At 70.8% G+C, this 52,840-nt stretch carries 44 protein-coding genes, 2 tRNA genes and 2 pseudogenes; 20 read left to right on the forward strand and 28 right to left on the reverse strand.

All coding sequences use genetic code 11. The annotated features are described in order from the left end of the window. Together IEZ01_RS28175 and IEZ01_RS28180 are read right to left on the reverse strand one after the other, a co-directional pair. Nucleotides 1-1,161, reverse strand: coding sequence for a sensor histidine kinase (locus IEZ01_RS28175; RefSeq protein ID WP_189204454.1), 1,161 nt, complete (start codon nt 1,159-1,161; stop codon nt 1-3). Nucleotides 1,162-1,266: 105 nt separating this feature from the next. After that, a complete protein-coding gene (locus IEZ01_RS28180; RefSeq protein ID WP_189204462.1) occupies nt 1,267-3,888 on the reverse strand; it encodes a valine--tRNA ligase in 2,622 nt (873 codons plus the stop codon). A gap of 136 nt (nt 3,889-4,024) precedes the next feature. Here IEZ01_RS28180 and IEZ01_RS28185 point away from each other — a divergent pair, with 136 nt between their 5' ends. Then, entirely contained in the window at nt 4,025-4,960 is a 936-nt protein-coding gene (locus IEZ01_RS28185) for a hypothetical protein (RefSeq protein WP_019886281.1), read from the forward strand. Nucleotides 4,961-5,480: 520 nt separating this feature from the next. On the opposite strand, the gene clpX is transcribed toward IEZ01_RS28185, so the two are convergent. The 5 genes from clpX to IEZ01_RS28210 all read right to left on the reverse strand — a co-directional run bounded on the left by clpX (nt 5,481) and on the right by IEZ01_RS28210 (nt 10,202). Continuing rightward, nucleotides 5,481-6,764 (reverse strand): ATP-dependent Clp protease ATP-binding subunit ClpX, encoded by a 1,284-nt coding sequence (gene clpX, locus IEZ01_RS28190; protein ID WP_019886283.1) that lies wholly within the window; start codon nt 6,762-6,764, stop codon nt 5,481-5,483. A gap of 160 nt (nt 6,765-6,924) precedes the next feature. Further along, complete coding sequence (locus IEZ01_RS28195; RefSeq protein WP_019886284.1) at nt 6,925-7,581, reverse strand: ATP-dependent Clp protease proteolytic subunit; 657 nt, start codon at nt 7,579-7,581, stop codon at nt 6,925-6,927. Between the two features lie 55 nt (nt 7,582-7,636). After that, nucleotides 7,637-8,242, reverse strand: a complete 606-nt coding sequence (locus IEZ01_RS28200) for an ATP-dependent Clp protease proteolytic subunit (protein WP_189204492.1) — start codon at nt 8,240-8,242, stop codon at nt 7,637-7,639. A gap of 325 nt (nt 8,243-8,567) precedes the next feature. Continuing rightward, nucleotides 8,568-9,959, reverse strand: a complete 1,392-nt coding sequence (gene tig / locus IEZ01_RS28205; protein ID WP_189204464.1) for a trigger factor — start codon at nt 9,957-9,959, stop codon at nt 8,568-8,570. Between the two features lie 166 nt (nt 9,960-10,125). Next, nucleotides 10,126-10,202, reverse strand: a tRNA-Pro gene (locus IEZ01_RS28210). 130 nt (nt 10,203-10,332) lie between these two features. On the opposite strand from IEZ01_RS28210, the gene IEZ01_RS28215 reads away from it, so the two are divergent. After that, a tRNA-Gly gene (locus IEZ01_RS28215) sits at nt 10,333-10,406 on the forward strand. A 74-nt stretch (nt 10,407-10,480) separates the two neighbouring features. Here the strand turns inward: IEZ01_RS28215 and IEZ01_RS28220 are convergent. The 3 genes from IEZ01_RS28220 to IEZ01_RS28230 form a co-directional block, all read right to left on the reverse strand. After that, on the reverse strand, nt 10,481-10,675 hold the full coding sequence (locus IEZ01_RS28220) for a hypothetical protein (RefSeq protein WP_028797525.1): 195 nt from the start codon (nt 10,673-10,675) through the stop codon (nt 10,481-10,483). 156 nt (nt 10,676-10,831) lie between these two features. After that, the gene (locus tag IEZ01_RS28225) at nt 10,832-11,281 is read right to left on the reverse strand and encodes an HD domain-containing protein (RefSeq protein ID WP_019886294.1); all 450 of its coding nucleotides are present in this window, start codon (nt 11,279-11,281) and stop codon (nt 10,832-10,834) included. A gap of 38 nt (nt 11,282-11,319) precedes the next feature. Further along, entirely contained in the window at nt 11,320-12,465 is a 1,146-nt protein-coding gene (locus IEZ01_RS28230; protein ID WP_028797526.1) for a PP2C family protein-serine/threonine phosphatase, read from the reverse strand. Between the two features lie 107 nt (nt 12,466-12,572). Between IEZ01_RS28230 and IEZ01_RS28235 the strand changes: the two genes are divergently transcribed. Then, nucleotides 12,573-13,802, forward strand: a complete 1,230-nt coding sequence (locus tag IEZ01_RS28235; protein WP_189204466.1) for a GNAT family N-acetyltransferase — start codon at nt 12,573-12,575, stop codon at nt 13,800-13,802. Between the two features lie 19 nt (nt 13,803-13,821). Here IEZ01_RS28235 and IEZ01_RS28240 read toward each other — a convergent pair whose 3' ends face one another. Both IEZ01_RS28240 and IEZ01_RS28245 read right to left on the reverse strand, forming a co-directional pair. Continuing rightward, nucleotides 13,822-14,631, reverse strand: a complete 810-nt coding sequence (locus IEZ01_RS28240) for an Fpg/Nei family DNA glycosylase (RefSeq protein ID WP_019886298.1) — start codon at nt 14,629-14,631, stop codon at nt 13,822-13,824. Then, nucleotides 14,631-15,122, reverse strand: coding sequence for a ribose-5-phosphate isomerase (locus tag IEZ01_RS28245; RefSeq protein ID WP_019886299.1), 492 nt, complete (start codon nt 15,120-15,122; stop codon nt 14,631-14,633). Before IEZ01_RS28245 ends, IEZ01_RS28240 begins: the two co-directional genes overlap by 1 nt. Before the next feature lie 169 nt (nt 15,123-15,291). Here IEZ01_RS28245 and IEZ01_RS28250 point away from each other — a divergent pair, with 169 nt between their 5' ends. Then, nucleotides 15,292-16,761 (forward strand): amino acid permease, encoded by a 1,470-nt coding sequence (locus IEZ01_RS28250; protein ID WP_019886300.1) that lies wholly within the window; start codon nt 15,292-15,294, stop codon nt 16,759-16,761. Between the two features lie 101 nt (nt 16,762-16,862). Further along, a pseudogene (locus IEZ01_RS28255) lies at nt 16,863-17,423 on the forward strand (FAD-binding oxidoreductase); the annotation flags it as partial. A gap of 23 nt (nt 17,424-17,446) precedes the next feature. Here the strand turns inward: IEZ01_RS28255 and IEZ01_RS28260 are convergent. After that, a complete protein-coding gene (locus IEZ01_RS28260) occupies nt 17,447-18,031 on the reverse strand; it encodes a biotin transporter BioY (RefSeq protein WP_019886304.1) in 585 nt (194 codons plus the stop codon). 252 nt (nt 18,032-18,283) lie between these two features. Here IEZ01_RS28260 and IEZ01_RS28265 point away from each other — a divergent pair, with 252 nt between their 5' ends. The 3 genes from IEZ01_RS28265 (at nt 18,284) to IEZ01_RS28275 (ending at nt 22,024) form a co-directional block, all read left to right on the forward strand. Further along, nucleotides 18,284-19,669 carry an amino acid permease gene (locus tag IEZ01_RS28265; protein WP_189204470.1) on the forward strand — a complete coding sequence of 462 codons (1,386 nt, stop codon included), beginning with the start codon at nt 18,284-18,286 and terminating at the stop codon, nt 19,667-19,669. Between the two features lie 141 nt (nt 19,670-19,810). Continuing rightward, entirely contained in the window at nt 19,811-21,211 is a 1,401-nt protein-coding gene (locus tag IEZ01_RS28270) for an amino acid permease (protein WP_019886306.1), read from the forward strand. Nucleotides 21,212-21,376: 165 nt separating this feature from the next. Beyond that, a complete protein-coding gene (locus IEZ01_RS28275; RefSeq protein ID WP_019886307.1) occupies nt 21,377-22,024 on the forward strand; it encodes a superoxide dismutase in 648 nt (215 codons plus the stop codon). 120 nt (nt 22,025-22,144) lie between these two features. Here IEZ01_RS28275 and IEZ01_RS28280 read toward each other — a convergent pair whose 3' ends face one another. Continuing rightward, on the reverse strand, nt 22,145-22,780 hold the full coding sequence (locus IEZ01_RS28280; protein WP_019886308.1) for a mycothiol-dependent nitroreductase Rv2466c family protein: 636 nt from the start codon (nt 22,778-22,780) through the stop codon (nt 22,145-22,147). 131 nt (nt 22,781-22,911) lie between these two features. On the opposite strand from IEZ01_RS28280, the gene pepN (IEZ01_RS28285) reads away from it, so the two are divergent. Both pepN (IEZ01_RS28285) and IEZ01_RS28290 read left to right on the forward strand, forming a co-directional pair. Continuing rightward, nucleotides 22,912-25,473, forward strand: a complete 2,562-nt coding sequence (pepN, locus tag IEZ01_RS28285) for an aminopeptidase N (protein ID WP_189204472.1) — start codon at nt 22,912-22,914, stop codon at nt 25,471-25,473. Between the two features lie 348 nt (nt 25,474-25,821). Next, entirely contained in the window at nt 25,822-26,805 is a 984-nt protein-coding gene (locus tag IEZ01_RS28290; protein WP_019886310.1) for a hypothetical protein, read from the forward strand. 12 nt (nt 26,806-26,817) lie between these two features. Here IEZ01_RS28290 and IEZ01_RS28295 read toward each other — a convergent pair whose 3' ends face one another. The 5 genes and pseudogenes from IEZ01_RS28295 to IEZ01_RS28315 form a co-directional block, all read right to left on the reverse strand. Further along, the gene (locus IEZ01_RS28295) at nt 26,818-27,996 is read right to left on the reverse strand and encodes a serine hydrolase domain-containing protein (protein WP_189204474.1); all 1,179 of its coding nucleotides are present in this window, start codon (nt 27,994-27,996) and stop codon (nt 26,818-26,820) included. Between the two features lie 90 nt (nt 27,997-28,086). Further along, nucleotides 28,087-28,542: an NUDIX hydrolase gene (locus IEZ01_RS28300; protein WP_028797528.1), complete on the reverse strand. Its 456-nt coding sequence runs from the start codon at nt 28,540-28,542 to the stop codon at nt 28,087-28,089. Nucleotides 28,543-28,601: 59 nt separating this feature from the next. Continuing rightward, nucleotides 28,602-29,111, reverse strand: a pseudogene (locus tag IEZ01_RS28305) (HPP family protein). A gap of 63 nt (nt 29,112-29,174) precedes the next feature. Beyond that, complete coding sequence (locus IEZ01_RS28310; protein ID WP_189204476.1) at nt 29,175-30,059, reverse strand: pyridoxamine 5'-phosphate oxidase family protein; 885 nt, start codon at nt 30,057-30,059, stop codon at nt 29,175-29,177. Between the two features lie 36 nt (nt 30,060-30,095). Then, nucleotides 30,096-30,551 (reverse strand): VOC family protein, encoded by a 456-nt coding sequence (locus IEZ01_RS28315; RefSeq protein ID WP_189204478.1) that lies wholly within the window; start codon nt 30,549-30,551, stop codon nt 30,096-30,098. A 125-nt stretch (nt 30,552-30,676) separates the two neighbouring features. Between IEZ01_RS28315 and IEZ01_RS28320 the strand changes: the two genes are divergently transcribed. The 3 genes from IEZ01_RS28320 (at nt 30,677) to IEZ01_RS28330 (ending at nt 35,916) form a co-directional block, all read left to right on the forward strand. Further along, entirely contained in the window at nt 30,677-31,219 is a 543-nt protein-coding gene (locus tag IEZ01_RS28320; protein ID WP_019886318.1) for a CGNR zinc finger domain-containing protein, read from the forward strand. A 197-nt stretch (nt 31,220-31,416) separates the two neighbouring features. After that, a complete protein-coding gene (locus IEZ01_RS28325; RefSeq protein ID WP_019886319.1) occupies nt 31,417-34,737 on the forward strand; it encodes a S8 family serine peptidase in 3,321 nt (1,106 codons plus the stop codon). 159 nt (nt 34,738-34,896) lie between these two features. Next, nucleotides 34,897-35,916 (forward strand): aspartate-semialdehyde dehydrogenase, encoded by a 1,020-nt coding sequence (locus IEZ01_RS28330; protein WP_019886321.1) that lies wholly within the window; start codon nt 34,897-34,899, stop codon nt 35,914-35,916. Here the strand turns inward: IEZ01_RS28330 and IEZ01_RS28335 are convergent. Beyond that, on the reverse strand, nt 35,903-36,439 hold the full coding sequence (locus IEZ01_RS28335) for a DUF1203 domain-containing protein (protein WP_189204480.1): 537 nt from the start codon (nt 36,437-36,439) through the stop codon (nt 35,903-35,905). The genes IEZ01_RS28330 and IEZ01_RS28335 overlap by 14 nt on opposite strands. Before the next feature lie 160 nt (nt 36,440-36,599). Here IEZ01_RS28335 and pepN (IEZ01_RS28340) point away from each other — a divergent pair, with 160 nt between their 5' ends. The 6 genes from pepN (IEZ01_RS28340) to IEZ01_RS28365 all read left to right on the forward strand — a co-directional run bounded on the left by pepN (IEZ01_RS28340) (nt 36,600) and on the right by IEZ01_RS28365 (nt 43,639). After that, nucleotides 36,600-39,167 (forward strand): aminopeptidase N, encoded by a 2,568-nt coding sequence (gene pepN, locus IEZ01_RS28340; protein WP_189204482.1) that lies wholly within the window; start codon nt 36,600-36,602, stop codon nt 39,165-39,167. A 208-nt stretch (nt 39,168-39,375) separates the two neighbouring features. After that, entirely contained in the window at nt 39,376-40,902 is a 1,527-nt protein-coding gene (locus IEZ01_RS28345) for a sensor histidine kinase (protein ID WP_040875127.1), read from the forward strand. A gap of 17 nt (nt 40,903-40,919) precedes the next feature. After that, nucleotides 40,920-41,306: a roadblock/LC7 domain-containing protein gene (locus IEZ01_RS28350; protein WP_019886327.1), complete on the forward strand. Its 387-nt coding sequence runs from the start codon at nt 40,920-40,922 to the stop codon at nt 41,304-41,306. Then, nucleotides 41,303-41,662 (forward strand): DUF742 domain-containing protein, encoded by a 360-nt coding sequence (locus IEZ01_RS28355; protein WP_019886329.1) that lies wholly within the window; start codon nt 41,303-41,305, stop codon nt 41,660-41,662. The genes IEZ01_RS28350 and IEZ01_RS28355 overlap by 4 nt, the downstream gene beginning before the upstream one ends. After that, nucleotides 41,643-42,263, forward strand: a complete 621-nt coding sequence (locus IEZ01_RS28360) for a GTP-binding protein (RefSeq protein ID WP_028797531.1) — start codon at nt 41,643-41,645, stop codon at nt 42,261-42,263. The genes IEZ01_RS28355 and IEZ01_RS28360 overlap by 20 nt, the downstream gene beginning before the upstream one ends. Then, nucleotides 42,260-43,639 (forward strand): cytochrome P450, encoded by a 1,380-nt coding sequence (locus IEZ01_RS28365; RefSeq protein ID WP_019886332.1) that lies wholly within the window; start codon nt 42,260-42,262, stop codon nt 43,637-43,639. Before IEZ01_RS28360 ends, IEZ01_RS28365 begins: the two co-directional genes overlap by 4 nt. A gap of 12 nt (nt 43,640-43,651) precedes the next feature. Here IEZ01_RS28365 and IEZ01_RS28370 read toward each other — a convergent pair whose 3' ends face one another. The 6 genes from IEZ01_RS28370 to IEZ01_RS28395 form a co-directional block, all read right to left on the reverse strand. Further along, a complete protein-coding gene (locus tag IEZ01_RS28370; RefSeq protein ID WP_189204484.1) occupies nt 43,652-44,761 on the reverse strand; it encodes a terpene synthase family protein in 1,110 nt (369 codons plus the stop codon). A 2-nt stretch (nt 44,762-44,763) separates the two neighbouring features. After that, nucleotides 44,764-45,636, reverse strand: a complete 873-nt coding sequence (locus IEZ01_RS28375; RefSeq protein ID WP_189204486.1) for an SAM-dependent methyltransferase — start codon at nt 45,634-45,636, stop codon at nt 44,764-44,766. A gap of 266 nt (nt 45,637-45,902) precedes the next feature. Next, nucleotides 45,903-47,036 (reverse strand): allantoicase, encoded by a 1,134-nt coding sequence (alc, locus tag IEZ01_RS28380; protein WP_019886336.1) that lies wholly within the window; start codon nt 47,034-47,036, stop codon nt 45,903-45,905. A gap of 84 nt (nt 47,037-47,120) precedes the next feature. Then, entirely contained in the window at nt 47,121-48,032 is a 912-nt protein-coding gene (locus IEZ01_RS28385) for a LysR family transcriptional regulator (RefSeq protein ID WP_019886337.1), read from the reverse strand. An 11-nt stretch (nt 48,033-48,043) separates the two neighbouring features. Continuing rightward, nucleotides 48,044-48,970, reverse strand: coding sequence for a DMT family transporter (locus tag IEZ01_RS28390; protein WP_189204488.1), 927 nt, complete (start codon nt 48,968-48,970; stop codon nt 48,044-48,046). A 37-nt stretch (nt 48,971-49,007) separates the two neighbouring features. Beyond that, nucleotides 49,008-49,937, reverse strand: coding sequence for an EamA family transporter (locus IEZ01_RS28395; protein ID WP_189204490.1), 930 nt, complete (start codon nt 49,935-49,937; stop codon nt 49,008-49,010). A gap of 160 nt (nt 49,938-50,097) precedes the next feature. On the opposite strand from IEZ01_RS28395, the gene IEZ01_RS28400 reads away from it, so the two are divergent. After that, complete coding sequence (locus tag IEZ01_RS28400; protein WP_019886342.1) at nt 50,098-50,646, forward strand: MarR family winged helix-turn-helix transcriptional regulator; 549 nt, start codon at nt 50,098-50,100, stop codon at nt 50,644-50,646. Nucleotides 50,647-50,735: 89 nt separating this feature from the next. Here the strand turns inward: IEZ01_RS28400 and IEZ01_RS28405 are convergent, their stop codons facing one another. Continuing rightward, a complete protein-coding gene (locus tag IEZ01_RS28405) occupies nt 50,736-50,975 on the reverse strand; it encodes a hypothetical protein (RefSeq protein WP_019886343.1) in 240 nt (79 codons plus the stop codon). A gap of 20 nt (nt 50,976-50,995) precedes the next feature. Continuing rightward, the gene (gene malQ / locus IEZ01_RS28410; RefSeq protein WP_373287674.1) at nt 50,996-52,840 is read right to left on the reverse strand and encodes a 4-alpha-glucanotransferase; all 1,845 of its coding nucleotides are present in this window, start codon (nt 52,838-52,840) and stop codon (nt 50,996-50,998) included.

Raw genomic sequence — 52,840 nt, forward strand, 5'->3', positions numbered from 1 at the left:
TCAGGCCGGAAGCCCCGCCGGGAGCAGGGCCACGACCTCGTACGCGTCGGACAGCCGCCGGGCCGCGAGCGTGCCGCCCAGGCTGGTGACCCGCTCCTCCATCGAGTACAGGCCCGTTCCGGTGGACACCGGCGCCCGGTCGGGAGGGGCCGCGGGGAGCGGGTTGCGGACCTCGATGCGCAGATGGCGGCCGGTGACCGCGATGGAGACCGTGACCGGCACCCCCGGCGCGTGCTTGGCGGCGTTGGTGAGGCACTCCTGCACCACCCGGTACACCGCCGTCTGGCGCAGCGGCGAGAGCGCGGCCGCCTCGGGCGCGACGGCCAGCTCCACCGCCGTGCCCATCCGTCCGCTCTCCTCCGCGAGCCCCGCCAGCCCCTCGAGACCCGGCGTCGCGCTCCGCCCGTCCGCGCGGCGGACGATGGTCTCGTTGAGGGTGTGGTGGGCGCGCCGGGCCGTGTCCGCGAGCTCCTCGAACTCCTTCTGCCGCTCGTCGCCCCGCGCCCGTACGGCGAGGACCTCGGCCCGTACCGCGAGGACGGTCAGCTCCCGGCCGACCAGGTCGTGCACATCGCGCGCCACGGACGTCCGCTCGTCCTGCACGGCCTGGAGCGCGGCGGTCTCCGCCCGCTGGGCCTGGAGGGCGCGTACGAGATCCTGCCGGTACGCGGCGATGCCGACGCCCGAGGCGAGCACCCCGATCGGCACGACCAGGCTGAGGAAGTCGCTCAGCCGGTCGCCGTAGAACGCCGGCCAGCCCGGCAGGTGGAACAGCGCGTACGCCGTGGCGATGTACACCGCGGTGCCGGTGATGCCGACCCGCCGGCCCCGGAAGCGGCCCAGCGAGTACAGCGCGAACTGAATCATCGTCAGCTCGGTTAGCCACCCGAGCAGGACCAGCGCCACCAGGTACGGCACCCACGAGGCCCGGCGTCGCAGCAGCAGCGAGGAGGCGCCCGCCGCGAGGACGAGCGTCGCGGTGAACCCGGTCAGCGAATTGTCCGCCCGGGCCAGCCCCGGCACGTCCAGGATCATCAGCGCGAAACAGCTGAGCGCGGCGAGCGCGTCCAGCGCCCGCGCGGAGGCGCCCCAGCGGTCCACGTACCGGCGCGTCGCCACCGTGGCGCGGCGCAGCGCGAGGGCGGCGGGCGTGTGGGGCATGTTCTCCATCATCCAAGGTCTGTGGACCCGGCAAGGGGAAGGGCCCCGGAACCGGTCGGTCGGTTCCAGGGCCCTTCCCTCACCACGGTCGCACAGGCGGCCGGGCTACGCCTGCGGCAGCCGCTCCAGCTGCGCCTGGATGCGGGCGATGTCCTCGTCCGCCTTGGCGAGCCGGCCCCGGATCTTGTCGACCACGTTGTCCGGCGCCTTCGCCAGGAACGCCTCGTTGCCGAGCTTCGCGTTCGCCTGCGCCTTCTCCTTCTCGGCGGCGGCGAGGTCCTTCGCGAGGCGCTTGCGCTCGGCGGCGACGTCGATGGTGCCGGACAGGTCGAGCGAGACCTCGGCGCCCGCGACCGGCAGGGTGGCCGTGGCTGCGAAGCCCTCCCCCTCCGGCTGGAGCCGCAGGAGCTGCCGGATCGCGGCCTCGTGCGGCGCCAGGGCGGTGCCGGTCAGGGTGAGCCGGGCGGGCACCTTCTGGCCGGGCTGGAGCCCCTGGTCGGAACGGAACCGGCGGACCTCGGTGACGACCTGCTGGACGAGCTCGATCTCACGCTCGGCGGCCTCGTCGCGGAAGCCGGAGTCCTTGGGCCAGTCGGCGATGACGACGGACTCCTTGCCGGTGAGCGTGGTCCAGAGCGTCTCGGTGACGAACGGGACGATCGGGTGGAGCAGCCGCAGCATCACGTCCAGGACCTCACCGAGGACCCGGCCGGAGACCTTGGCGCCCTCGCCGCCGGCGAAGAACGTCGTCTTGGACAGCTCGACGTACCAGTCGAAGACCTCGTCCCACGCGAAGTGGTAGAGCGCGTCGGCGAGCTTCGCGAACTGGTAGTCGTCGTAGAACGCGTCGACCTCGGCGACCGTCTTGTTGAGCCGCGAGAGGATCCAGCGGTCCGTCGCGGACATCTCCGACGGGTCGGGCAGCGGGCCCTCGACCGTCGCGCCGTTCATCAGGGCGAAGCGGGTGGCGTTCCAGATCTTGTTGGCGAAGTTCCGGGAGGCCTTGACCCAGTCCTCGCCGATCGGGACGTCGACGCCCGGGTTGGCACCGTTGGCCAGGGTGAAGCGGACGGCGTCGGAGCCGTACTCGTCCATCCAGTCCAGCGGGTTGACCGCGTTGCCGAAGGACTTCGACATCTTCTTGCCGAACTGGTCACGGACCATGCCGTGCAGGGCGATGGTGTGGAACGGCGGGGTGCCGTCCATCGCGTACAGGCCGAACATCATCATCCGGGCGACCCAGAAGAAGAGGATGTCGTAGCCGGTGACCAGGACGGAGTTCGGGTAGAACTTCGCGAGGCTCTCGGTCTGCTCGGGCCAGCCGAGGGTGGAGAAGGGCCACAGGCCGGACGAGAACCAGGTGTCCAGGACGTCGGTGTCCTGGTGCCAGCCCTCACCGGTCGGCGGCTCCTCGTCCGGTCCGACGCAGACGATCTCGCCGTTCGGGCCGTACCAGACCGGAATGCGGTGCCCCCACCACAGCTGGCGCGAAATGCACCAGTCGTGCAGGTTGTCCACCCACTCGAAGTACCGCTTCTCCATCTCCTGCGGATGGATCTTGACCTTGCCGTCGCGGACCGCGTCACCGGCGGCCTTGGCGAGCGGGCCGACCTTGACCCACCACTGCATCGACAGACGCGGCTCGATGGTGGTCTTGCAGCGCGAGCAGTGCCCGACGGAGTGGGTGTACGGGCGCTTCTCGGCGACGATGCGGCCCTCGGCGCGCAGCGCGGCGACGATGGCGGAGCGGGCCTCAAGGCGGTCCAGGCCCTGGAAGGGGCCGTGTGCCGTGATGATGGCGTGCTCGTCCATGACGGCGATGTTCGGCAGGCTGTGCCGCTGGCCGATCTCGAAGTCGTTCGGGTCGTGGGCGGGCGTCACCTTGACCGCACCCGTGCCGAACTCGGGGTCGACGTGCTCGTCGGCGACGACCGGAATCCGGCGGCCGGTGAGCGGCAGCTCGATCTCGGTGCCGATCAGGTGCTTGTAGCGCTCGTCGTCCGGGTGGACGGCGACGGCGGTGTCGCCGAGCATCGTCTCGGCGCGGGTCGTCGCGACGACGATTTCCGCGTCACCGGAGCCGTACCGGATGGAGACGAGCTCGCCGTCGTCGTCCTGGTACTCGACCTCGATGTCCGAGATGGCGGTGAGGCAGCGGGGGCACCAGTTGATGATGCGCTCGGCGCGGTAGATCAGCTCGTCGTCGTAGAGCCGCTTGAAGATCGTCTGGACGGCCTGGGACAGACCTTCGTCCATGGTGAAGCGCTCACGCGACCAGGCGACACCGTCGCCCAGGCGCTTCATCTGGCCGGAGATCTGACCGCCGGACTCGGCCTTCCACTGCCAGACACGCTCGACGAACGCCTCGCGGCCCAGGTCGTGGCGGGACTTGCCCTCCTTGGCGAGCTCGCGCTCGACGACGTTCTGGGTGGCGATGCCGGCGTGGTCCATGCCGGGCTGCCACAGCGTCTCGTAGCCCTGCATGCGCTTGCGACGGGTCAGGGCGTCGATCAGCGTGTGCTCGAAGGCGTGCCCGAGGTGCAGCGAGCCCGTGACGTTCGGCGGCGGGATGACGATGGTGTACGCGGGCTTCTCGCTCTTCGCGTCCGCCTCGAAGTAACCGCGCTCTACCCAGCGCTCGTACAGCTTCCCCTCTACTTCGGCCGGCGCGTACTGGGTCGGCAGTTCGGGGTTGGCTGCTGGCTGCTGCTGAGTGTTCTCGGTCACGGGCTCAGTTTAGAGGTGTCACGGGGTCGTACTGAAACGGGAATGTTCGGTAACGGTGTGACCCCCACCGCGCTGCCCGGACACCAGTTCCGCCAGGATGTCGGGAACACATAAGTATCTGGAGGGGAACTCCTCGATGAGCTACAACCAGCCGGGCCCGTACGGCGGTCAGCCCCAGCAGCCCGGACCGTACGGTCAGCCGGGCCCTTACGGCCAGCAGCCGCAGGCGCCCCAGCCCGGTTACGGCTACCCGCAGCAGGCCCCGGCCGGCGTCCCGCCGCAGCAGCCCTACGGCTACCCGCAGCAGCAGCCCCCCACGCCCCCGTACGGCCAGCAGCCCCCGTACGGCACCCCGGGCGCCTACCCGCCGCCTCCGCCGGCGCCGAAGAAGAAGACGGGCCTGATCATCACCCTCGCGGTGGTGGGGGTGGCGGTGCTCGGCGGTGGGGGGTACTTCCTGGTCGCCGGGGGCGGCGGGGTGTCCGACGACGGGAAGAAGTACAAGCTCACCACTCCGGAAACGGTGCTGACCGAGTACAAGAAGGAGCCGGGCTCGGGCGGCAAGGACGGGCTGACCAAGAAGGACAACAAGGAACTGGAAGCCGCCGGGATCAAGAACGCCAAGCAGGAAGGCGGCAGTTACAAGTCCGGTTCTGGCGCAACCGCCAAGAACCTCAACTTCAGTGGCGTCTGGGGCGAGGTCAAGGACCCCGAGGCCGTCATGGACGCCATGATGGCCGAGCAGGAGAAGAACGCCAAGGAGAGCAAGAACGAAGACGGACTGAAGATCGAGCTCGACGGGGAGGCCAAGGAAGTCACCCCGGCCGGATTCGAGAACGGCATCATGAAGTGCCGGAACATCAAGATGACCATGGCGGCGGGCAGCGGCGTACCGACCGGCGGGCCGTCCTCCTTCAACATCCCGTACTGCCTCTGGGTCGACCACAGCACCGTGGGCTACGTCACTGCCGCTGACGGCGCGGCGATGATGACCGGCAAGGGCTACACGATCGACCAGTTGGCGGAAATGGCGGCGAAGGTCCGCAACGAGGTCCGCGTCGAGATCAAGTAGTGAACGACAGGGGTGCCCGGCCGACTCGGTCGGCGGGGCACCCACGCGGCACTGGAGTTTCCTCCGGTACGACGGTCAGGCTGCAAGCCCTCGTGGCGTCGGCGTCCTTGATCCCCAGGCTGATCCGAAGAAGGGGATAACAGTGCCCCGCCGTAAGCCAGTCGGCCCCCTTGGCACAGGCATCCGTCACCACCGGCCCGACCTTGTAGCCCGCAGCCTTCAGGTACACCTGGCAGTCCGTCACCGAGGCGTGCGCCGGTGCGGCCGTCACGACCGGCAGGACGCTCGCCGCAGCTGTCACACACACCGCAGCGACCATCCGCTGAACCTTCGAACGAAGCACGCTCAACTCCCCCAATCAATCAACAATCGAACACTTTGGTCGCGAACGAGTGATCATGAAGGTGGGCGAGTTGATCAAGTGAGAAGTCGGAGGATGGCTTGATCGAGCTCCGGGAACACAGGGGCGCCCGGTCAGTTCCTCAACTGACCGGGCGCCCCTCGTCGTTGTCGTCGCGTGCTACGCCGACTTCTCGTGGCGGCCGTCGTTCTTCACGATCCGCGGCACCAGCGTCGGGTTCACGTTGTTGTGGACCACGTCCGCCGTGATGACCACGCGGGCCACGTCCTTGCGGGACGGGACCTCGTACATCACCGACATCAGGACCTCTTCCATGATGGCCCGCAGGCCACGCGCGCCCGTGCCGCGCAGGATCGCCTGGTCGGCGATGGCCTCCAGGGCCGGGCGGTCGAAGTCCAGTTCCACGCCGTCGAGTTCGAAGAGGCGCTGGTACTGCTTCACCAGGGCGTTGCGGGGCTCCACCAGGATCTGGAGCAGCGCCTCGCGGTCCAGGTTGTGGACCGAGGTCAGCACCGGGAGGCGGCCGATGAACTCGGGGATCATCCCGAACTTCACCAGGTCCTCCGGCATGACCTCCTGGAACTGGTCGCTCGCCTCGATCTCGCGCTTGGAGCGGATCGTGGCGCCGAAGCCGATGCCCTTCGCTCCCGCGCGCGCCTCGATGATCTTCTCCAGGCCGGCGAAGGCGCCGCCCACGATGAAGAGCACGTTGGTCGTGTCGATCTGGATGAATTCCTGGTGCGGGTGCTTGCGGCCGCCCTGCGGCGGCACGGAGGCGGTGGTGCCCTCCAGGATCTTCAGCAGGGCCTGCTGCACGCCCTCGCCGCTGACATCGCGGGTGATCGAGGGATTTTCGCTCTTACGGGCGACCTTGTCGATCTCGTCGATGTAGATGATCCCCGTCTCGGCCTTCTTGACGTCGTAGTCGGCCGCCTGGATCAGCTTGAGCAGGATGTTCTCGACGTCCTCGCCGACGTAGCCGGCCTCCGTCAGCGCGGTCGCGTCCGCGATGGCGAACGGGACGTTGAGCATCCGGGCCAGGGTCTGCGCGAGGAGCGTCTTGCCGGAGCCGGTGGGGCCCAGCAGCAGGATGTTGGACTTGGCGAGTTCGATCGCGTCGTCCCGGCCCTGCGCGCCGCCGTTCTCGCCGGCCTGGACGCGCTTGTAGTGGTTGTACACCGCGACGGAGAGCGCCTTCTTGGCCGGCTCCTGGCCGACGACGTAGCTCTCCAGGAACTCGTAGATCTCGCGAGGCTTGGGGAGTTCCTCCCAGCGGACCTCGCTCGTCTCGGCGAGCTCCTCCTCGATGATCTCGTTGCAGAGGTCGATGCACTCGTCGCAGATGTACACACCGGGGCCTGCGATGAGCTTCTTCACCTGCTTCTGGCTCTTTCCGCAGAACGAGCACTTGAGCAGGTCGCCGCCATCACCGATGCGTGCCACGAGGTGCTTCCCCTTCGCCTGGGAGCGGCTTGGTTCAGCCGACTCCTGGTGCCTCATATCCGACGGTACCTTGCCGGGACCCCCGTTCGGGCCCCCCTTGGCGCGGTTCACTGCGACGTGGACCGCGCCAAGGGCGCCGGGAGCGTGCCCGCAACCCTGGTCAGACGGACGCCGACACGTTCTTCCGGGTGGAGACGATCTGGTCGATCAGGCCGTAGGCCAGCGCGTCCTCGGCCGTGAGGATCTTGTCGCGCTCGATGTCGTCGCGGATCTTCTCGATCGGGGTGGACGAGTGCTTGGCCAGCATCTCCTCCAGCTGCGTACGCATCCGGAGGATCTCGTTGGCCGCGATCTCCAGGTCGGAGAGCTGCTCGCGGCCGGTGCCGCCGGACGGCTGGTGGATCAGCACGCGCGCGTTCGGCAGGGCCATCCGCTTGCCGGGCGTACCGGCGGCGAGCAGCACGGCCGCGGCGGAGGCCGCCTGGCCCATGCAGACCGTCTGGATGTCCGGCTTCACGAACTGCATGGTGTCGTAGATCGCCGTCAGCGCGGTGAAGGAGCCACCGGGGCTGTTGATGTAGATCGAGATGTCGCGGTCCGGGTCCATCGACTCCAGGCACAGCAGCTGCGCCATGACGTCGTTGGCGGAGGCGTCGTCGATCTGCACGCCGAGGAAGATCACGCGCTCCTCGAAGAGCTTCGCGTACGGGTCGTACTCACGCACGCCCTGCGAGGTGCGCTCGATGAAGCGCGGGACGACGTACCGGTTGTCCACCTGCGGGCCGGTGTAGAGGCCGCTCGCGGAGAAGTTGCTCATTGGGTGTTCACCATCCAGGTGCGGTCGGCGGGGCTTGGGCTCGGTGCGGTACGGCTCAGGCGCCGGTGCCGCCGCCGCCCGGGACGTTCGAAGCGGCGGAGATGATCTCGTCGATGAGGCCGTAATCCTTGGCCTCGTCCGCGGTGAACCAGCGGTCGCGGTCACCGTCGCGGATGATCGCCTCGACGGTCTGGCCGGAGTGGTGCGCGGTGATCTCCGCCATGCGCTTCTTCGTACGGAGAAGGTACTCGGCCTGGATCTTGATGTCGGAGGCCGTACCGCCGATGCCGGCGGAGCCCTGGTGCATCAGGATGTCGGTGTTCGGCAGCGCGAAGCGCTTGCCGGCGGTGCCGCCGGTCAGCAGGAACTGGCCCATCGAGGCCGCCATGCCCATGCCGATGGTGACGACGTCGTTCGGGATGTACTGCATGGTGTCGTAGATGGCCATGCCGGCCGTCACGGAACCACCGGGGCTGTTGATGTAGAGGTAGATGTCCTTGTCCGGGTCTGCGGCCAGGAGGAGCATCTGCGCCGTGATCTTGTTGGCGATCTCGTCGTCGACCTGCTGGCCGAGGAAGATGATGCGCTCGCCGAGCAGCCGGTTGTAGACATGGTCGCCGAGGCCACCACCGATGGACGGCTCACCCGCGGCGTAAGGCATCAGATTCGTCACGTATCCACCTGCTCGTCTCTGACGGCTCCGGCCGTCTCAGCGTCTCTCGTACTGGGGGCGGGGACTCCCCTGCCCTCGTATTCATGGACCCTAACGCGCAGGTAGGACAACGCCATCCCGGTTCCCGAACTGTTCGCTGGGAGCGCAAGGTAGTTGGGGGAGCCCGGGGTCCCGGGTGGGGTTCCGCCGGGGGCGCCGCCGGGCTCCAGGGGGTCCGTACGGGCGTGTGCGGGCCTCCGGGGGACGGGCACGGGCCCGGGCGCACCCGTGGGTGCGTCCGGGCCCGTGGAAGGGTCCTGCGAGGCTACGAGGCTCAGGCCTCGGGCTTGTCCTCGGCCGGGGTCTCACCCTCGACGGCGGCCTCGACCGCGTCGGCGGCGGTCTCGGTCTCGTCCTCGTCGTCCAGCTCGACCGGCTCACCGTTGGTGTCGACGACCTTGGCGGCCTCGACGACGACCGCGAGGGCCTTGCCGCGGGCGACCTCGCCGACCAGCATCGGGACCTGGTTGCCCTCGACGACGGCCTGGGCGAACTGGTCGGGGCTCATGCCGGAGGAGGCGGCGCGCCGCATGAGGTGCTCGGTGAGCTCCTCCTGGTTGACGTTGAGCTTCTCCTTGTTGACCAGCTCGTCGAGGATGAACTGGGTCTTGATGCCCTTGACCGCCTGCTCCTTGGTCTCGGCCTCGAACTCCTCGAGCGTCTTGCCCTGGATCTCCAGGTACTTCTCGAGGGTCAGACCCATCTGACCGAGCTGGTGGTGCTCCAGGTTGTGCTTGCGGGTGTTGACCTCGTCCTCGAGGAGCTTCTCGGGGATCGGCACCTCGGCCAGCTTCAGCAGCTCGTCGAGGACGCGCTCCTGGGCCTGGGTGGCCTGGTCGAACTGCTTCATGTTCTCGAGGCGCTTGCGGCTGTCGGCCTTGAGCTCGTCGAGGGTGTCGAACTCCGACGCCATCTGGGCGAACTCGTCGTCGAGCTCGGGGAGCTCGCGGGCGGCGACGGCGGTGACCTTGACGGTGACCTCGGCGTCCTTGCCTTCGGCGGAGCCGCCCTTCAGCTGCGAGGTGAAGATGGCCTCGCCGCCGGCCTCCAGGCCGGTGACGGCCTCGTCGATGCCGTCGAGGAGCTCGCCGGAGCCGATGGTGTACTGCACGCCGTTGGCGACACCGTCGGGGAGGACCTCGCCCTCGACCTTGGCCTCGAGGTCGATCGTCACGACGTCGCCCTCGGCGGCGGCGCGCTCGACCGGGTTGGTGGAGGCGAAGCGCTCACGGAGCTGCTCGACGGACTTCTCGACGTCCTCGTCGGTGACCTCGACGGCGTCGACGGTGACCTCGATGCCGGAGTAGTCCGGGATCTCGATGGTGGGGCGGATGTCGACCTCGGCGGTGAAGGCCAGCAGCTCGCCGTCCTTCAGCTCGGTGATGTCGACCTCGGGCTGACCCAGCGGGTTGACCTCGGCCTCGTTGACGGCCTCGGTGTAGAGCTTGGGAAGCGCGTCGTTGACGGCCTCCTCCAGCACCGCACCACGGCCGAACCGCTGGTCGATCACGCGCGCGGGGATCTTGCCCTTGCGGAAGCCCTTGACCGTGACCTGCTGGTTGATCTTCTTGTACGCCGCGTCGAGGCTGTCCTTGAGCTCCTCGAAGGGCACCTCGACAGTGAGCCGAACCCGAGTCGGGTTCAGGGTCTCCACGGCGCTCTTCACGGTTCGGTCTCCTTGGTGGCTGATTCTTGGATTCTGCCGGGGCCCGTAGGTGCGGGCGGTCCGGCCGATCGGCCCGGTCAGAGAGACACACGGGCACGCAGCTTGCATAGTAGCCGCAAGCGGGATGAGCCCCACAATGTGATCTTGGTTGCGCTCGATGGTCTTCTGGTCGGGGTGGCGGGATTTGAACCCACGGCCTTCCGCTCCCAAAGCGGACGCGCTACCAAGCTGCGCCACACCCCGTCGGTGCGACACGTAGGGTACATGCCCGCGGACAGTGCGACGCCCCCTCGGAAAGGGTGTGCGGCGACCGCCCTGGACCCGCTACGATGCTGTCCGTGCCGCGGCCCTCGTGACCTGCGGCGCGGCGTATGCGGGCGTAGCTCAATGGTAGAGCCCTAGTCTTCCAAACTAGCTACGCGGGTTCGATTCCCGTCGCCCGCTCCATGCATCTCAGGCCCGGTCCGCTTCGGCGGACCGGGCCTGAGGCGTTTCTCGCGCCGCGCGACTGAAGCCGCGCGCTAGAACTTGATGGAGTTGATCGTCTGGGCTATCGAGTTCAGGAAGCGCTGGATGTCGTCGGCCATGCCCGTGGAAGCCAGGAAGAAGCCGAAGAGGGCGGCGACGACGGCGGGTCCCGCCTTCAGCGAGCCACCGCGGATCAGCACCACGAGGACGATCGCCAAAAGAAGCACCACAGACAGTGAAAGGACCACAGCTGATCACACCCTCGGTCGGTCCGCCTTGCCGGCCTGGGAGCGCACGCCACAGCACACCCCCGCTGTCACCATCGTGCCATCAACCCCCCTGTGAGCGCTGCCGGCTGACGGATCGTTCCTGTATGAATCCGGCCACGCGAGACGTGCGGGGGCTCAGTCGCCGGTGAGGCCGAGCAGAGCTCTGGTGCGCGCGTACTTGGCCTTCAGTCGCTCGCGGGTCTCCTCGTCCAGGAGGGCGAGACGGGCCGGGTCGGCGTTGTGGGCGAGGTCGGCCTCCTTGATCAGGAGGGCGCCGGGGACGGCCAGGACGCGGGCCGTGTACGACTCCAGGTCCTCCCCCGGGCGCTTGCTGACCGCCAGGACCATGTCCTTGACCGACTGGGGCAGCTCCGCCTCGGCCAGCCACTGCGGGGAGAGGGCGTCGTCCTCGATCGCGTCGTGCAGCCAGGCCGCCGCGATCTGGTCCTCGCTGCCGCCCCGGTCCCGTACCCCGTGGGCGACCGCCTGGATGTGCTCGGTGTAGGGGCGGCCCGACTTGTCGGTCTGGCGGGAGTGTGCCTCGCGAGCAATTGCCTCGACCTGGGCGAGCGTGAGCTGGGGCATGCCGGTCAGCGTAGCGCCGTACGGGCGCGGGCGGCCGGTCAGCCCTCGCGGGAGATCAGCAGGAGCGCCCGGTCGTCGTTGACGTCCTTGGCGCAGGCCTCGATCAGGTGCCAGGCCGCGCCCTCGAAGCCCGAGGTGACGTAGCGGTCGGCCTCGCCGGTCAGCCGGTCGATGCCTTCCGCGATGTCGCGGTCGGCGGCCTCGACCAGGCCGTCGGTGAAGAGCATGAGGACGTCGCCGGGGCGCAGGGTGCCCTTGACGGGGTGGAACTCCGCGCCGTCGTAGACGCCGAGGAGGGGGCCGTCGGCGGCCTTCTCCTCCCAGCGGCCGGTGCCCGCGTGCAGCTGGAGGGCGGGGAGGTGGCCGGCCGAGAGAAGTTCGTAGTCGCCTGAGTCCAGGTCCAGGACGAGGTGGATGGAGGTGGCGAAGCCCTCGTCCCAGTCCTGGCGGAGGAGGTAGCCGTTGGCCGCGGGCAGGAAGCCGTGCGGCGGGAGCGAGCCGAGGAGGCCGCCGAAGGCGCCGGACAGGAGCAGGGCGCGGGATCCCGCGTCCATGCCCTTGCCGGAGACGTCGGTGAGGATGACCTCAAGGGTGCGGCCGCCGTTCGTACGGGCCGCGACGACGAAGTCGCCGGAGAAGGACTGGCCGCCGGCCGGGCGCAGCGCCATCTCGCGGTGCCAGCCCTTGGGCAGGCGGGGCAGGGCGGACTGGACGCGGATCCGTTCGCGCAGGTCGAAGAGCATGGTGCCGCCGCGCCGCCAGGGCACGCCGACGCGGGCCCGGAACTGCGCGATGAGCAGACCGAAGAGTCCGCAGGCGGCGACCACCAGGACCGTGCCGGGGGTGACGGTGGCGGGGCCTTGGGTGTACGGGCCGAGGGCGAGCGTCTCGACGATGAGGGCGGCGGCCGCGGCCGCGTACAGGCCGAGCAGGCTCGCGGGGCGCAGCAGCAGTCCGCCGGCGACGATCGGCAGGACGAGCGCGGCGGGCGAGCACCACACGGGGTTGGTGATGGTGCCGACGGCGATGGCGGGGACGGTGAGGAGGAGGCCCGCGAGGGCGAGCCAGTCGGAGCCGTCGCCGCGGAAGTAGTCGACGCCGGATTTGCGCAGCGCGATGCGGGCCCGGTGCGTCGTTTTGCGCAACCGGGCCGTGTACGAGTCCACTCCTGCGCGACGGGCCATTGGCCTGGACCCTATCCACCCGTCCGGCCCCCGCGCAGGGGGACCCCCGTGACATTGCGTTCGAAATCGGGTCGCGAGGGGCCGTCGGCGCCTGGTACGGATGGCATATGACGACAGAACTCCGGGTGCTGCGCCCCGCCGAATGGGCTCAATGGTTCGAACAGCTTGAACTGGCTTTCGGTGGCCTCCCGGAGAACCCGCAGCGGCGTGAGGTGTGGGAGGCGATCACCGAGCACGAGCGGTCGATCGGCCTGTGGGACGGGGAGCGGTGTGTCGGTACGGCCGGTGCCTTCTCGTTCCGGATGTGCGTACCGGGCGGGGCGTTGGTGCCGGCGGCCGGGGTGACGATGGTGAGCGTGGCGGCGACGCACCGCCGCCGTTCCCTGCTCACCTCGATGATGCGGCGTCAGCTGGACGACGTGCGCAGCTGGGGCGAGTCCGTGGCCCTGCTGACGGCGTCCGAGCCGGGGATCTACGGCCGGTACGGCTACGGCATCGCCACCCAGCAGCTGCGGGCCGCGATCGACACGGCCCGGGTACGGCTGGCGGTCCCGCCGGGTACGGACGGGGTCGTGGTGCGGCAGGTCGCGCCGCCGGAGGCGCTGGCGACGATCGAGGGGCTGTACGCGCGGCTGGTGCCGACGCGGCCCGGGATGCTGGAGCGGCGGCCGGAGTGGGAGCGGCTGACCGTGATCGATCCGCCGGAGGAGCGCGACGGCGGCTCGCCGCTCCAGTGCGTCCTGGCCGAGCGGGACGGCGAGGCGGTGGGCTACGCGCTCTACACGATCAAGCCGGCGTGGGACGACGCCGGGCCCAAGGGCACGGTGGCGGTGCGTGATCTGGGGGCGCTGGATCCGGCGGCGGACGGGGCGCTGTGGCGGTTCCTGTGCGGGATCGATCTGACGTCGACGGTCGAGGTCGGCAACCGGCCGGTGGACGACGCGTGGCAGCACATGGTCTCCGACATCCGCCGCTGCCGGCCGCAGCTGAGGGACAGCCTGCACGTGCGGCTGGTGGATGTGGGCGCGGCGCTGGAGGCCCGTACGTACCAGGCGCCGGTGGATGTGGTCCTGGAGGTCGAGGACGACTTCTGCCCGTGGAACGCGGGGCGCTGGCGGCTGACCGGGGACGCCAAGGGCGCGGTGTGCGTACGGACTGACGAGGCGGCGGATCTGGCGCTGACGGTGCGTGAGCTGGGTGCGGCGTATCTGGGCGGGGTGTCGCCGGCCGCGCTGGCGGCGGCGGGGCGGGTCCGGGAGCTACGGGCCGGGGCGCTGGGCGAGGCGGCGGTGGCGTTCGGGTCGCCGGTCGCGCCGTGGTTGCCGCACGGGTTCTAGGGCCGTGGCTGCCCGCGCCTCAGCGGCGCTGGCAGCCCGGGCACCAGAAGAGGTTGCGGGCGGCTAGATCGGCGGTGCGGATCTCGCCGCCACAGATGTGGCAGGGCATGTGGGCCCTGCGGTAGACGTAGACCTCGCCGCCGTGGTCGTCGACGCGCGGCGGGCGGCCCATCGCCTCCGGGGTGTGTTCCGGGCGGACCGTGTCGATGCGGTTGTTGACGACGCCCTCCCGCATGAGCGCGACCAAGTCGTGCCAGATGGCCGTCCACTCGCGCGCGGTGAGGTCCTTGCCGGGCCGGTACGGGTCGATGCCGTGCCGGAAGAGCACCTCGGCGCGGTAGACGTTGCCGACGCCCGCGATGATCTTCTGGTCCATCAGCAGCGCGGCGATGGTGGTGCGGCTGCGGGAGACACGGCGCCACGCCTTGTCCGGGTCGTCGCCGTCGCGCAGCGGATCGGGGCCGAGGCGCTCGTGTATCGCCTGCTTCTCGGGGTCGCTGATGAGGGCACACGTGGTGGGGCCGCGCAGGTCGACGTAGGCCTCGGGGTCGGCCAGGCGCAGCCGGACGGTGTCGGTGGGCGGCGGCGCCGGGGCGTCGCCGAAGTTCACCTTGCCGAAGAGCCCGAGGTGGATGTGGACCCACTCCTCCTCGCCGAAGCCGAGGAAGAGGTGCTTGCCGTGGGCCTCGGTGCGCTCCAGGACGGTGCCGTCCAGGAGGGCCGCGGCGTCGGCGAACTTGCCCTGCGGACTGGTGACCCGCACGGGCCGGCCGCCGAACCGGTCACGGTAGTCGGCGGCCAGCCGGTGGATGGTGTGCCCTTCGGGCATCAGGCGTCGTGCTGGGGGTGGTGCGCCGGGATCGGGGGGAGTTCGCCGGTGGTCTCGTACGCCGAGAGCATCTCGATGCGGCGGGTGTGACGCTCCTCACCCGAGTACGGGGTGCTCAGGAAGATCTCCACGAACTTCGTGGACTCCTCCAGGGAGTGCATCCGGCCGCCGATGGCGACGACGTTGGCGTTGTTGTGCTCGCGGCCGAGGGCGGCGGTCTGCTCGCTCCAGGCCAGGGCGGCACGGACACCCTTCACCTTGTTCGCGGCGATCTGCTCGCCGTTGCCGGAGCCGCCGATCACGATGCCGAGGCTGTCCGGGTCCGCGGCCGTCTTCTCGGCGGCGCGCAGGCAGAACGGCGGGTAGTCGTCCTGGGCGTCGTAGATGTGGGGACCACAGTCGACGGGCTCGTGGCCGTGAGCCTTCAGCCACTCGACGAGGTGGTTCTTCAGTTCGTAGCCGGCATGGTCGGAGCCGAGGTACACGCGCATGGGTCCGAGTGTGGCACGGCGGCGCCAGGGTAGCGGTCATCGGGGTCGGGCGCCTGGGGACAAGCTGCGATCTACAACGATCCGGATTCGACACTTCCGACCTGTCCGGGTCTGTGCTTGCATGCACGGGCTCGTAACCCGAGCGGCTTCCACACGTAAGGATTCGTCCATGACCATGCAGTCGACCCTGCAGAAGGAAGGCGGAAAGGCCGGCGAACCCGGTACTTCGCAGTCCTCCGACGGTCTCAAGGCCGGGCTCAAGAACCGCCACCTGTCCATGATCGCCATCGGTGGCGTGATCGGCGCCGGACTCTTCGTCGGCTCCTCCGGCGGTATCGCCAAGGCCGGTCCGGCCATCCTGGTCTCGTACCTGCTCGTCGGCGCGATGGTCGTCTTCGTGATGCGCATGCTCGGCGAGATGGCGGCCGCCAGCCCGAACTCGGGCTCCTTCTCGGCCTACGCCGACCGGGCGCTCGGCCGCTGGGCCGGATTCTCCATCGGATGGCTGTACTGGTTCTTCTGGGTCGTCGTCCTCGCGGTCGAGGCGACCGCCGGCGCGGTGATCCTGGAGGGCTGGATGCCGGCCATTCCGCAGTGGGGCTGGGCGCTGATCGTGATGGTCGTGCTCACCGCGACCAACCTCGCCTCGGTGTCGTCGTACGGCGAGTTCGAGTTCTGGTTCGCCGGTATCAAGGTCGTCGCGATCGGCGGCTTCGTGGTCATCGGCCTGCTCGCCGTCTTCGGCATCCTCCCCGGCTCCGACAACCCGGGCGCGGGCTTCGCCCACCTCACCGACACCGGCGGCTTCCTGCCGAACGGCGCCGGGGCCATCCTCACGGGTGTGCTGATGGTGGTCTTCTCCTTCATGGGCAGCGAGATCGTCACGCTGGCCGCCGGTGAGTCCGAGGATCCGCGGCGCGCGGTCACCAAGGCGACCAACAGCGTGATCTGGCGGATCGCCGTCTTCTACCTGGGCTCGATCTTCGTCGTCCTGACGCTGCTGCCGTGGAACGACAAGTCGATCGTGGAGAAGGGCTCGTACGTCGCGGCGCTGGACTCCATCGGCATCGCGCACGCCGGCCAGATCATGAACGTGATCGTGCTGACGGCGGTGCTCTCCTGCCTGAACTCCGGCCTCTACACCGCCTCCCGCATGGCCTTCTCGCTCGGTGAGCGCGGCGACGCCCCCAAGGCGTTCGCCAAGGTCAACGCCAAGGGCGTGCCCACGGCCGCGATCTGGGGCTCGGTCGCCTTCGGCTTCGTCGCCGTGTACTTCAACTACGCGTTCAAGGACACGGTCTTCAACTTCCTCCTCAACTCCTCCGGTGCGATCGCGCTCTTCGTGTGGCTGGTGATCTGCTTCACCCAGCTGCGGATGCGCGGGATCCTGCTCCGCGAGGCGCCGGAGAAGCTGACGGTGAAGATGTGGCTCTTCCCGTACCTGACCTGGGCCACCGCCGCCATGATCGTCTTCGTGATCGGCTACATGTTCTTCGACGACGCCAACCGCCAGGTCGTGCTGCTGTCGACGCTGGTCGCGGCGATCGTCGTGGGCATCGGCTTCTCGCTGGGCAAGCGCCGCGAGGGGGCGGCCGAAGGCGCCTCGGAGGTCACGGCCGACGCGTCCGTCGACGCCTGACCCCTTCCCCGGGACGCCCCGGGAAATACTTGACGGCGGATGTCAGGTATCCGCGAAAGGCTCTCCGTACACCGACTTCCGAGTGGACGGAGAGCCTTTCCATGTCTGCCCTGCCCCTTGCCGCCCCGCACGTCCTGCTGCCCGGCGACCCCGGCCACGACGAGGAGCTGACCGGCTTCCAGACCGGCTTCTCGCTGCGCCCGCACCTGATCGTCGCGGCCACCTCGGCCGACGACGTCCGGGCCGCCGTCGCCCATGCGGCGGAGCTCGGGCTGCCGGTCGGCGTCCAGGCCACCGGGCACGGGCTGCCCGGTGACGCCGAGGGCGGGGTGCTGATCAGTACGCGCCGGATGGACGGCGTACGGATCGACGCGGAGCGGCGGACCGTGCGGGTCGAGGCGGGCGTGCGCTGGGGGGCGGTCGTGGCGGCGGCCGCGCCGTACGGCCTGGCGCCGCTCAACGGCTCGGCGCCGGGCGTGGGGGCCGTCTCGTACACGCTGGGCGGCGGGCTCGGCATTCTCGGGCCGTGGGCGACGGGCCGGGCGCTGAACTTCGTCTTCGGTGACGGGGAGCGTACGGAGGGGCTGTTCGGGCCCGGAACGCGCGAGAGGCTCGCCCGGGTCAAGGGGACCTATGACCCGGCGAACCTCTTCAGGCGCCTCTTCTGAGCCCCGAGGGGCTGGTGTCAGCCCTTTCGGCCGACGAGCTTCCAGGCGGTGGGCAGCGCGCCCATCGCCAGGGCCGCCTTGAGCAGGTCACCGATCAGGAAGGGCGTCAGGCCGGCGGCGATCGCCTGGGAGAGCGACATGCCGGTCGCGAGCGCGAGGTACGGGACGCCGACGGCGTAGATGATCAGGGAGCCGAGGGCCATCGTGCCGGCCGTGCGCAGGACGGAGCGGTCGGCGCCGCGGCGGGCGAGGGCGCCGACGACGGTGGCGGCGAGCAGCATGCCGAGGATGTAGCCGAAGGAGGGCATGCCGTAGCCGGAGGTGGCCTGGGCGAACCACGGCACACCGGCCATGCCGGCCATCGCGTACAGGGCGAGGGAGAGGAAGCCGCGGCGGGCGCCGAGGGCGGTGCCGACGAGCAGGGCCGCGAAGGTCTGGCCGGAGACCGGGACCGGCGAGCCGATGATCGGCACGGCGATCTGGGCGGCGACACCGGTGAGCGCGGCGCCGCCGACGACCAGCGCGATGTCGCGGGTCCGGCTGGCCGGCAGCAGATCGGCGAGCACGGCTCCGGTGCGTATGGGGGCGGCGGAAACGCTCATCGGGGACTCCGAGGGTGAGGGCATATGGGGACCCCGTGACCGTAATCCAGGAGTGAACGCCCGATCACCGTCAGCAGCCCACAAAGCCGGGGTCGAGCGGTTCATGGAGATCCAACAAAGGGCGCCGGGTAAGCACCGTGGCGCGTGATACTCGTCACTGGCCGAGACACGCCAGGAGGTCCGTTTTGCGCCACGGGGCGGTGACCGGAGAGACTGTGGGGTCTCCATAAATCCCCGCGAGAGTACGAGTTGATGCACGACGCGCCGCCCAGCCCCCTGGCCACCGAGCCGGAGCCTCTCTCGCACGGTCTCAAGCAGCGGCATCTGACGATGCTCGGCCTGGGCGGGGTGATCGGCGCCGGACTGTTCGTCGGCTCGGGCGCCGGGATCGCGGTCGCCGGACCGGGCATCGTGCTGTCGTATCTGATCGCGGGCACCCTCGCCATGCTGATCATGCGGATGCTGGGCGAGATGTCGGCGGCGATGCCCGCATCGGGGGCCTTCTCCGTGCACGCGGAGCGGGCGCTGGGCCGCTGGGCCGGGTTCTCGGTCGGGTGGCTGTACTGGTTCCTGCTGGTGGTCGTCCTCGCGGTGGAGGCGACCGGCGCGGCGCGGATCGCGCACGGCTGGGTGCCGGGGATTCCGCAGTGGACGTGGGTGCTGGTCTTCATGGTGGTGTTCACCGCCACGAACCTCGCGGCCGTGAAGAACTTCGGCGAGTTCGAGTTCTGGTTCGCCGCGCTCAAGGTCGGCGCGATCGTGCTCTTCCTCGGCCTCGGTGTGCTGGCGATCGCCGGCTGGCTGCCGGACACGGATCCGATCGGGCTCGCGAATCTGACCGGGCAGGGCGGTTTCCTGCCCAACGGCTGGTCGGGGGTGATCTCGGGCGTCCTCGCGGTCGTCTTCGCCTTCGGCGGTCTGGAGGTCGTCACCATCGCCGCCGCCGAGTCCGAGGACCCGGCCCGCAACGTGGCGCGCGCGGTGCGCAGCGCGGTGTGGCGCATTCTCTTCTTTTATGTCGGCTCGATGGTCGTCATCGTGACCCTGCTGCCGTGGACGTCGATGCGGCCGGGGCAGAGCCCGTACGTGGCCGTGCTGGACGCGATCGGGGTGCCGTCGGCCGGTCAGATCATGAACATCGTGGTGTTCGTGGCGCTGCTGTCCGCGCTCAACGCCAATCTCTACGGCTCCTCGCGGATGATCTTCTCGCTGGCCGAGCGCGGTGAGGCGCCCGCCGGGCTGCTGAGGGTCTCGGCGGGCGGGGTGCCGCGGCGGGCGGTGCTCGCGTCGGTGGCCTTCGGCTTCGTCTCCGTACTGCTCAATCTGAAGTGGCCGGATTCCGTCTTCCTCTACATGCTCAACGCGGTCGGCGCGGTGCTGCTGTTCGTGTGGGGGCTGATCGCGCTGTCGCAGCTGCGGCTGCGCCGGCGGATCGAGCGCGAGGCGCCCGAGACGCTGACCTTGAAGATGTGGGGCTTTCCCTGGCTGAGCTGCCTGGCGCTGGCCGCGATGGCGGGCGTGCTGGTGCTGATGCTGTACGACGACGCCTCGCGGCCGCAGGTGCTGTGGTCCGGGGCGGCGACCGCGGCGGTGCTCGCGGTGGCCGTGGTGCGCGATGTGCGCACCAAGCGGAAGTAAATCTTCACCTTGTGTGAAGATCGTGACCGTATAGCGGACATCTGTTCCCTGTGAGCGGTGCACGCGCCCAGACTGTGGCCTCGTTGTGCCGCGTTCCCTCGCGCGGTTCCCCTATCGGCCACTGAACCACAGGGCAGGCCCATGTCCCGGACCACCGCGCCCGCGCCCGTCGAACACAAGGACGACGGCGCGACGCTCTCCCATGGACTCAAGCAGCGCCATCTGTCGATGATCGCCCTCGGCGGTGTCATCGGCGCCGGACTCTTCGTCGGTTCCGGCGCCGGCATCGCCGCCGCCGGGCCCTCGATCGTCCTCGCGTACGCGATCTCCGGGCTGCTCGTCATGCTCGTGATGCGCATGCTCGGCGAGATGTCGGCGGCCAATCCGGCCTCCGGCTCCTTCTCCGTCCACGCCGAGCGGGCCATCGGCCCCTGGGCGGGCTTCACCGCGGGGTGGGCCTTCTGGTTCCTTCTCTGTGTCGCCGTGGGCCTGGAGGGCATCGGCGCCGCCAAGATCATGACCGGCTGGTTCCCCGGCACCTCCGAGTGGCTCTGGGTCGCGCTGTTCATGCTCGTCTTCTGCGTCACCAACCTGGCGGCGGTGAAGAACTTCGGCGAGTTCGAGTTCTGGTTCGCCGCCCTCAAGGTCGGCGCGATCGTGCTCTTCCTCGGCATCGGCGTCCTCGCCATCGTCGGCGTGCTGCCCGGCTCGGACGCCCCCGGCACCACCAACCTCACCGGGGAGGGCGGCTTCCTGCCGAACGGCTCCGAGGGCCTGATCGTCGGTCTGCTCGCCTCGGTCTTCGCGTACGGCGGCCTGGAGACGGTCACCATCGCCGCCGCCGAGTCCGAGCACCCGGTCCAGGGTGTCGCCAAGGCGGTCCGTACGGCCATGTGGCGGATCGCCGTCTTCTACATCGGCTCGATGGCGGTCATCGTCACGCTCGTCCCGTGGGGCGACCAGGCCGTGGTGGAGAAGGGCCCGTACGTCGCCACCCTCGACCACCTGGGCATCCCGGCGGCCGGGCAGATCATGAACGTGGTCGTGCTGGTCGCCCTGCTCTCCGCGATGAACGCCAACATCTACGGCGCCTCCCGGATGGCGACCTCGCTCGTCGCCCGCGGCCAGGGCCCGAAGGCGCTCGGCCAGACCTTCGGCGGTGTGCCGCGGTTCGCCGTGCTGGTCTCCTCGCTCTTCGGCTTCGCCTGTGTGCTGCTGAGCTACTGGCGGCCCAACGACATCTTCATCTGGCTGCTGAACACGATCGGCGCGATCATCCTCGTCGTCTGGTTCTTCATCGCCGTCTCGCAGCTGCTGCTGCGCCGGCGGACCGAGCGCGAGGCGCCGGAGAAGCTGGTCGTGAAGATGTGGGCGTTCCCGGTGCTGACCTGGGTGGCGCTGGCCGGCATGGCGGCGATCTTCTTCCTGATGGCCCGTGAGGAGGGCACCCGGGTCCAGCTGTACTGGACCGGCGGCCTGACCGTGCTGCTCGCAGCGATCGGCTTCGTACGCCAGAAGGCGGCGGCGCGCTCGGCCGGCTGACCCGCCCCCACCGCCGTACGGCACAACCCCCGAGCCCCTGTCGGTTCGGGGGTTTCGCCGTTCCGGGGCCCCGGACCTAGGACGAAGGGCTGATCAACTTGGACAGTAGGTGCTGTTAACCTGCAACTGCGAACTGGTTGCAATAAGCGGTCGAAGGGCTCGGCAATGGCGATCTACACACTTCCGGAACTGCCGTACGACTACGCGGCTCTGGAGCCGGTGATCAACCCGCAGATCATCGAGCTGCACCACGACAAGCACCACGCTGCGTACGTCAAGGGCGCCAACGACACCCTCGAGCAGCTCGAGGAGGCCCGCGACAAGGAGGCCTGGGGGACGATCAACGGTCTGGAGAAGAACCTCGCGTTCCACCTCTCCGGCCACATCCTGCACAGCATCTATTGGAACAACATGGCCAGCCCGAAGGGCGAGGGCGGCGGCGGCGAGCCGCTGGCGGCCGACGGTGTCGGCGAGCTGGCGGACGCGATCACCGAGTCCTTCGGCTCCTTCGCCAAGTTCAAGTCGCAGCTGACCAAGGCGTCGGCCACGACCCAGGGCTCCGGCTGGGGTGTCCTCGCGTACGAGCCGATCAGCGGCCGGCTGATCGTCGAGCAGGTCTACGACCACCAGGGCAACGTCGGCCAGGGCTCCATCCCGGTCCTCGTCTTCGACGCCTGGGAGCACGCCTTCTACCTCCAGTACAAGAACCAGAAGGTCGACTTCATCGAGGCCATGTGGCAGGTCGTCAACTGGCAGGACGTGAACAAGCGCTACCAGGCGGCCAAGGCGTCCATCCCGCTGATCTCCTTCTGACCGAAGGCCCTCGGGTCGTCCTGCTCGTGATCGTCTTCTCAACCTTCACCTGCAGGCGGAATGACGAAGAACCCCCGTGAGGACGTGACTCACGGGGGTTCTTCCATGGTGAACGAGGGCTCAGTCGAAGCTGGGACCGGCCGTGCGGGTGCGCTTGATCTCGTAGAAGCCGGGTGTCGACGCCACCAGCAGCGTGCCGTCCCACAGCCGGGCGGCCGCCTCGCCCTTGGGCGCCGGGGTGACGACCGGGCCGAAGAAGGCGATCTGCTCACCGTCCGGGCCCGGCACCGCGATGACCGGCGTGCCGACGTCCTGGCCGACCTTGTCGATGCCCTCCTGGTGCGAGGCGCGCAGCTCGGTGTCGTACGTGTCCTTGTCGGCGTAGGCGAGCAGCTCGGCCGGCAGGCCCACCTCCTCCAGCGCCGCGGCGATCACCTCGGGCGTGACGCCCAGGCCCTCGTTGTGGATCCGGGTGCCGAGCGCGGTGTAGAGCGGGCCGAGGACGTCGTCGCCGTGCAGCCGCTGGGCGGCGATCGCCACCCGCACCGGGCCCCAGGCCGTGGTCGCGAACATCTCGCGGTACTCCTCGGGCAGCTCATCGAGCTTGTCCTCGTTGAGGACGGCCAGGCTCATGACATGCCAGCGGACGTCCACCGGGCGGACCTTCTCGACCTCCAGCATCCAGCGCGAGGTCATCCAGGCCCACGGGCACAGCGGGTCGAACCAGAAGTCGGCGGTGGTCCTGCTCTCGGACATGTCTCTCCTCGTGGGCGGGTGCGATGTGCCTCGGGGGCAACACCACCGGCCACCAGGCGCATTCCCGGGTGTCGGGCGTCAGGGCCGCGTGGGAGGATCGCTGCTGTCCAACGAGCCACGAAGGAGTGCCCGTGCCCGGTGAGAATCTGTCCCGCGACGAGGCCCGCACGCGGGCCGAGCTGCTGTCCGTCGACGGGTACGAGGTCGTCCTCGACCTGCGGTCGGCGGTCGGTGACGCCGAGGAGGGGGCGGGCCCGCGCACGTTCCGCTCGGTGACCACCCTCCGCTTCCGCCGGACCGGGACCGGGGAGCGCACCTTCGTCGATCTCGTCGCCCCCTCGGTAACCGCGGTGACCCTCAACGGGCGGGAGCTGGACCCGGCCGCCGTCTTCGACGGCGCGCGGATCGCGCTGGACGGCCTCGCCGACGAGAACGTGCTGGTCGTGGACGCGCAGTGCGCCTACAGCCGCACCGGCGAGGGCATGCACCGGTTCGTCGACCCGGAGGACGGCGAGGTCTACCTCTACACGCAGTACGAGCCGGCCGACGCGCGCCGGGTCTTCGCCACCTTCGAACAGCCCGACCTGAAGGCTCCGTTCCGCTTCGAGGTGTCCGCGCCGGAGGGCTGGACGGTCTGGTCGAACGGAGTGGGCGAGCGGGACGCGGACGGGGTGTGGCGGTTCGCGGAGACGGCGCCGATCTCCACGTACATCACCTGTGTGGTGGCCGGGCCGTACCACTACGTCACCGACACCTACAAGCGCGGCGAGCTGGAGATCCCGCTCGGTGCGATGTGCCGCAAGGGGCTGGCCAAGCACTTCGACGCGGACGACATCTTCCTGATCACCAAGCAGGGCTTCGACTTCTTCCACGACCACTTCGACTTCCCCTACCCCTTCGGGAAGTACGACCAGGCGTTCGTCCCCGAGTACAACCTCGGCGCGATGGAGAACCCGGGCATGGTGACCTTCCGCGAGGAGTACATCTTCCGCGGGAAGGTGACGCAGGCGTCGTACGAGGCCCGGGCCAACGTCATCCTGCACGAGATGGCGCACATGTGGTTCGGCGACCTGGTCACCATGGTGTGGTGGGACGACCTGTGGCTGAAGGAGTCCTTCGCCGACTTCATGGGGTCCTTCTCGCTCGCCGAGGCGACCCGGTTCACCGAGAGCTGGGTGACCTTCGCCAACAACCGCAAGGCCTGGGCGTACCGCGCCGACCAGCTGCCGTCCACACACCCGATCACGGCCGACATCCGTGACCTGGAGGACGCCAAGCTCAACTTCGACGGCATCACGTACGCCAAGGGCGCGTCGGTGCTCAAGCAGCTGGTGGCGTACGCCGGGCGGGACGCGTTCCTGGAGGGCTCGCGGCGCTACTTCACGCGGCACGCGTACGGCAACACGCGCCTGGGCGATCTGCTGTCGATCCTGGAGGAGACGTCCGGGCGGGACATGAAGGCCTGGTCGCGGCTGTGGCTGGAGACGTCCGGGGTCAACACGCTGACGCCGGTGGTGACGTACGACGCAGCGGACCGCATCACGGAGCTGGCCGTGCTCCAGGACGGGGACGTGCTGCGCCCGCACCGGGCGGCGGTGGGGCTCTACCGGCTGAACGCGGCCGGGGAGCTCGTGCGTTACGCCCGCGCCGAGGTGGACGTGGTCGGGCAGCGGACGGTCGTGGCCGAGCTGGTGGGCGCCTCGAAGCCGGATCTCGTCCTTGTCAACGACGACGACCTGACCTACTGCAAGGTCCGTTTCGACGAGACGTCGCTCGCCACGCTCCGGGCGCATCTCGGGGACATCACCGACCCGCTCGCGCGGGCGCTGTGCTGGTCCGCGCTGTGGAACCTGACCCGTGACGCGCTGATGCCGGCGCGGGACTTCATCCGCCTCGTGCTCGACTTCGCCGGCCGTGAGTCGGAGATCGGCGTGCTGCAGATGCTGCACGCCTGGACCCGGTCCGCGCACACGTACTTCTCGGCGCCGGAATGGCGCGCGGAAGGGGCGCGGCTGCTCGCCGAGGGCGCCCTGAAGGAGCTGCGGCTGGCCGCGCCGGGCAGCGAGCGCCAGCTGACCTGGGCGCGCTTCTTCGCCGGGGCGGCGACGACGGACTCCGACTTCCAGCTGCTCGAAGGGCTGCTGGACGGCAGCGGGAAGGTCGACGGGCTGGACGTCGACCAGGAGCTGCGGTGGGCCTTCCTGCTGCCGCTCGCCGCGCACGGCAGGGCGGACGAGGCCCGTATCGCGGCGGAGCTCGCCCGTGACGACACGGCGTCCGGCAAGCGGCACGAGGTGCGGTGCCTGGCGGCGCGGCCGTCGGAGGCGGTGAAGGCACAGGCGTGGGCGGCGGTCGTGGAGTCGGACGCGCTGTCCAACGCGCTGGTGGAGGCGACGATCGCGGGCTTCACACAGCCGTCGCAGCGGGCGCTGATCGCGCCGTACGCCCCGAAGTACTTCGAGGCGATCGAGCGGATCTGGCAGGAGCGGTCGATCCAGATCGGGCTGGATGTGGTCCGGGGGCTGTTCCCGATGCTCCAGGACGACGAGGGCACCCTGATCGCCACGGACACCTGGCTGGAGTCCCACGCCTCGGCGCCCCCGGCCCTGCGCCGCCTGGTCCTGGAGGCCCGCGACGACCTGGCCCGCGCGTTGCGCGGCCAGGCGTGCGACGCGGGGACGCCGGTGGTCTGACGCGCGCGAACGGGGTGCGGCGCCCGGCTCCTTGGGGGGGGCCGGGGCCCACCCCGGCCGCCATGCGGCGCCCACGACCGCCTGGCGAGTGAGCCGAAGGGCGCGCGGCTGCCGAAAGGGAGAACGCGCGGAGGTCCCGAGGAACGAGGGACCGAGCACGATCGACCGTCGGGAGACGCTCAAAGCGCCCGGAGGGGAACCGAGCCCTTGAAAAGGGGGCGTGGACACCCGTACGGAGTAACCCCCTTCGGCGCTCGAACGTCCGTACTTTAGGACGGTGTTGTCCCTAAATGTCGACGGGCGTGTAACAGGGGTTAGGGGGGCCTTCCCCGGCGGAACACCCTCCGCATGAACAACACCCCGCTCTCCCCCCGCCCCCTCCCGCTCCCCCACCTCACCGACGGCCGCCAACGGGTCTTGACCTCCGCCCAGTTGAGGGCGCACGGCCTGACCGGTGCCGAGATCGGCGCGCAGTGCCGGGCCGGTGGGCCGTGGCAGCAGGTGCTGCCCGGTGTGTATGTGCTGCACCAGGGGCCGCCGACCAGTGAGGAGCGGCTTCAGGCCGCGCTGCTGTACTGCGGAGCCGGTTCACCGGCGATGATCACCGGGCTTGCGGCGCTCGCGCTGCACCAGTTCTCGTCCGTGCCGCCACTGTTGGCGCTCGACCGGATCGACGTGCTGGTCGGCCGGACCCGGCGGCTGCGCTCGACCGGGTGGGTGCAGATCGTCCGGGCGCAGGAGTTTCCCGAGCCGGAGGAGGTCACCGGGCTGCCGGTCGCTCCGGTCGCCCGGGCCCTCGCGGACGCTCTCACGCAGGTGACCGACCCGACCACCGTGCGCCGGCTGCTGACCGAGGCCGTCCGTGGCGGGCACTGCGAACCGGGCTCGGTGGTACGGGAGTTGAACCGGGCCCGGCTGCTGTCGCGGCCGCATGTGGTGGACGCCGTGGACTCGCTGCTGGCAGAGGGCCGGGCCCTGGCGGAGGACCGGCTGTACGAGATGGTGCGGGCCTACGCGCTGCCGGATCCGCTGTGGAACGTGGATCTGCGGCTGCCCGGCGGCCCGCACCTCGGTGGTGTCGACGCCTACTGGCCCGACCAGGCCGTCGCCGTCGAGCTGGACACCCGTGCCCCGCGCCAGGACGAGGACGCGCTGTGGTCGGAGTACACCCGCAAGCGGGAGCATCTGGAGCGGCTCGGCATTACGGTCGTGCACATCACGCCGCGCAAGCTCCGGGACTCGCTGGAGCAGCAGGCGACCGTGGTCCGTACGGCGCTGATGGCGTCGACGGACCGGGCCCCTTCCGCGTATGTCGTCGTCCTGCCGCGCTGAGGCGGTGCGGGCCTACTTGCCGCAGAACTCCGCCTCGACGACCTTCTGGCTGTCGCCGGACCAGTCGCCGTTGAAGTTCAGCGCGAGGGAGTGGCGGGCGTCGCGGCTGACCTGCGCCTGCGAGGAGGAGCCGTGGATGCCGCCGCCGTGGCCCCAGACCTCCGTGCCGCAGCTCAGCTTCTGCTTCATCAGCCCCAGTCCGTAGCCGAATTCGGCGCCTTCCATCGTGACGGTGACGGTGTCGGTCATCGCCTTCAGCTGGGCCGGCGGCAGGAGTTCGCCGCCGAGCAGGGCTCGGTAGAACCGCTGCAGGTCACCGGAGTTGGAGATCATCTCGCCCGCCGCGTGGGCGATGGTCGGGCTCAGCTCGGTGACGTCGTGGACCGGGTCACCCGGCTTGGGGTCGCCGTTGAGCTTGGAGTACGCCCGGCCGCTGGGCTTGGGCATGGTGACGTCCTTGCCTGGGACGCTGGTGGAGCGCAGCTTGAGCGGCTTGATGATCCGGCGCTCGACCTCCTTTCCGTACGGCCGGCCGGTGGCCTTCTCGATCACCATGCCGGCCAGGACGTAGTTGGTGTTGGAGTAGTTCCAGGAGGTGCCGGGCGCGAAGTCCGGCTTGTGGGTCATGGCGATGGCTACCAGTTGGCGCGGGGTCCAGGTGTCGTAGCGGTGTTCGAGGAATCCGGGGCCGAAGATCGTGTCCTGAAACTCCGGGTCGCTGGTGACGCTGTAGACGCCGCTGGTGTGGTTGAGGAGCTGGCGCAGGGTGATCCGCCTGCCGTCGTGGCCGTTGCCCTTGACCACTCCGGGGAGCCAGCGGTCCACGGTGTCGTCGAGGTCGAGGCGGCCTTCGGCCTCCAGCTGGAGCAGGACGGTGGCGACGAAGGTCTTGGTGATGGAGCCGACGCGGTAGACGTCCTTGCCCTGGCGTTCGCGGCCGGAGGTGAGGTCGGCGACCCCGGCCGCGCCGGTCCACGTGTGCCGCCCGTCCCGTGCCTGGGCGAGCGCGCCGGGGACGCCGTCGGCGACGGCGGCCTCCAGGGCCTTCTGAGTGGCCCGGTGCCCGCCGCCGGACTTCTCCGGCGCGGGGCCGGAGGCGTTCGCCGCCGCAGGCGCGGTGAGGGCGACGGCGGCGGCCACCGCAACCGCCGCGAGCGCCGTGCGGACCGGTCGAACCGTACGTACTGACATGCGAGCTCCCCTGCTCGTCGACTGTGGTCGTGGGACAGGACTCCGCGGTGGTATGGAGCGTTGAGCGCCGCCTTGGGGGTTGAGCGGCTTTCAGCCGTTGTTCGCGACCCGGCCGAGGGCGGGCCGCTCCCGCCACAGCGCGAGGCCCGTGTCGACCAGTTCGACCCGGTCGAGTCCGGCCACGTCGGCCAGGGGGTACCAGGCGGCGCGGTCGGTGGAGCCGCCGGTCTCGTGGCGCAGCTCGCCGCCGGTGACCCGGCAGGCGTAGACGATGCGCAGGCCCTGCCAGTCGGCGTGGGTGCCCAGGCGGCGGGAGTAGCGGCGGCGTATGGAGTCGACGCCGAGCAGCGCGGTCGCCTCGACGCGGTAGCCGGTCTCCTCCTCGACCTCGCGCACGACGGTGTCGAGCGGGTCCTCGCCGTGGTCCATGCCGCCACCGGGCAGCGTCCACTGCCGGATGCCGTCGCCGGCGACCCAGCGGGCGAGCAGGATTTCGTCGTCCCTGACGCATACGGCGTAGGCCGCCACCCTCAACTCCTCGACCATGGACAGAGACTAAGGGCGGCCACCGACAAGGCGGATGGGCGGTGCGGCTTCCCCCGGGGCTACCACCAGTAGGTGGGGGAGGCGCGGCCGGTCGCCCGGGAGCCCGCGACACCGGCGGCCACCAGCAGGGCGCAGGCGAGCGCGAGGAGGCCGAGGAAGCTCCACAGCGGCGGGTCCTGGAGGGCGACGATCACGGCGGTGGCGGCGGCCGGCGAGTGGGGCGTACGGGCCAGCATCATCACGCCGAGGGCGAGGCCGCCGGCGACCGCCGCGCCCCAGGGGCCCGGCCCGGCGGCGGCGAGTGGGGGTCCCCCAGGCCGCGGGGCCTAGGGGGAGAATCCGGTGAGGACGGACAGCAGTTGGCCGCCGACGACCGAACGGGGCTGGGAGAGCGGCAGGTCGGGCGCTCCGGCGACCAGGGCCATGCTGGCGGCGAGCGGGGGGATCAGCAGCGGCTGGTGGACCAGCGCCCCGGCGGCGACGACGGCGAGGAGTGCGGCGACGCTGCCGGCCGAGGCGGTCAGCAGCGTACGGGCGCGGGGTCTGGCCGGTGCGGCGGAGGCGGTCACCGCCGCCGCGCCGGGCTGGTCGCGGGGTCGGTGGGGCCGGCCGCGACGCGGTCCGCGGTCATGTCAGGCTCCTTCGGTGAGGGGCGGGTTGGCCGGTGAGCAGGAGGGCGCGGACCAGCGCAGGGGGCTGGCTCCTGGCGTCTCCACGCTCTGCTGGATCTCGAAGCGGGTGGTCCGGCCTTCGGGGGTGAAGGCGGTGCGGGCCGTTCCGGTGAGCTGGAGGGTGGTGCCGGTGGACCAGTCGAGGAAGAGGAGCCCGGCGCGGCCGTCGGCCTCCAGGTTTCCCAGGGTCAGGAACATGGCGTTGCCGGGGTAGTCGGGCCAGCTGAGTGTGGTGGGCGTGTCGACCCTGAGGAAGCCGGGGTTGCCGCCGCGGTGGCCGGCGTCGACGCCGTCGGGAGCGACCGTGGCGATGAAGAACGTGTCGGCGGCGCGGACGAACCGTTCCTGGTCGGGGGTGAGAGGTCCGCCGCGCCGGGCGACACCCGGGCGGGATTGCCGGTCGGGCTCGTACAGCTCGCGTTTCTGGAGGTACTTGGGGCAGTTGGAGAAGACCTGCTCGGCGGTGACGACGACCCCGCGTGCGCTGGGGCGGGCGGTGCCGTTGAGCCGCATGCGGCGGCGGGTGCGGGGATCGAGGGCGAGGGTGCCGACGGGGGCCTCGCCCGTGAAGGTGCCGGCCAGCGGGTCCCCGGCCGGGAGGGGGCCCGCGACCGAGATGGTGCCGGGCCCTGTGGCCCGTACGAAACCGGGGTCGCCGGTGGCGAGCGAGCTCCACACCCGGCCCTCGGGGTCCGCCGCGCCGAGCACCAGCATGGGCTGGAGCTCCAGGAAGGCGGCGGCGACGGGACGGATGCCGGGACCGATGGAGCGGCCTACGTGGTCGGCGAGCTCACGGACGCCGACGCGGGTCTGTACGGCGCGGGAGCCGGGGTTGTACGGGTCCATGGGGCCTCCGGGGAGAGCGCGGGCGGAGAGGCGGGGCTAGAAGAAGCCGCAGGTGGGGGCCGCGGACGAGGGGGCTTCCGCGGTCTCGGCGCCGGTCGGGGCGTAGATCTCCAGTCGGGTGCCGTCCGGGTCGTGGAAGAAGATCCCGCCCGAGGCGGATCCTTCGCGGTGGGCGACGACGCCCTCGTGGGCGAAGGTGGCGCCGAGCTCCTTGAGCCGGGTCTCCGCCGCCCTGACCCGCTCGATCGAGACGGCCTCGAAGGCGAGGTGGTGCAGCCCGGCGAGGCCGGGGGCGTACGAGCCGTCCGCCTGCTGCCAGAGGGTGAGGGTCAGCCGGCCGTCCTGGCCGAGGAAGACGTACCGCTGCCCTTCCTCCTTGCCCTCGGCGAGGACGTCGAGGGCAAGGACGTCGCGGTAGAAGGCGAGCGACCGCTCGATGTCCGTGACATTGATGCCGATGTGGCCGGTGCGCAGGGTGGTGCTCGCGGTCATGACGATTCCCCTCGATGCTTGCCTAACCTCTGTAAATGACTTTAGGGGTTAGTCATGGCAGGCGTCAACCGGTCACGTACCCTTGAGGGGTTAGCAGCGGGGGCGAGAGAGAAGAGGTACCGGCGATGCCCGGATCCGACCCGCGGCCGCTCATCGGGGAGCCGGTCTCGCTCGACCTGCTCAACACCCGCTGGAACCACGAGGGCGTCCGCGAGGACCTGCTCACGGACACCGACGGCCTCGCCGTCTGGCTGGCGTCGAACGGGCTCGACGGCCGCTTCACCGCCGACGCGACGACCCTGCGCCATCTGCTCACCGCGCGCGACGCCCTGGGCGCCGTGGTCGACAGCCCCGGCGCCCCGCAGGCCACGGCCCTGGTCGACGCGGTGCTGGGACACGGCCGGATCCGCGCCACGCTGACCGCCCAGGGGCCAGGCGAGGAGGCGGAGTTCGCCTCGGACACCTGGGGGCCGGCCTGGACGGCCGCCCGGAACTACCTCGACCTGCTGCGCGCCGCGCCCGACCGGATCCGGGCATGTGCCCACGAGGCGTGCATCCTGCACTTCTTCGACACCTCACGGAACGGCACCCGGCGCTGGTGCTCGATGGCCGCGTGCGGCAACCGCGCGAAGGCGTCGCGGCACTACGCCCGTACAAAGGACAACTAACTCGGGGTAAGTCCCGTTCGCTCTGTACGCGTTACGGGTGGTTTGGCCTTCATGGCGCATGTCCAGCGGTGGCGGATGTGCGCCAAAGCCGTATCCCGCCCCTCGACAACTCTCCACAAACCCCTGTCCCTTGCGAAAGAGTCTGCGGTCATCCGGCACCGAAATCCGGACCCTCTCTTTCACATACAGGGATGTAAATGACCACCCCCGAATCCCAGAGCTCCATATCCGGGCGCTCGACGCCCGGGCACAGACGCGCGGCCCGCATCGCCGCCGCGGCCGGTCTGGTCACCGCGCTGGTCGCGGCCGGCGCCGCGCCGGTCTTCGCCGTCGAGGCCCCGGCCGGCTCGACCCCGCCCGTGAAGGCCGCCGACGCCGCCGACAAGCTCGGCGCGACCGACGCCCAGCGGCTCGCCGAGGCCGAGGCCAAGGGCCAGCAGACGGTCACCGTCCTGATCGCCACCGCGCCCGGCGCGACCGAGCAGGTCGCCGGCCAGCTCGACGCCCTCAAGGGCGCGGCGGTCGGCAAGACCGACGACAAGCTCGGCTACGTGCGGGCCACGCTCCCCACCGCCAAGGCCGACGCGGCCATCAAGGCGGCCACCAAGCTCTCCTCCGTCCAGGCGGTCGACCTCCAGGCGGAGATCAAGCTGGACGACCCGCGCCCCGACGCCGGCACCGCGGGTGCCGCGGGCGGCGCCACCGCGGGCACCTACCCGGCCCCGGGCAAGGGCACCCCGGCGAAGAACCCGTACAACCCGGCCTTCGAGACCGGTGCGGTCGACTTCGTCAAGAAGAACCCGAAGGCCGACGGCCGTGGTGTGACCATCGGCATCCTCGACTCGGGTGTGGACCTCGGCCACCCGTCGCTGCAGAAGACCACCACCGGCGAGCGCAAGATCGTCGACTGGGTCACCGCCACCGACCCGCTGACCGAGGGCGACGCCACCTGGCGTGCGCAGATCACCACGGTCGACGGCCCGGTGTTCACCTCGGCCGAGCAGTCCTGGAAGGCGCCCGCCGGCTCCTTCAAGTTCAGCCGCTTCACCGAGAAGATCACCCAGGGCGGCGACCCGGCCGGTGACATCAACCGGGACGGCGACACCACCGACGTCTTCGGCATGCTCTACGACGCCGCCGCCGGCACCGTCCGCGTGGACACCGACCAGAACAACGACTTCACGGACAACGAGCCGATGAAGCCGTACAAGGACGGCTTCCAGATCGGCTGGTTCGGCACGGACGACCCGGCCACCCCGGTCGCCGAGAAGATCCCCTTCGTCGTCGAGATCCGCAAGGACGTCCCGATGGACGCCGCGGGCCCCGACTGGGAGGGCAAGAAGGCCGACTTCGTCAACGTCGGTCTCGTGGAGTCCTCGCACGGCACCCACGTCGCCGGCATCACCGCCGCCCACAGCCTCTTCGGCGGCAAGATGAACGGCGCGGCGCCCGGCGCGAAGATCGTCTCCTCGCGCGCGTGCACCTGGACCGGCGGCTGCACCAACACCGCCCTCATGGAGGGCATGACCGACCTCGTCGTCAACCGCGGCGTCGACATCGTCAACATGTCGATCGGCGGCCTGCCCGCGCAGAACGACGGCGACAACGTCCGCGCCCGCCTCTACACCCGGCTGATCGACGAGCACGGCGTCCAGCTGGTGATCTCGGCCGGCAACGAAGGCCCCGGCATCAACACGATCGGCGACCCGGCCCTGGCCGACAAGGTCATCTCGGTCGGCGCGGCCATCTCCAAGGAGACCTGGGCCGCCAACTACGGCTCTGCCGTCAAGAAGAAGTACGCCATGTTCCCCTTCTCCTCGCGCGGTCCGCGTGAGGACGGCGGCTTCACCCCGACGATCAGCGCCCCCGGTTCGGCCGTGAACACCATCCCGACCTGGCAGGCGGGCTCCGGCGTCGCCGAGGCCGGCTACACGCTGCCCGCCGGTTACGGCATGCTCAACGGCACGTCGATGTCCTCGCCGCAGGCCGCCGGCGCCTCCGCGCTGCTGCTGTCCGCCGCGAAGCAGAAGAAGGTCGAGCTCTCCCCGCTGACCCTGCGCACCGCGCTCACCAGCACCGCGAAGAAGATCTCCGGTGTCGCCGCGCACGAGCAGGGCTCGGGTCTGATCGACATCAACAAGGCCTGGGCGTCCATCCAGGCCGGTGCCACCGCGCACGCCTACAAGGTCGAGGCGCCGGTCGACACCGCGATCTTCCCGGCGCCGCACACCGGCACCGGTGTCTACGACCGCGAGGGCGGTCTGAAGACGGGCCAGAAGAAGACGTACAACGTCACCGTCACCCGCACCTCCGGCCCGAGTTACGGCGTCCGCCACAACCTCAGCTGGAAGTACAACGACGGCACCTTCAAGGCCGCCACCGCGTACGACTACATCACCCTGCCGCTGAACAAGCCGGTGACCGTCAAGGTCGAGGCGAAGGCGAAGACGGCCGGGGTGCACAGCGCGATCCTCCAGCTGGACGACGAGAGCACCGAGGGCGTCGACAAGCAGATCCTGTCGACCGTCGTGGTCTCCAAGCCGCTGGCCAAGCCCGCGTACGGCTTCTCCGCGGCCTCCTCGGTCCAGCGCAACAGCCACACGTCGTACTTCGTGACCGTGCCCCAGGGCGCCAAGTCGCTGGAGATCGGCCTGGGCGGGCTGAAGGGCCTGAGCCAGACCCGGTTCATCGCCAACCACCCGTACGGCGTGGCGATCGAGGACACCGCGAGCAACCGCTGCTACCCGAACTACCTCGGCGGCAACGGCTGCCGTCCGGACCTGCGGTCGTACACCGACCCGACCCCGGGCGTCTGGGAGATCGTCGTCGAGTCCCGGCGCACCTCGCCGGAGCTGGACAACCCGTTCAAGCTGGACGTGACGGTGCTCGGCGCCTCCTTCGACCCGGCCACGCAGACCGTGCCCGAGGCGAAGGTCGGTACCCCGGCCGCCGTCGAGTGGAAGGTCACCAACGGCTTCGCCGCCATCGACGGCAAGCTGAAGGGCGGCTCGCTGGGCTCCGCGAAGGTCGAGACCCCGACCATCAAGCACCACGAGCAGCAGACCCGTACGGTCACCATCGGTGAGGGTGTCGAGCGGCTCGACGTCGCCATCGGCAACACCTCCGACAAGGCCGCCGACCTGGACCTCACGGTCTACCGTGGCGCGACCCGGGTGGGTCAGTCCGCGGACGGCGACTCGGAGGAGTCGGTCTCCCTGGTCAACCCGGCCGCCGGTACGTACACGATCGTCGTCGACGGCTACGCGGTCCAGGCGGCCGAGGGCACCACGTTCGACTACAAGGACGTGTACTACTCCACCGCGCTCGGCACCGTGAAGGTCGACGAGTCCAAGGCGGTGACGCTGGCGAACGGCGCGAGCGCCCAGGCCGGCGCCGAGATCGTCGTCGCCGGTGCCGCGCCCGAGGGCCGGCAGTTCTTCGGCGAGGTCCAGCTGCTGAACGCCCGCGGCACCGTCGCGGGCACCGGCAGCGTCGTGATCGGCAAGGTCACGCCGTAGCATCACGGAACACCAAGGGGGGCGGGCGCCGGAACCGGCGCCCGCCCCTTCCGCGTCCCGGCAGGTGTCCGGCCCTCGGACAATGGATTGGACAAGCCGGGCGTGGACATACGCATCATGGAGCAGCAGCACACTGCACGTACGTACGGAGGAGTCCCCGTGAAGGTCGGAATCGTCGGAGCCACCGGTCAGGTCGGCACAGTCATGCGCAAGATCCTGACCGAGCGGGACTTTCCGGTCACTGAGCTGCGGCTCTTCGCCTCCGCCCGCTCAGCCGGCACGGTGCTGGACGGGGTGACGGTCGAGGACGCCGCCACCGCCGACTACACCGGCCTGGACATCGTGCTCTTCTCCGCCGGTGGCGCCACTTCCAAGGCGCTCGCCGAGAAGGTCGCCTCCCAGGGCGCCGTGGTGATCGACAACTCCTCCGCCTGGCGCCGTGACCCCGAGGTCCCGCTGGTCGTCTCCGAGGTGAACCCGCACGCGGTCAAGGACCGCCCCAAGGGGATCATCGCCAACCCGAACTGCACCACCATGGCCGCCATGCCGGTCCTCAAGCCGCTCCACCAGGAGGCCGGCCTGACCGCCCTGGTCGCCACCACCTACCAGGCCGTCTCCGGCTCGGGCGTGGCGGGCGTGGCGGAGCTGCGCACCCAGGCGTGCGCGGTGGCCGAGCAGGCCGACCAGCTGGCGTTCGACGGCGAGGCCGTGGAGTTCCCCGAGCCCGCCGTCTACAAGCGCCCCATCGCCTTCAACGTCGTCCCGCTCGCCGGCTCGATCGTCGACGACGGCACCTTCGAGACCGACGAGGAGCAGAAGCTCCGCAACGAGTCCCGCAAGATCCTGGAGATCCCGGAGCTCAAGGTCTCCGGCACCTGCGTCCGGGTCCCGGTCTTCTCCGGCCACTCCCTCCAGGTCAACGCCCGCTTCGACCGCCCGATCAGCGTGGAGCGCGCCTACGAGCTGCTGAAGGACGCCGAGGGGGTCGAGCTCTCCGAGATCCCGACCCCGCTCCAGGCGGCCGGCAAGGACGCCTCCTATGTGGGCCGTATCCGGGTCGACGAGACCGTGGAGAACGGTCTGGCACTGTTCCTGTCCAACGACAACCTCCGCAAGGGCGCGGCGCTGAACGCCGTGCAGATCGCGGAGCTGGTGGCCCAGGAGCTCAAGGGCGCCTGACCTCGAAGAGGAAGCAGCCGTGCTCGACGGCCCTGACATGGACCAGGGCCACCTCCGGGTCGGCGAAGGCTTCCGCGAAGGCCTGATCGAACCCCTCGTCGGCCGCCTCCGGGATCTCCAGGAGGCGGCCGCCGACGATTCTGCCCTCGCTGTCGTAGCGGCGGACCGTCCGCAGCGCGCCGGGACGTGAGAAGGGGTACGCCGTCGCCTCGCGCGGGCCCCCGCACTCCTCGGCGTGGACGAAGACCGGGCCCTGCTCGTCGTACGCGCCCGGCCGGGCCCACCGCTCGGCCGCCCAGCGGCGCAGCGGGGCGTAGGAGACCAGCGCGATACGCTCCCCGGCCCGGGAGCGCCGCAGGCAGCAGCGCAGGGGCGCCCCGCCCTCGGTGTCCTCGTACGGCGCGCAGGGCAGCCCGGCGTCGTCGGTGACGCGCAGCTGGGCGAGGGCGGCCGGGGGGATGGACCGGACGGTGTACGTGGTCGTACGGGGGGCCGTCTGCGGCGTCGTCGGGTGCGATGTCATGGCTCCACCGTTCCGCGCGGGCGCGGGGAGGCGCTGGCGGAATTCGGACAACGCGTTCTGCCGCGGGTCGGCAGCGACCGGCCTTGGAATTGTGCCGTGCGTCGCCAATGACCGGCGTGGAAGGATGGCGCCAAACGTCACGAACCGAGGAGATGACCGGGTGCCTGGCACAAACCTGACCCGTGAAGAGGCGCAAGCGCGGGCGCGGCTGCTGACGGTGGACGCGTACGAGATCGACCTGGATCTGACCGGCGCGCAGGAGGGCGGCACCTACCGGTCCGTCACCACCGTCCGCTTCGATTCCGCCCAGGGCAAGGCGGAGACCTTCATCGACCTGGTGGCCCCCGCGGTGCACGAGGTCGTGCTGAACGGGCACGCACTCGACGTGGCCGCGGTCTTCCGGGACTCCCGGATCGCCCTGCCCCATCTGCGTGAGGGCCGCAACGAGCTCAAGGTCGTCGCGGACTGCGCGTACACGAACACCGGTGAGGGTCTGCACCGCTTCGTCGACCCGGTCGACGACCAGGCCTACCTGTACACCCAGTTCGAGGTGCCGGACGCGCGCCGGGTCTTCGCCTGCTTCGAGCAGCCGGACCTGAAGGCGACGTTCCAGTTCACCGTGAAGGCGCCGGCCGGCTGGACGGTGATCTCGAACTCGCCGACGCCCCAGCCCAAGGACGACCTCTGGGTCTTCGAGCCGACCCCGCGGATCTCCACGTACATCACGGCGCTGATCGTGGGCCCGTACCACTCGGTGCACAGCTCGTACGAGAAGGACGGGCAGAGCGTGCCGCTGGGCATCTACTGCCGTCCGTCGCTGGCCGAGTTCCTGGACGCGGACCACATCTTCGAGGTCACCCGGCAGGGCTTCGACTGGTTCCAGGAGAAGTTCGCCTACGACTACCCCTTCGCCAAGTACGACCAGCTGTTCGTGCCGGAGTTCAACGCGGGCGCGATGGAGAACGCGGGCGCGGTGACCATCCGCGACCAGTACGTCTTCCGGTCGAAGGTGACGGACGCGGCGTACGAGCGGCGGGCCGAGACCATCCTCCACGAGCTCGCCCACATGTGGTTCGGCGACCTCGTCACCATGGAGTGGTGGAACGACCTGTGGCTGAACGAGTCGTTCGCCACCTTCACCTCGGTCGCCTGCCAGGCCTCGGCGCCGGGCTCGCGCTGGCCGAACGCCTGGACCACCTTCGCCAACTCGGAGAAGACCTGGGCCTACCGCCAGGACCAGCTGCCCTCCACGCACCCGATCATGGCCGAGATCAACGACCTGGAGGACGTGCAGGTCAACTTCGACGGCATCACGTACGCCAAGGGTGCCAGCGTGCTCAAGCAGCTGGTCGCGTACGTCGGCGAGGACGAGTTCTTCAAGGGTGTGCAGGCGTACTTCAAGCGTCACGCGTTCGGCAACACGCGGCTGCCGGACCTGCTCGGCGCGCTGGAGGAGACCTCCGGCCGGGATCTGAAGAGCTGGTCGAAGGCGTGGCTGGAAACCGCCGGTATCAACATCCTGCGCCCGGAGATCGAGACGGACGCCGAGGGCGTCATCACCGCCTTCGCGGTGCGCCAGGAGGCCCCGGCGCTGCCGGCCGGCGCCAAGGGTGAGGCGACGCTGCGTCCGCACCGGATCGCGATCGGTCTGTACGAGCTCCAGGCGGGCAAGCTGGTCCGTACGGAGCGGATCGAGCTGGACGTGGCGGCCGCCGAGCTGACCGACGTGCCGCAGCTGGCCGGCACGGCCCGGCCGGCGGTCGTGCTGCTCAACGACGACGACCTGTCGTACGCCAAGGTGCGGCTCGACGAGGAGTCGCTGCGCAATGTCACCGCGCATCTCGGGGACTTCACCGAGTCGCTGCCGCGCGCGCTGTGCTGGGCCTCGGCCTGGGACATGACCCGCGACGGCGAGCTGGCCACCCGGGACTACGTGGAGCTGGTGCTCTCCGGCATCACCAAGGAGTCCGACATCGGTGTGGTGCAGTCGCTGCACCGCCAGGTCAAGCTCGCCATCGACCTGTACGCGGACCCGGCGTGGCGGGCCACCGGCCTGGCGCGCTGGACGCAGGCGACGCTGGAGCAGCTGCGGGCGGCCGAGCCGGGCAGCGACCACCAGCTGGCGTGGGCACGGGCGTTCGCGGCGACGGCCCGTACGGACGGCGAGCTCGACCTGCTGGAGGGGCTGCTCGACGGCTCGCAGACCGTCGAGGGTCTGGCCGTCGACACCGAGCTGCGCTGGGCGTTCGTGGAGCGGCTCGCGGCGACGGGCCGGTTCGAGGAGGACCGGATCGCGGCCGAGCTGGAGCGCGACCGGACCGCCGCGGGTGAGCGGCATGCCGCCACCGCGCGTGCCGCCCGGCCGACGGAGGCCGCGAAGGCCGAGGCGTGGGCGTCGGTCGTGGACTCCGACAAGCTGGCGAACGCCGTGCAGGAGGCGGTGATCGCGGGCTTCGTCCAGACCGACCAGCGTGAGCTGCTCGCGCCGTACACGGCGAAGTACTTCGCGTCGATCAAGGACGTCGCGGCGACCCGCAGCCACGAGATCGTGCAGCAGATCGTGGTGGGGCTCTACCCCGCGCTCCAGGTGTCGCAGGAGACGCTGGACGCGACGGACGCGTGGATCGCCGAGCACGACCCGGTTCCGGCGCTGCGCCGGATGGTGACCGAGTCGCGCGCCGGTATCGAGCGCGCCCTGAAGGCGCAGGCGGTGGACGCCCGCGCGTAGTACGGGAGTCGAGCGTAGGAAGGCGCCCCGGACCAGCTGGTCCGGGGCGCCTTCGCGCATGCCGCGCGCCCATGGTCGAGATTGCGTCAAAAAGCAACTCGCCACGCCCATCCGCATCATGACCCGCTGTCAAGAAGTGTGCGCAGAACCGATAAGCTTCCCGGCCGTTGTCCTTTGATCTTTCGCTTTCGATCGTTTGAGGGTTCTGATGGTTCGAGAGGGATCGTCGCCCGGCAGTTCAGGGCCGACCTCACCCGTCATATGGGCGGTGCCCGCCGCCGTGACGGCGGCGGGCACCGTTCTCGCCGTGGCTCTGGTCTCCGCACCGGCCCGCACCCCGGTCGCCTGGCTCGGTGCCGTGGCCTTCGCCGCGGTCGCCCTGTCCTGCGCCGTGGCCCACCGGCGCGGCCGGCAGCTGGCCGAGCTCCGGGCCACGGTCGCCACCCAGCGGACGGCGCTGGAACGGCAGCAGGCCGAGACGGTACGGCTCGCCTCCGAGCTGCTGCCCGATGTCGTCGGACGGCTGCGCAAGGGCGAGTTCCCCGAGGACGTCCTCACCTCGCTGGAGGCCTCGGACGTCTACGAGCCTGGCCTCACCCCGGAGTTCAGGGCGGCTCACCTGGCGGTGCTCCGCTCCGTCGTCGACGCCGTCGTCGCCGAGGAGGACCTGCGCGACTCGGCCCAGCGGGCGTTCGTGAACATCGCCCGCCGCGTCCAGGCGATCGTCCACCAGCAGGCCCAGGAACTGCGCGGGATGGAGGACCGGCACGGCAAGGCACCGGAGGTCTTCGGCGACCTGCTCCGGCTGGACCACGGCACCGCCCTGATCGGCCGCCTCGCCGACTCCATCGCCGTCCTCGGCGGCGCCCGGCCGGGCCGCCAGTGGAGCAAGGCCGTACCGCTGTACAGCGTGCTGCGCGGTGCCATGTCACGGATCATCGACTACCAGCGGGTCGAGCTCCACTCGGTCTCCGAGGTCGCCGTCGTCGGCCCCGCCGTCGAGCCTCTCATCCACGCGCTCGCCGAGCTCCTGGACAACGCCACCCGCTACTCGCCGCCGCACACCAAGGTGCATCTGACCGCCGTCGACGTGAACTCGGGAATCGCCGTCGAGATCGAGGACGGCGGCGTGAGCATGAGCGAGGAGGCCCGCAAGCGGGCCGAGCGGATGCTCCAGCAGGCCCAGCGCGGCATCGACGTCAACGACCTGGGCGAGACGCCCCGGCTGGGCCTCGCGGTCGTCGGCCGCCTCTCGCAGGCGTACGACTTCCAGGTCTCGCTGCGCTCCTCGGCGTACGGCGGTGTACGGGCCGTCGTCGTCGTCCCGCAGCACCTGATCACCACCACCTCCGCCGCGACCGGCGTCGCCCACGGCATCGGCACCTCCTCCGGCCCCCGCGGGGCCCTGGAGCCCGCCGCGCGGCCCACCGGCTCCACCGCCGCGCCCTCCGCGGCCGCGGTCCCCGCCCCGGCCGTGCCGGCGGGCCCCATCGCGTCCGCCGCGACGGAAGTGACCGCGAACGGCCTCCCGCAGCGCCGTCGCAAGGCCCGCGCCACCGCGCCCGCGGCCACCACCCCCGGGGCCGCGGCCCCGGAGACCACCACCGACCAGCCCGAGACCACGCCCTCGACCGAACCAGGGCTGTGGCTGGCCGCCTTCCAGAGCGGCCTGTCGGGAGAGAACCAGAACGACAACGCCTCGTCGGCCTCGGCGAGCAAGGGGGAACAGCCGTGAGTCAGCAGCGGGCCGATATGGACTGGATGCTCAAGGATCTGGCCGAGGGTGTTCCGCAGACCCGTCATGTCATCGTGCTCTCCGCGGACGGCCTGCGGATGGCGCAGCACGGCACGGAGACCGACACCGCCGACCGGCTGGCCGCCGCCTGTGCCGGACTGCAGAGCCTCGCGGGCGCGGTCGCGGCCGAACTCCCGCACTCCCAGGGCCGGATGCGGCTCGTGGTGATCGAGATGGACGGCGGCTTCTTCTACCTGATGGCGGCCGGCGCCGGGGCGTATCTCGCGGTCCTCGCCGACGAGGGCGTCGACGCCGGTCTGATGGGACAGCGGATGCGGGACCTGGTGGCGCGGATCGGAGAGCACCTCAGCAGCCCGCCGCGCAGCGAGGGCCGGACCGCGTGAGCGATCCGGGCGGCGACTGGGAGGACGCGAGCCCCGAACGCCTCTATGTGATCACCGGCGGGCGCAGCGGCGCCTTAGGGCCGGCCACGCTCGACCTGGTCACGCTGATCGTGGCCAGGTCGGGGCCCAAGCCCGGCATGCAGCCGGAGCACGCGGCGATCATCAGGCTGTGCCAGGCACCGCTGTCGGTGGCCGAGATCTCCGCCTATCTCGGCCTCCCGGTGAGCGTGGTCACCGTCCTGCTCGACGATCTGCTCGCCGCCGACCTCGTCCTCTCGCGTGCTCCCGTCGCCCGCGCCCAACTCCCCGACCTGGCATTGATTGAGGCAGTGATCGATGGACTTCAGAAACTCTGAGCCTCCCTCCGGGCCGCGGCGCGAGGACGTGCTGCCGCAGACGGCGTCGGCCGCCGTGAAGGTGGTCGTCGTCGGAGGGTTCGGGGTCGGCAAGACGACCCTGGTCGGCTCGGTCAGCGAGATCCGCCCGCTGACCACCGAGGAGACAATGACCCAGGCCGGAGTCGGCGTCGACGACACCGCGGGCGTGGAGCGCAAGTCCTCCACGACCGTCGCCATGGACTTCGGCCGCATCAGCATCAACGACGAACTCGTCCTCTACCTCTTCGGGACCCCGGGCCAGCAGCGCTTCTGGTTCCTGTGGAACGGCCTGTTCGAGGGGGCGCTCGGCGCCGTCGTGCTGGTCGACACCCGCAGGCTGGAGGTCAGCTTCGAGGTCATCGACCGGCTGGAGGAGCGCGGCGTGCCGTTCGTGGTCGCCGTCAACTCCTTCCCGGACGCGCCCCAGTACCCACTGGAGGAGCTGCGCGGCGCCCTGGACCTGCCCGAGACCGTCCCGCTCGTGCAATGTGACGCCCGGCTCCGCGAATCCAGCCGGGACGTCCTGATGACGCTGATGCGCCATCTGTACTCCCTCGCCGTGACCCCGGAGGCATCGTGACCACTCCCCCGCCCCCGCCGGGCCCCACCCCACCACCGGGCTGCCCGGCCCACCGGCTCTACGGCCCCGAGGCCGAGGCGGACCCGGGAGCCCTGTACGAGAAGCTGCGCGCCGAGCACGGCGCGGTGGCGCCGGTCCTGGTCCAGGGCGACCTGCCGGCCTGGCTGGTCCTCGGCCACCGCGAGAACCTCGACGTGGCCCGGACGCCGTCGCGTTTCTCGCGGGACTCCCGTCGCTGGCGCGACATGCAGGAGGGGAAGGTTCCGCCGGACCATCCGCTCACGCCGATCGCCGCGTGGCAGCCGGTGTGCAACTTCCAGGACGGTGCCGAGCACGAGCGGCTGCGCGGCGCGGTCACCGAGTCGCTCGAACGGCTCGACCGGCGCGGGATCCGGCGCTATGTGACACGGTTCGCCAACCAGCTCATCGACGCCTTCGCCGACAGCGCGCGGGCCGACCTGGTCCGGGACTTCGCCGAACCGCTGCCGATGCTGGTGATGACCCAGCTGGTCGGGGCTCCGGAATCGTACGGCCCACGGCTGGTCGAGGCCGCCCGCGACATGATCAAGGGCACCGAGACGGCGGTGGCCAGCAACGCCTATGTGACCGAGGCGCTGGAGCAGCTGGTCGCGCGCAAGCGGGCCCAGCCCGGCCGCGACCTCACCTCCTGGCTCCTGGAGCACTCCACCTCTCTCACCGAGGCGGAGATCATCGAGCATCTGCGGCTGGTGCTCATCGCGGCCTTCTCCACTACGGCCAATCTGATCGCCAATGCCCTGCGGCTCGTGCTCACCGACCGCCGGTTCCGCGCGAGTCTCTCCGGCGGTCACATGACCCTGCCCGACGCGCTGGAGCAGGTGCTGTGGGACGAGCCGCCGCTGTCGGCCATCCTGGGCCGCTGGGCGACCGGCGACACCATGCTCGGCGGGCAGCGGATCAAGGAGGGTGACATGGTGCTGCTGGGGCTCGCGGCGGCCAACGTGGACCCGGAGATCCGCCCGGACCTGACCGTCCCGGTCCATGGCAACCGCTCCCACCTGGCCTTCAGCGGCGGTCCGCACGAGTGCCCCGGCCAGGACATCGGCCGGGCGATCGCGGACACCGGTATCGACGTCCTGCTGGCCCGCCTGCCCGACCTGGAGCTGGCCGTCCCGGAGGACGAACTGCGCTGGGACTCCTCGCTGATGTCACGTCAGCTGGTCGCCCTGCCCGTGGCGTTCACCCCCCGGGGCGCCACCGTGACCTCGGCCACCCCCCTTCCCGGGACCGGCGCGGCCCAGCCCCTGCCGGAGGCGGCGGCCGCGCCTGCTCCCGGCCCCCAGGACCGCTCGCCGGTCCGGGACTCGTGGTGGAGCCGGCTGGTGGGCCGCCGCTGAGGGGCCGCGCCGTCAGTCGTCGAGCTGCCGCCACCACCAGGCGATCGCCGGAACCGGCGGCGGCTCGGGGCTCGGGTCACTCGGCGTGTCCCGCCAGGTGATGTCGTACGAGGCCCCCTCCGCCGGCAGCGTGTTGCGGTTGCGCGGACTGGCGTACCGCGGGGCGAGGTTCTGCCACTCGATGCAGCCCGACACGTAGTGGGCGAGCGAGTCGAGATAGCGCGCGAGCTGTTCGTCGGCGCCCCGGGCGAGCTGCTCGCGCAGCCGGACGAAGAGGGTCATGGCCCGGTCCCGCAGCGCCACGGCGGGCACCAGCGCCTCCTTCGGCGTACAGCCGTGATGCCGGGCGACGACGTTGAGCAGGTTCTGCTCCCAGGGGTCCTGGTGATCCTCCTTGTTGTACGAGTAGAGGTCGTTGTCGCAGGAGACGATGAATCCGGCGGCGTCCGTCAGCGCCTGGACGGGCGCCGAGTACAGCACGTCGGCCGGTACATGGATGCCGTTGGCCGCGTCGCACCAGGTGAGGGTGAAGCGGGTGCCGTTGACCGACATGCGCATCGCGGAGAAGTCGTTGAGGGAGGGCATCACGCTGCGTTCGGCGTTGGAGGTCTGCCATCCCGCGCCGAACAGCCAGTCGCGGGTGCCCTCGCTGAACCTGCGCAGCTGGAACGGGGTCAGCATGGCTCGCGTACGGGTCACCAGGTCGTCCAGGGCCGCCGTCAGGGGCCCCGGGGGCAGCAGCCCGGAGCCGGGGGCCTCGATGGAGCGGACGAGCCGGGCGCTGTGGTCGGCGATGTCCGCGGTGCGGGTGGCCGTGGAGCCCGAGTCCTGCCAGTCGTCGACGGCGTTGGCCCAGTAGTTCCACTCGATGAAGAGCAGGACCGGCTCGATGTCGCCGTAGGGGATGATGCGGCTGGTGAAGTCGGCGCTATGGGTGGCGAGGCCCCAGGCCCGCTCGGTGGCGTCCGGGTAGATGCCGAAGGCGTCGATCCAGGCGACGGCGCGCTCTTCGAGCTCCGCGGCCTTGGCGTGGATCAGGCTTTCGTTGAACGGGCAGTAGAACGCCGGCAGTTCCCAGCCGATCCGGGAGGCCGGCGCGTCCTTGGCGTACACGGGCGGCATGGTCAGCTGCCCCCGCCGAGCCGGAAGAGCAGCAGCCGGGTCTCCAGCGCGTGGTCGCGCCAGATCCGGAAGAGCTTGCTGTGGGTGATGGTGGACTCCTGTAGCCGCTCGCGCGTCCAGGCGGCGGCGTCGCCGGTGCCTTCGATGCGGTCCAGTTCGGCGGTGTTCCAGGCCATGGACTGGATCCAGAACTCGGCGACCCGGTCGGTGACGTCCTCGTCCTGCTCCAGGTGGAAGCCGGCCGCCTCGGCTGCGGTGATGTACTCGGTGAGGGTGCCGAGCCGGGTCTTGTAGTAGCCGTCGATGAACTCGGTCCACTCGGGGCGGCAGATGAAGTGTTCCTGGATGCCGAACCAGCCGCCCGGCTTCAGCGCGCCCGCGACGACCTCGAAGAGCCGCTCGCGGTCCATGTAGCCGGAGCTCTCGTTGGCGTACGCGGCGTCGTACTTGCGCTTGCTGCGGAAGTCGTGGAAGTCGCCGAGGACGGGCGTGACACGGTTGCCGACGCCGGCCTGGCGGGCGAAGTCCTCGATGAGCGGGATGTGTTCGCCGGTGACCGTGATGCCGGTGACCTTGGCGCCGTGTTCCTGCGCCCAGTAGAGCGAGCCGCCGCCCACGCCGCAGCCGATGTCGAGCAGCCGTTTGGGGGGTGTGGCGTACGCGCCCCAGGTGCGGGCGGCGTGGTCGACGATCGCCTCCTGGGACTCGATTATGCGGCGCTTGATCACGCCTTGGGTGACAGTGGTGTTGGGGCGGGCTCCGGGATCGAAGAGGCCCATGTGGAAGTGGACCCGTGGTCCTGGCCCGTACTTGTGGAGGATGTCGGCCGTCTTACGCGTGTAGTAGCGCGGCACGGCGGCGTCGTCGTAGTCCATCGTTCTCCGGTCCTCCGGTGATGCGTGGGGCTGGTGATCAGCCGCCCCACCATGCCCATAAGTGACCGAAAAAACTCCTCAATCACTTTGATCTTGAGCATAGTGAGATCCAAAATGACCACAATCACCGCGAGTTGACGCTGGATTCACGCCTGGGTACGGCGAAGGGGCACCCTCCCCCACGGAGGTGCCCCTTCGCGTTCAGGTCCGCCCGGCGGGCGGGCGGCGGCGCGCTGCCGCCGGCCGGGCGGAAACCGGTGGGCCGTTCAGCCGTTGAGCTCGTCGAAGCGGCGGCGCAGCGCTGCCGCGCCCTCCTCCGTGAGCGTGCCGTGCAGCCGCATCCGGGCCACACCGCCGTCGGGGAAGGCGTCGAGGCGTACATGGGTCACGACGGCCTGCGCGGGCAGCTTGAAGCGGTGCGGGGTGTCGGGCTGGAGCCGGGTGCGCGGGATGATCTCGAACCACTCGCCCGTGTCCCCGTTGCGCCCCTGGAGGGCGATCCAGCCGGCCGAGTTGCCCTTGAGGTACGCGGTGTCGATCTCGACGGCCCGTACGGCGCCCTGGGCGGCGAGCCGGAAGCGTACCCAGTCGTTGGTGCCCCGGACCCGGCGGCGGCGGTTCTCCCAGCCGTCGTCCATCTTGCGGGAGGTGCCGGGCAGGATGATCTGGGTCGGCGAGGAGTAGAACTTGTCCGACGCGTCCTCGTACACCCCGCCGTTGAGTACGGAGATCAGGTCGAGGGTGCCGAGCAGCTCAAGCCACTCGGGGTCGGGCACGACCTCGCCGTGGACCCGCAGCCGCGCGATGCCGCCGTCGGGGTGCTGGCAGACCCGTACGTGGGTGAAACGGTGCTCGGCGTCGATCTCGAAGCCGTTGGCCGCGTGGCCGCGTACGGGGGTGGGCGGGACGAGCTCCTCCCACTTCACGTCGTCGGCGAGCAGCTGCTCGGGGCTGGGCGAACCTTCGACGGCCGCGGCCTGGATGGACACCCGCTGGGGGTAGTTGCCGCGGAAGTGGGCGGTGTCGACGACGATGCCGCGGATGACGCCGGGGGCGCCGAGGCGGACGATCGCCCAGTCGTGGTCCTCGGGGGCGGGGAAGACGTTCTCCGCGTCGGCGCCCCGGCGGCGGCGGGTCTCCCAGCCGTCCATGATCTTGCCCTTGTGCCCGAAGTGCTCCGGATCGAAGACGGCACGCTCGCGGACGAGGAGGTTCTCGCGCTCGGCGAAGAACTCGTCGTTGGCCGCGACGACACCGGCGCCGAGCCGGCGGTCGGCCAGGTCGACGAGCTCGGTGAAGGGGAAGTCACCGTGGCGGTAGTCGGCGTAGGGGTCGCCGCCTCCGTAGGGCGCGGCGTCGTTGGCGTGCGGGTCCTGGTCCAGTTTCGGGTCGAAGGTCATGCCCTGACTTTCGCGCCCCAGTCCCCGCGGGTCCATCGAATGTTTTCGATGAATATGTTCAGCAGGATTGAACGATGTCGGGGCTCAGACGGTTTCGCGGGCCGCCGCGGCCTGCCGTAGCGCCGCGAGGACGCGGGCGACGGCGGGCCCCTCCTCGGCGCCGCGCCGCACGGCCGCGACGACATGGCGGCGCGGCTGGTCGGCGGAGAGCACGCGCATGACGACGCCCGCGCGCCGCTCGGCGGACGCCATCCGGGGCACGAGCGCGATGCCCATCCCGGCCTCGACCATGGCGAGGATCGCGGTCCAGCCGGCGGCGCTGTGGGCCTGTTCCGGTACGAACCCGGCGGCTTCGCAGGCGGCGGTGGTGATCTCCGACCAGGGCCCGGAGCCGCCGAAGATCCACGGCTCGGCGGAGAGGTCGTGCAGCCGCAGGCCGGGGGCGTCGGCGAGGGGGTGCCCGGCGGGCAGGGCGACGTCGAGCGGGTCGGCGAGCAGCGGCACGCGCGCGTACTTGGGGTCGCGGGCGGAGGGGGCGTGCGCGGCGAGCGAGAGCGCCAGGTCGACCTCGCCGGCGGTGAGCAGTTCGTACGCCTCCGCCGCCTCGGCCTCGCGGACGCGGACGGCGAGCGAGGGGTGGGCGGCGCGGAGGTGCTGCACGGCGGGGACGACGAGCGCGGGCACCGCGGTCGAGAACGCGGCGAGGCGCACCTCGCCCGCCTCGCCCCGCAGGTATCCGGCCAGTTCGGCGTCGGCCCGCTCCAGCTGGGCGAAGACGGCCTCGGCGTGCCGCAGGACGAGATGCGCCGCGTCGGTGAGCCGGACCCGCCGGCCCTGGGCCTCCAGGAGCTGTACGCCCAGCTGCTTGGCGAGGTTGGTGAGTTGCTGGGAGACGGCCGAGGGGGTCATCAGGAGCGCCTCGGCGGTCGCGGTGACGGTGCCGCGGTCGCGCAGGGTGCGCAGGATCTGGAGTTTCTTGATGTCCCACTCGGTCATGGGGCGCAAACCTACCTCCGGCGGGCCGAGGCGAGCGCCACACCGCCGAGGATGAGCGCCATGCAGAGCACGCCCAGGGCGCCGAGGTCCTCGCCGAGGACGGCGTAGGAGAGCAGTGCCACACAGACGGGCTGGAGGTAGTAGACGACCCCGGCGCGGGCGGCGCCGATCAGGGCGACCGCCTTGTTCCAGGCGAAGAAGGCGACGGCGGAGGACAACACCCCGACGTAGACGAGGGGCGCGACGGTGCCGGGGGTGGGCTCGAAGCCGCCCTGGAGGGCGAGGCTGGCCGCGTACACGGGCAGCAGCATCAGCGCGCCGAGGGCGAAGGTGGCGAAGAGGAAGACCAGCCCGCCCAGTTCGGCCGGGCGGCGCTTGAGCAGGGCGCTGTACGAGGCGAAGCAGACCGCGGCCGCCATCACCCACAGGTCGCCGGGGGCGAGGTCGAGCGCGAGCGAGCCCTTGCCGACCAGCAGGAGTACCCCGGCGCAGGCGATCAGCATGCCGGTGACGCGGCGGGCGCCGAGCCGGGCGCCGCCGAGACGTTCGTACACCGCCATGAGCACCGGCGAGGCGGCCATGATCATGCCCATGTTGCCGGCGGAGGTGGAGAGGCCGGCCTGGTTGACGAGGGTGTTGTAGACGGTGACGCCCAGCAGCGCGGCCAGGGCGACGAAGCGGAAGTGACGGCGGATCACCTCGCGCCGGCGCCAGGTCTCGCGCAGTGCGAAGGGGGCGACGGCGACGAGGGCGACGATCCAGCGCCAGAAGGCGGCCTGGACCGGCGGGACGGAGTCGTGCAGGGCGCGGGCGGTGACGAAGCTGCCGGACCAGACGACCGTGGCGAGGGCCGCAAGCAGCAGACCGAGGCCGGCGCCCCGGCGCACGCGCCGGGGGGTGGTGGGCGCTGCGGTGCGGACGTGGTCCAGGAGTGCCACGGGCTTCCTCTCTGCCGGGTCGGGTGGTTCGTCCGGCCTACCGTCGCACCGCCACATCCTTCAGGTCCATCGAAACTTTATGATCAGTCTGTTCAGTTGAACTGAACGGTCGCGGTCGCGCGGGCCGCTGGCCGACGAGGGTGGCACCGAAGGCGATCGCCATGCCGAGCAGCTGTACGGGCGTGAGCACCTCGCCCAGCGCGGCCCAGCCGATGACGGCGGCGGTGATCGGCGAGAGCGGGCCGAGGAGGGTGACGGAGGTGGCGCTGAGCTGCCCGATCCCACGGAACCAGAGCCAGTAGGAGACCGCGGTGTTGCCGAAGGCGAGGTAGGCGTAGCCGAGCAGGGCGGTGGTGTCGAGCGCGGGCGGCGCCCCTTCGAGCAGGAAGGCGACCGGCGCGATGATCAGCCCGCCGGCGGTGAGCTGCCAGCCGGTCATCGCCAGCGCACCCACCCCTTCCGGGCGCCCCCACCGCTTGGTGAAGACCGTCCCGGCGGCCATGGAGGCGGCGGAGACCAGCGCGGCTGCCACGCCGACCGCGTCGAGCGCTCCGGTCGCCTTCAGCACGACCAGGCTGACGCCGAGCGCGGCCGCGACCGCGGCGAGCAGCCCCCGGACGGTCGGCTTCTCCCCCAGGAACAGGGCGGCGAGCCCGATGACGAAGAGCGGCCCGACGGAGCCGAAGACCGCCGCGAGGCCACCGGGCAGCCGGTAGGCGGCGAGGAAGAGCAGCGGGAAGAACGCGCCGATGTTGAGGGCGCCGAGCGCCGCCGCCTTGCCCCACCAGGCGCCCCGGGGCAGCTTGCTGGTGAGTGCGAGCAGCAGCAGCCCGGCGGGCAGGGCCCGCATCAGCGCGGTGAAGAGGGGCCGGTCGGGCGGCAGGAACTCGGTGGTGACGAAGTAGGTGGAGCCCCAGGAGACCGGGGCGAGTGCGGTGAGCGCGACGGTTGTGGCCTTGCGGGACATGGACGGGTCCCCCCTGCGAGGTTGGCTTGGCGGTAAGTAGCTTAGCGCTAAGCCATTTATATGCAAGAGGCTTCCTCGTAAGTGGCTCGCTTCTGAGTTACTTTCTCGGCAGCGACTTTCGCACCCCGGAGCTGCTGATCACCGTAAGGAGACCGCCGACATGGAGAGTCCCGAGACTTCCGACGAGACTTCCGGCATGGAGACCGGGCCCACCGCCCGCGACGCCGTCGACGCCATCACCGACCAATGGGCCGTCGTACGCCCCGACCTCGACACGCTCCCGATGGCGGTCTTCGGCCGGATCTACCGTCTGGCCGTGGCCATGCGCGGCCGGGTCGACAAGGCGTACGCACCGTACGGCGGGATGTCCCTCGGGGAGTTCGACGTGCTGGCGACGCTGCGCCGCTCCGGCGAGCCGTACACGCTCTCGCCGCGCGAGCTGACCGCGACGCTGATGATCACCACGGGTGGGATGACGGGCCGGCTCGACAAGCTGGAGAAGGCGGGGCTGCTCAGCCGCAGCCCCGACCCGAACGACCGGCGCGGCCTGCGGGTGACGCTCAGCGAGCGGGGCCGCGAACTGGTGGACGAGGCCGTGGCGGCCGGGCTCGCCCAGCAGCGGGCGGCCCTGGAGGCGGCGCTGGATCCGCAGGAGCGGGAGCAGCTCGCGACGCTGCTGCGGAAGCTGCTGGCGACGACCGTGGTGTGACGCGAAAAACAAGACGCGAAAAACAAGGCGCCGCGAGTCGCGGCGCCTTGTCGGGAAGTGTGCGGGGACCCCTGGGGGTCCCGCCGCATTCAGCTCTTGGTGACCCGGTCCTTGGACTTGTCGAGCACCATCACCAGGCCGGCGATCACGAGGAACAGGACGATCGGCGCGGCGACGTACCAGCCGAGCGTCGCGGCCACGCTCAGGCCCGGACCCGGGTCGTCGCCGTCGTCGCGGGTGAGCGCGAGCGCGGGGGACGACATGAGCAGCATCATCAGCGTCGTACCGGCCGCGACAGCACCGGCGCGCAGGGTGTTCTTCTTGTCCACGGTGCAAACGTAGCGAACGGCTAGACGGGCCGCGCGTCCGGGGGTGCCGTACGGGCCCGGAGGGTGTCCAGCAGGGCACGCGCGCGCGGTGAGGCGGCGAGCTCTTCGAGGGTGACGGGGCGGCCTTCGGCGTCGGCGACGGGGAGCCGCCAGTTCGGGTACTGGTCCCAGGTGCCGGGCAGGTTCTGGGGGCGCCGGTCTCCGACGGCGTCGGGCAGCCACAGGCCGGTGAGCAGCGCGGGGGTGCGCAGCAGGTAGCGGTATACGGCCTGGATGGCGGCCTCCTCGCCGTCGAGGGGGCGGCCGGCGCCGCCGGGGCCCGGCTCGGCGAGGCGGGCCAGCCATTGGGCGGTGTCGGCGGCGTCCTCGGCCCGCTCCTGGTCCAGGGGGCGGGTCAGCAGGCCGAGGCGGTGGCGGAGGGTGACGTGGTCGCCGGTGAGCCGGGCGGCGGTGGACGGCAGGTCGTGGGTGGTGGCGGTGGCGACGCAGTCCTCACGCCAGCGTTCCGGCGGCAGCGGCAGGCCGTCGCCGGCCCAGTCGCGTTCGAACCAGAGCACGGAGGTGCCGAGGATTCCGCGCCGCCGCAGCGCCTCGCGGACCCCTGGTTCGACGGTGCCGAGGTCTTCGCCGATGACGACGGCGCCCGCGCGGTGGGCCTCCAGGACGAGGACGGCCAGCATGGCGTCGGCGTCGTGGCGGACGTAGGAGCCGTCGGCGGGCTCATGGCCGGCGGGCACCCACCAGAGCCGGAAGAGTCCCATGACGTGGTCGATGCGCAGGGCGCCCGCGTGCCGCAGCAGGCCTTGGAGCAGGCCGCGGTAGGGGGCGTAGCCGGAGGCGGCCAGCGCGTCGGGGCGCCAGGGCGGCAGACCCCAGTCCTGGCCACGCGCGTTGAAGGCGTCGGGCGGGGCGCCGACGGACATCCCGGCGGCGTAGGCGTCGGGCCGGGCCCACGCGTCGGCGCCGTCGGGGTGCACGCCGACGGCGAGGTCGTGGACGATCCCGACCCGCATCCCGGCGTCGCGCGCGGCCCGGGCGGCCGCCGCGAGCTGCTGGTCCGTGAGCCAGGCGAGCCAGCTGTGGAAGGCGATGCGGTCGGCGAGCTCCACGCGCGCGTGGGCGGTGGCGGCGGAGCGGGGGTCGCGCAGCGCCTCGGGCCAGGTGTGCGGCGCGGAGCCGTACTGCTCGGCGAGTGCGCACCAGGTGGCGTGGTCGGCCAGGGGCTGTCCTTGCCGGGTGAGGAAGTCCTCGTAGGCGGCCTGGCGTCCGGGGCCGAGCGGGACGGTCCGTACGAGTTCCAGGGCGCGCCGTTTCAGGGCCCATACGGCGTCCCGGTCGATCAACGCGCCCTTGCGCAGCACCCCTTCGCGGAGCTCGGCGGCGTCGGCGAGGACGGCGTCGAGCTCGGCCCGGTGGTGCGGGGCGGCGTAGGCGTATTCGTCGATGTCCTCGATCCGCAGGTGGACGGGGTCGGGGAAGCGGCGGGAGGAGGGGCGGTAGGGGGACGGGTCGGTGGGGGTGCCGGGGACGGCGGCGTGGAGGGGGTTGACCTGGACGAAGTCGGCGCCGTGGGCGCGGCCCGCCCAGTCGGCGAGTTCCCTGAGGTCCCCGAGGTCGCCCATGCCCCAGGAGCGGGCGGAGAGCAGCGAGTAGAGCTGTACGAGGAACCCGTAGCCGCGTCCGGCGGGCCGGGGGGTGGCCGGCGGGGCCACGATCAGCGCGGCCGTGGCCTCCCGACCGTCGGGGGCCCGCACGTCGAGGCGGTGCACACCAAGACCCGGCCAAGCGCCGGACGGGCCCTCCGGAAGGCGCCAGAGCGCGGACTCCGTGCCGTCCTCGGGGGTCCGTCCATCGAGGCGGTGCAC

It is taken from the genome of Streptomyces purpureus (assembly GCF_014648195.1).
Lineage (GTDB): Bacteria > Actinomycetota > Actinomycetes > Streptomycetales > Streptomycetaceae > Streptomyces > Streptomyces purpureus.

Excerpts from the sequence above, each read along its gene's own strand:
- IEZ01_RS28360 (WP_028797531.1), top strand. The coding sequence starts at position 41,643 with ATGGACTTCAGAAACTCTGAGCCTCCCTCCGGGCCGCGGCGCGAGGAC.
- IEZ01_RS28280 (WP_019886308.1), bottom strand. The coding sequence starts at position 22,780 with ATGTCCGAGAGCAGGACCACCGCCGACTTCTGGTTCGACCCGCTGTGC.
- IEZ01_RS28290 (WP_019886310.1), top strand. The coding sequence starts at position 25,822 with ATGAACAACACCCCGCTCTCCCCCCGCCCCCTCCCGCTCCCCCACCTC.
- IEZ01_RS28250 (WP_019886300.1), top strand. The coding sequence starts at position 15,292 with ATGACCATGCAGTCGACCCTGCAGAAGGAAGGCGGAAAGGCCGGCGAA.
- IEZ01_RS28260 (WP_019886304.1), bottom strand. The coding sequence starts at position 18,031 with ATGAGCGTTTCCGCCGCCCCCATACGCACCGGAGCCGTGCTCGCCGAT.
- IEZ01_RS28375 (WP_189204486.1), bottom strand. The coding sequence starts at position 45,636 with ATGGACTACGACGACGCCGCCGTGCCGCGCTACTACACGCGTAAGACG.
- IEZ01_RS28225 (WP_019886294.1), bottom strand. The coding sequence starts at position 11,281 with ATGCCCCAGCTCACGCTCGCCCAGGTCGAGGCAATTGCTCGCGAGGCA.
- IEZ01_RS28275 (WP_019886307.1), top strand. The coding sequence starts at position 21,377 with ATGGCGATCTACACACTTCCGGAACTGCCGTACGACTACGCGGCTCTG.
- IEZ01_RS28200 (WP_189204492.1), bottom strand. The coding sequence starts at position 8,242 with ATGCCTTACGCCGCGGGTGAGCCGTCCATCGGTGGTGGCCTCGGCGAC.
- IEZ01_RS28265 (WP_189204470.1), top strand. The coding sequence starts at position 18,284 with ATGCACGACGCGCCGCCCAGCCCCCTGGCCACCGAGCCGGAGCCTCTC.
- IEZ01_RS28345 (WP_040875127.1), top strand. The coding sequence starts at position 39,376 with ATGGTTCGAGAGGGATCGTCGCCCGGCAGTTCAGGGCCGACCTCACCC.
- IEZ01_RS28385 (WP_019886337.1), bottom strand. The coding sequence starts at position 48,032 with ATGACCGAGTGGGACATCAAGAAACTCCAGATCCTGCGCACCCTGCGC.
- alc (WP_019886336.1), bottom strand. The coding sequence starts at position 47,036 with ATGACCTTCGACCCGAAACTGGACCAGGACCCGCACGCCAACGACGCC.
- IEZ01_RS28350 (WP_019886327.1), top strand. The coding sequence starts at position 40,920 with ATGGACTGGATGCTCAAGGATCTGGCCGAGGGTGTTCCGCAGACCCGT.
- IEZ01_RS28185 (WP_019886281.1), top strand. The coding sequence starts at position 4,025 with ATGAGCTACAACCAGCCGGGCCCGTACGGCGGTCAGCCCCAGCAGCCC.
- IEZ01_RS28300 (WP_028797528.1), bottom strand. The coding sequence starts at position 28,542 with ATGGTCGAGGAGTTGAGGGTGGCGGCCTACGCCGTATGCGTCAGGGAC.
- IEZ01_RS28325 (WP_019886319.1), top strand. The coding sequence starts at position 31,417 with ATGACCACCCCCGAATCCCAGAGCTCCATATCCGGGCGCTCGACGCCC.
- IEZ01_RS28245 (WP_019886299.1), bottom strand. The coding sequence starts at position 15,122 with ATGCGCGTGTACCTCGGCTCCGACCATGCCGGCTACGAACTGAAGAAC.
- IEZ01_RS28175 (WP_189204454.1), bottom strand. The coding sequence starts at position 1,161 with ATGCCCCACACGCCCGCCGCCCTCGCGCTGCGCCGCGCCACGGTGGCG.
- IEZ01_RS28395 (WP_189204490.1), bottom strand. The coding sequence starts at position 49,937 with ATGTCCCGCAAGGCCACAACCGTCGCGCTCACCGCACTCGCCCCGGTC.
- IEZ01_RS28335 (WP_189204480.1), bottom strand. The coding sequence starts at position 36,439 with ATGACATCGCACCCGACGACGCCGCAGACGGCCCCCCGTACGACCACG.
- IEZ01_RS28230 (WP_028797526.1), bottom strand. The coding sequence starts at position 12,465 with ATGGCCCGTCGCGCAGGAGTGGACTCGTACACGGCCCGGTTGCGCAAA.
- IEZ01_RS28370 (WP_189204484.1), bottom strand. The coding sequence starts at position 44,761 with ATGCCGCCCGTGTACGCCAAGGACGCGCCGGCCTCCCGGATCGGCTGG.
- IEZ01_RS28320 (WP_019886318.1), top strand. The coding sequence starts at position 30,677 with ATGCCCGGATCCGACCCGCGGCCGCTCATCGGGGAGCCGGTCTCGCTC.
- IEZ01_RS28195 (WP_019886284.1), bottom strand. The coding sequence starts at position 7,581 with ATGAGCAACTTCTCCGCGAGCGGCCTCTACACCGGCCCGCAGGTGGAC.
- IEZ01_RS28400 (WP_019886342.1), top strand. The coding sequence starts at position 50,098 with ATGGAGAGTCCCGAGACTTCCGACGAGACTTCCGGCATGGAGACCGGG.
- IEZ01_RS28240 (WP_019886298.1), bottom strand. The coding sequence starts at position 14,631 with ATGCCCGAAGGGCACACCATCCACCGGCTGGCCGCCGACTACCGTGAC.
- IEZ01_RS28310 (WP_189204476.1), bottom strand. The coding sequence starts at position 30,059 with ATGGACCCGTACAACCCCGGCTCCCGCGCCGTACAGACCCGCGTCGGC.
- IEZ01_RS28315 (WP_189204478.1), bottom strand. The coding sequence starts at position 30,551 with ATGACCGCGAGCACCACCCTGCGCACCGGCCACATCGGCATCAATGTC.
- IEZ01_RS28235 (WP_189204466.1), top strand. The coding sequence starts at position 12,573 with ATGACGACAGAACTCCGGGTGCTGCGCCCCGCCGAATGGGCTCAATGG.
- IEZ01_RS28295 (WP_189204474.1), bottom strand. The coding sequence starts at position 27,996 with ATGTCAGTACGTACGGTTCGACCGGTCCGCACGGCGCTCGCGGCGGTT.
- IEZ01_RS28270 (WP_019886306.1), top strand. The coding sequence starts at position 19,811 with ATGTCCCGGACCACCGCGCCCGCGCCCGTCGAACACAAGGACGACGGC.